Genomic DNA, 57,671 nt, shown 5'->3' with positions numbered 1-57,671 from the left:
GCGCACCATCTAACTGACGGGTACGATCACCAATCCATAGCATATGTGCAGAGCAATCATACCAATCACCCGTCAAGCTATCTTGTCGAGTCAAAGCTTCCTCATAAGGTAACAGCAAAGCTTCATGAGACGTATAGAACTCTGTTTCTCTTAGTTGAGGCACACTAGAATCAAAGCCGCATGCTTCCATAAACTGTAGAGATTCATTTATTTTATGAGCAATTGCTCCATAACGCTCACCCGCGGGGCTATTTGCAACAAAGTTAGAGTTCCACTTTTGCACTTCATGTAAATCTGCAAAACCACCTTGAGCAAAAGCGCGCAAAAGGTTCATCGTTGCTGAGCTTTGATTGTAGACGCTCAATAAACGCTCAGGATCAGGCACACGAGCTTGTTCTGTAAAATCAATACCATTAATGATATCGCCACGATAACTTGGCAATTCAATACCATTAATAGTTTCAGTATTTGCTGATCTAGGCTTAGCAAACTGCCCAGCCATACGACCAATTTTGACTATTGGACATTTACCTGCATAAGTCAGAACAACTGACATTTGCAACATAACTTTAAATGTATCACGAATGTTATTTGCGTGAAACTCAGCAAAACTTTCTGCGCAATCACCACCTTGGAGTAAAAATGACTTTCCTTGCGCTACTTTTGCAAGGGCACTTTTCAATTGACGCGCTTCACCTGCAAACACTAGAGGAGGCATTGCTGATAATTTATCTTCTACCGCTTTCAATTGCGCTAGATCTGGATAAATTGGCTGTTGTAATGCTTCTTTTGCTCTCCAACTAGTGACATCCCACTGACTCATATTCTCTTCAACCTTCTAATTCACTTTCTCTTTTTACATCTTTAATTTAGCAGCATCTAACGTGCTACTACCCACAATATTTCTGCATCTTCTTCCGACAAGGACACAAGCGCATGCCCCATCGCAGCATCATAATACACGCTGTCGCCTTCTTTTAGTTCAATCGGTTGATAAAATTCTGAGAAAAAATTTATTGATCCATTTAGCACCAACAAAAATTCTTCACCATCATGCCTAACCCACTCTTTAAACTCTTCAAACTGACGTGCTCGCACTTTAGTTTTAAAGGGAACCATTTTCTTACGACTAATAGAAGGATTTAATAACTCATGCTCATAAGTCGCTGTTGGATGAGGTTCTCCCGAACCTTTTCGGGTAATATCACGACGTCCAGCAATAGAGTTTGGTGTGGTTTCAACAAATAGCTGAGGTAAGTCCATACCTAAGCCTTGTATCAACTTTTGTACGATCGTAAAACTTGGTGACACTTGATCATTTTCTATTTTAGATAACGTCGATCTGGCAATGCCAGTACGCTTACTAACTTCTTCCAATGTCCAGCCTTTACTTAAACGAATTTCTTTAACTCGCTTACCTAGCTCCAATGGTTCTACAAAATTATCTGGCTCTGCTGCTTTAGCCGTTTCAAGCGATGGTCGACTTACCATAATACACCCTTAAACAATCAAGAGATAAAGTGTACTAAAAGTCTCGCCGTTAACCTATCCAGAATTAGTCTTTTTATCACCACATAACGACAAAGACCTGCTAAAAGCAGGTCTTTGTCTTACTAACTCAACTATTTATAGCAAGTAATAGTAATTAACCATCAATATTAATCGTATATTCCTGATCATTATAAATGATTGACACAGAGTCAGAACTATCAACTCCACCACTATTATTTGAATCAAAGTCTGAGCTATTACCAAAAGAAGCTACATCTGAACCATCTACTTTCACAGCGCCATCAGTCACACTCACATGACTAGATAAGAACTCTGCAATAGCATCGGTGGAAGCATCCGCTCCCGGAGCATCAGATAAACCTTCAAGCAACTCAGTAATGTCTAATGAATCTTCTCCGGCATTGAAATCAGTAATGGTATCTGACGTATCTTCAAGGATAAACATATCAGAGCCAGTTCCACCCGTTAAAGTATCGCTACCTGAACCACCGGCTAATATATCGTCATCAGCACCACCAGATAATGAATCATTACCACCTTCACCGATAAGAATATCATTGCCTGCATCACCTAATAGGGTGTCATTGTTCTCACCACCATAAAGAAGGTCAGAACCGTCTCCACCGTAAAGCTCATCATTACCTGTACCACCTTCAAGTAGATCTGAACCATCTCCACCATAAAGGTCATCGTTATTAGAACCACCTTCTAGCCAGTCATCGCCATCACCGCCTGAAAGCAAGTCATTACCACTTTGACCAATTAGGTGATCGTTATCATCTCCACCATAAAGGTCATCATCTTGAGAACCACCATCTATGTAATCATTACCAGCTCCACCATCGATGTAGTCGGAACCTGATTGACCAGAAATATGATCATCACCACCCTGACCATAAACAGCGTCTGCTTTAGACCCACTATCAATGATGTTGTTGTCATCATCCCCATAAACAGTGTTTGATTTCCAGTCATTAGTTACAGATTGATTACTACCATTTTGACCATATGAAGCACTATCTTGAGTAAATGCTGCAACACTATCTTCTAAACTCGCGACAGTCTCAACAAATGCAACAGAACCATCAGCACTCACTCCTGAAGTAGTAGTATGAGTCGTAGGATATTCATTACCACCTAATGCATTGTAAGTTGCCCCGCCATCATCAGAAAGCTGCACATCTAGCACATAAGCACCACCTTGATCCCAGTAAACAATCTCTATGCTATGTTCACCATCAGAAGCAATAGTAAAAGTTTCTGTTCGTGTTGTTGGTGACTGGTTAAAATCTGCTGACGCCACGACAACACCATCAACCACAATTTGATAACCATCATCTGCATATACTTTGATGCTATATGTACCAGCATCTAGTGAAACGTCACCAGTCATATATACAACAGCGTCGCCAGTCTCAGTACTAGGGTTAGTACTTAAACTTGCAGCATCGTTGCCTAAGAAGTTCTCTAAATTAGTTCCTCGACCTAAATCACCACTTCCATAGTTATAGCTAATTTCCGTTGCGGTAAAGGTTGCAGTAGATGAGTTAGAATTAACAACCGACATAGCATCAGCAATATCAGACAAATTACCATTCGTAGAGTCATCATAAGCGAAGTATTGACCACTTAAGCCAGCAATAGTCGTTGTTGAACCTTCAACGTTAACGGTTTGTGTAACAGATTCATTTGTTCCACCTTCAGAACTTGTCACGCTAACCGAAACATCAAAGCTATCGGTTACATCACCAGTATCTAACTGCAAACCACTAATTTGTGACTCAGTAAGTGAGTAAGAACCATCCTGATTGGCGCTAATGGCATTACCATCACTACCCAATAAAGAAACGCCAGTTGGCAATGCTGCAATTGAGTAGGTTAAAGTTTCACTACCATCATTATCGGTTTGTGCTGCAGTAATCGTAAGGTCTCGAACAGAACTACCAGAATCAAGAGTCGCTTGAATATTTGACACATCAACTTCTTCATTACTGCCCGTACTATCAACACTAAACTCAACTGCTACCTGGCCATTACTATCTAGTACAACTGAATAACTATTGCTCTGTGATTGCGATGCACTATCGCTCTGACTATAAACAAAGCTTTCTAATAACGAACCATTTGCAGATACTTCATAACTATCCGCGTAAGTACCACTTGATTCCCAACCACCTGAAATTAACGAATCAAAAGATAATGTTACTGTCTGCCCTGCATTCTCTACACCAAAGTCTAAAGTACGAGTTTGACTAACTTCAGATGAAGTGTTGAGGCCTAAATCACTCACGTTTGAGCTAGTTAATGTCGTACTTTCAGAACTAGCATCACCTAGAGTGACAGTTAATGTCGGTATATCAGCGACTGCACTAACATCTATATCTAAGGTTGAAGTATCGTTTGTGTTTGTTGTGTAGGTAATTTGTGGCACATCACCAGACCAGTCTTCAACCGGTGTAAAGCTGTATGAGCCATCTGCATTAATAACAATATCACCAACATTATTAATCGTAACCGTATCACCCGAATTAGCGGTTTGACCATCAACAGAGAATGTTGAAACGCTAATCACAGAATCAGTAATATCGTTAGCAAGCACACCTTGAGCAGCATCAACAGAAACAACAGTATCTTCACTTGAAGAGTATGAGTCAGCAACAGTGACAACGTCATTTTCAACATCAATACTCAGCGTATTAACAACAGTGTCTCCGTCATTATCAACCACAGTATAAGAATAAGTGAGTGTTTGAGCCCCACTTGACTCAACCTGAGTAACGAGAGCATTTGAAGCAGTAAAGGTATAAGTGCCATCACCATTAATAACAAGCGTACCATTAGTATCAGTGGTTGTTACCGCAACAACAGAGCCACCATCAGCTCCAGCATCTAGATCAAGCGTTCCTGACACAGATTGATTCTGCGCTGGTGCATCGATATGTGCGGTTAACGCATAATTACCAGTCGCCCCTTCAGCCGTACTAATAGTAGTAACCGTATTATCATTTGAGTCAGTAAAGCCTTCAATCACCACAGTATATGTTTGACCATCAACAACAACGTCCACACTTTGTGTTGTAATTGTTACCGTATCATCTGTATTACTTCCACTGTTTGAAGTTGCATCATGTGCAATAGCTAATGCAATTGTGACCGCGGTAGTAGTACCGTTTATTTCAAGGTCAAATGTCATGTCTAAATCAGCAGACTCTAATGAACTCGTGCCACTTGAAACAGCGGTATTAATATGTGAAAAGTTAAGCAAATCAAAACTCTCACCACTTTCTACATTTGAACCAGTATTTGAAGTAATTGCACTATCATCAGTCATTGATAATGATGAAGCACCAGAATCACCTATTCCCCAAGCAATACTGTCTATCAATGCATCGGAATCATTATCGGTTTCGGTCACTTCATTTTCATCCGGCGCATAAGTGGTATAAGAGAAGCCAGCCTCAAAGTTCTTAACTACAATAGTATCTGCACCACTAAGAGTGAGATTAGCCGAACTAGTCACAGCATCAGGTGAGTCATCTTCAATCGTTACACTTACCGTTTCAGTTGTCTCATTAGTACCATCACTGACAACGACATCAAGATTAAAACTTAATTCATCTTCTTGTGTATTATCTGCGTGATCAACAGCCCCACTCAAGGTTGTTGTATACGAAGCATTACCATTAACATCAGGGTCTGTCGAGACGATACGAATAACTTCAACACCCGCAGCAGTACCAATTAAGGTATTAGTGCCATCTCCACTCCAAACGATATCTACACCGTTTGATGTCAGAGCATCGGTTGGCTCACTTAAGGTAATGGTTAAATTATCATTTTCGACATCAGACACACTAAAGTTCGACGTGATACTAGTAAGGTTCGTTGTATCAGAATTCCCACTTGTATCTGTATTAGCGCCTGCAAGCCCTTCTTCAGATACTCTTGTATCAGACAGTGAAGTGATAATAGGAGCACTGTTAGAGGTATCTAGATCCAACGTATCAGTTGCTGTGCTTGTATTGCCTGCATCATCTGTTACGAGAGCGGTGACATTAATAGTGCCATCAGTTAAACCACTAAGGTCTGTATCAGGCACTGTCCAAACACCACCAACCAGAGTAGCTGTCGCTGTCACACTCATATTATTCGAGTCAGTAAAGGTAACGACGACACTATCAGCATCATTATCTACACCAGATAGAGTTACTGACACATGAGTAACTTCTGATTCATCTGTTTCTTCATCAGTGGCTGCAACTGTAACACTAAAGTTATTATCAACATCCGCTGAAGTATCTACCGTATGAGTGGAAGCGCCTGTGCTACTAACAGTATTTCCTGCAGCATCACTTGAGCTAACAACCACATCGAACGACGTGTCTAATGACAAGTCACTGCCGTCCACATCAACAGTCCAGTTGCCATTTTGATCAACTGTGGTTGAGTAGCCTTGGCCATTTATCGTCATGGTCACGGTATCGCCTGTTGCGATATCGCCACCTGATGCCATACCAGACACAGCAATGGTCTCACCGCTTTCAGTTGCGTTAATCACATCATCCGACGTAATAGCGTTAACCCCTACTGAACCCGCTGTTGCTGAGGTATCTACCGTATGAGTTGAAGTGCCAGTGCTATCAACAGTGTTGCCTGCTGCATCACTTGAGCTAACCACCACATCAAACTCTGTGTCTGCTACCAAATCACTGCCGTCCACATCAACAGTCCAGTTGCCATTTTGATCAACTGTGGTTGAGTAGTCTTGACCATTGATTGTCATGGTCACAGAATCGCCAACTGATATGTCACCGCCAGTAGCCGAACCAGATACTGCAATGGTCTCACCGCTTTCAGTTGCGTTAATCACATCATCGGAAGTAATTGCGTTAACAGATACAACACCTGCATCAGCAACAGTATCTTTCACAATGGTTTCAGTAAATGAGTCTTCTGTATTACCCGCAGGGTCAGTCACATTAACAACTACAGATAATGTTCCATCAAGTAATGCGGCTACATCTGTAGTCACTTCAAAGTAGTCCTGGTCAACCATAATGTCTCCACTATCAATAGTGATTTCATTACCTTGAGAGTCAGTGATAGTAATAGAATTGACTGTTCCTCCTTGCTCGAAGAAACCACCAATCAACATATTCCCTTGTTCATCAAAGTTGACAACATTATCTGAGTCAGAAGCATTATTATCTTCTACGAAGACATCAACATCAGCGAATAGGTCTACTTGATACACTTCACTGCTAGTTGCAGAGAACTCATTACCGGCATCATCAGTCCCTGTAATCGTTGCTATAATTGTCGGGTTAGAGAGCGAGGTATTCGCTAAAACTGAACCCAATACTTCTACTGTGTACAAGTAATTTCCAGATTCATTCTGATCACTTGAAACTGCTGCACTACCAATCTCAACACCATCTAAAGTAATGGTTACAATATCTCCAGGTTCTGCATCATTGCCCACATAACCAGTAATAGGTACTAATACACCAGTAGCAGATTCACTCGAGTTAATAATGCCATCCGTTGTAATTGCATCAATATCAATTTGGCCAACTGCGATAGTATCTACCGTATGAGTTGAAGAGCCTGTGCTTTCGACTGTGTTTCCGGCCGCATCGCTTGACTCAACAACCGCATCGAACGCCGTGTCCGCTGCCAAGTCGCTACCTGCAACATCCACTGTCCAGTTGCCATTCTCATCAACTGTGGTTGTGTAGGTGTTATTGTTGATCGTCATGGTCACAACATCGCCTTCTGCGATATCGCCACCTGTCGCCGTACCTGTCACCGCGATGGTCTCGCCGCTTTCAGTCGCGTTGATCACGTCATCAGAAGTGATCGCATTCACGGTCACTGTACCCGCTGTCGCTGAGGTATCTACCGTATGAGTTGAAGAGCCTGTGCTTTCGACTGTGTTTCCGGCCGCATCGCTTGACTCAACAACCGCATCGAACGCCGTGTCCGCTGCCAAGTCGCTACCTGCAACATCCACTGTCCAGTTGCCATTCTCATCAACTGTGGTTGTGTAGGTGTTATTGTTGATCGTCATGGTCACAACATCGCCTTCTGCGATATCGCCACCTGTCGCCGTACCTGTCACCGCGATGGTCTCGCCGCTTTCAGTCGCGTTGATCACGTCATCAGAAGTGATCGCATTCACGGTCACTGTACCCGCTGTCGCTGAGGTATCTACCGTATGAGTGGACGTTGCTATTCCGGTGTAAGTGTTGCCTGCAGAGTCTTGCCCACTAACACTTGCCTGGAAAGAAGTATCTTGCGCTAGATCACTACCTGCAACATCCACACTCCATGTTCTGTTTGCTGCAACGGTAGTGGTATAAGTTGTGCCATTCACCTCAAGCGTAACAGTATCACCAGCTTGAGCATCAAAACCAACTCTACCCGTAACCGAAACGGTGCTTTGGCTTTCAGAGGCATTAATGATGTCATCAGAAGTAATTGAATCAACGCGAATTGTCGCTCTCGCAGAAGTATCTACAAAATATTTCTCGGTTGAATCTGCTGTTCCTTCTTGTCCAATATCATTGGTAACAACAACACTAGCGTCCACAGTTGTATCAGAATCAGCAGATAAAACAGATCCAGGTACACTAATCGCAAAGGCACCATTTACAAGGTTACCAGTATAGTTTGTCCCATTAACTGTCAGCGTAACAACGCCAGAATCAAATTCATCACCTGTTACATTGCCAGTAATAACAACGTCTGCCGCAACCTCTGTCGCATTAAGAATTGAATCATCAGTTATTGGGTCTATATCTAGGTTAACTTGAAGAGCTGAACTATCAAGTGTATGAGTGGAAGACCCTGTTGAAGAGACTGTATTACCCGCTGCATCACTTGAACTTACAACGGCATCAAATGCTGTATCAGCAGCTAGATCACTACCAGCAACATTAACTGCCCATGTATTATCTCCAGCAACGCTTGCTGTATAGGTTGTTCCATTGATAATCAAAGTAACTGTATCACCAGATGATATATCACCACCTGTCGCTGTACCTGTTACCGACACAGTGCTAGAAGCTTCTGAGGCATCAATAACATCATCAGATGTTATGGCATCAACTGTCACCGTGCCTGCGACAATTACTGTATCAAGAGTGAATGTATCACCGACGGTTGTGATATTACCTGTAGCATCTGTTACCACTGCAGTAACATTCACTGTACCATCATTAAGACTACTAATGTCAGTCGCGCCTGTACTCCAAACACCACCGACTTGGGTTGCTGCAACTGATATTTGGTTAGTACCATCAGTATAAGTAACCGTAATACTAACAACATCGGCATCTACACCTGTAAGTGTTCCAGAAACACTAGAAGCTTCAACTGCATTTACAAAGCCAACATTAGCACCACCAACACCAACGGCTAAATCACCACCTTCATCAGCGGTTTGATCTGCATTCGCTTCTATTTGACGGGTATTATCTTCCTCTTCAGGGAAGGCATTATCGGTATCATAACCGTATTCAGGTAGACTAAAGGTATTATCACGAACAACATCAACATCAGTGGCAATACCTTGCTCTGCTGACGTTTCACCCGCTGCTGGAGCCTCTTGTATTTGAGTGGGGTCGAGACCCGCTATTATGGCCTCTCTTAGAGCTTCGGCTTCTGCAGCCGCTTCAGCAACTAACTCTTCACTTTCCTTTTCTGTAAAGACTTCATCAGTAAGCTCAACTATCGACTTGTTACCAATAACAATATGATTGCCATCAATAAACTCAATGACAGCACTGCCTGATCCCTGTGAAACCACAGTTTCACCGTAAAAGACAGGGTCTCCAACTTTTAGCACTCGCTCTTGGCCATCAATTGATTGGGCTCTTACACCGCCATCAATCTGCAAAACAAAGCCAACTGCTTTACCTAATGTCGCAAAAGTTACTTGTCCATCACTCATTTTTAGCACCTAAGTCATAATAGTTTTACCATTACCCTCCAAAATAAACGATCTGGCTATAAAAACTATTGTACCTAGGTACTAACAAACAAATTGTTACTCAGATTTGAAAGCCTGCATCGCTGGCAAACAACGAGTAAGATCAAACCCTTTTGCATTTACCTCAACAACAAGCTGATCAAATGAAGCTGTTTCTTGATTATTTAACACCCATAACACTGAAGATCGGGTACCAGTACGACAGAAAGCTAAAGTCTTTTTGCCTTTTGCTACTACATTTGACTGAACATCAAGTTCACTCTGAGATAGTTTGGAAAGATCGACAGGGTTATAGATGTATTCCACACCAACAGCAGCCGCTTTAGCCGCTAAATCTTTAGATAAGGGCTGCCCCTCAGACTCATTATCAGGGCGGTTATTAACGATTACCTCAAAACCTTGCTTGAGATACTTCTCTATATCTGACTCAGTAATTTGTGGCAGCACAAAATAACTATCAGATAATTTAATTGGATCCATATATTTTCACCTTAAACAAAAAATTAATTACGATATAAAACCTTGATTAAATGAAAGCCGAATTGCGTCTTAATCGGCCCCTGCACTTTTAACAAGGGTCCGTTAAAAACAGCTTTATCAAACGCTTTCACCATATCCCCTTTTCTAAACTCCCCCAAGTCGCCACCCTTTTTTCCAGATGGGCAAGTTGAGTATTTTTTAGCAAGTTGATGAAAGTCACCACCCTTATCTAACAACGCTTTTACTTTTTCACACTCTGTCTTTGATTTAGTCAAAATATGACATGCACTTGCAGTAGACATACAAAACCCTTAAACGCGTTATCAAAAAAAAGCATTTTAACCTAATTGAAAAGATCAAATATATGATAACGTAAGCAGCAAAATAGTTATTAAGCATAGAGACAATAGAAATGAGCGACTTAGTAGGCATACAAGATCTATCCATCTTATTAGTTGAACCTTCAGATGTTCAACAAAAACTTATTCATAGAACATTACAAGAAATTGGCGTCAGCCAAGTGGAAACAGCCGCTTCGATTTCCAATGCACTCAACATACTTGAAGATTATCAACCAGACTTAGTCATTAGCGCCATGTATTTTGATGACGGCAACGCAGATGATTTCCTACAGAAAATCAGACACAACGAAAACACAGAACACCAAGCCTTTATGCTTATTTCTAGTGAGCGCAAAAAAGCTTACCTAGAACAATTAAGACAGTCAGGTGTTCTCGCTATACTACCAAAACCCTTCTCTTCCGATGCCATTACACGTGCATTAAAAGCCACAATAGACATCATAAGCGAAGACGAAATAGAACTTGAACTGTTTGACACTAGACTATTAAGAGTACTTATTGTTGACGATAGTCGTTTAGCTAGAAAACACATTAGCAGGGTATTAGACGGCATGGGCATCCAAGAGCCCAAGCAGGCTGAAAATGGAGTTGAGGCAATAGAACTCCTTCAAAGCGAAGCCTTTGATTTAATTATCACTGACTACAACATGCCAGAAATGGATGGCAGAGAATTAACAGAGGCAGTAAGGAACTCAAGCGAATTTTCACACATCCCTGTCCTCATGGTTAGCTCAGAAGCAAACGAAACACACCTTTCAAATATTGCCCAAGCTGGCGTCGATGCCATTTGTGACAAACCTTTTGAGCCAGCCACAGTGAGACAGCTACTTTCACAAATCATGTCCTAAGCATCACTTTAAGAATGATAAAAAAACGGCCTTTCGGCCGTTTTTTTTATTTAGCACTTACCTAGCAAGCAATTTATTAACCACTTGTTTATTTGCCTCAGGAAAATCGAGCTCAGCCAGTTCAGATAAATTAAACCAAGCCACCTTTTGCCCCTCATTACCTTGAGCAACGCCATCGAAAAGCTCAACTAAAAAGAAAGACAGACTAACCTTTTTATCACCGTAATCATGCGTCAAACTCTCAAACAAAACAGGATTTTTTGGTGTAATCGCAATTTCCTCTTGCAACTCTCTGATCAAAGCTTGCTCAGGCGACTCGCTTGCTTCACATTTGCCCCCAGGAAACTCCCACAAACCACCTTGATACAGATGCTCAGCACGCTTAGCTAAAAACACTTTACCTTCACTTAATATAATCGCTGCTGCGACCTGAATAAGCATTAGGTTCGATACTCAGCATTAATTGTCACATACTCATGAGACAAATCTGTAGTCCAAATACGATCTAGGCATTCACCTCGACCAAGAACGACCTTTATCTTAATCTCTTCTGGCGTCATAGCCTGTTGACCTAACTCTTCAGTATAACTTGACGCACGCCCACCATTTTCAACGATCTGTACATCATTGATATAAATTTGCACACGATCAACATCAAGCTGCTCAACACCAGCGCGACCAACAACCGCCAAGATTCGCCCCCAGTTAGGGTCTGAGGCAAATAGAGCTGTTTTTACTAAAGGTGAGTGGCCAATTTCGAAAGCAACCTTTGTCGCCTCTTCCACAGAAGCAGCTGCTGCCACCTCAACCTCAACAAACTTAGTTGCACCCTCTCCATCTCGAACAATAGCATGAGCAAGCTCTTGCATAATTGAGGTTAACTCAGCAACAAACAACTTAGCCAGATCACTTTGATCATCAACTATTTGCTCATTCCCAGCCTTTCCTGTTGCAATCAGAATACAAGAATCGTTCGTCGAGGTATCACTATCAATCGTAATTCGATTGAAACTCTTGTTAGTTATATCTCTCAACAACCCCTGCAAAAAAGTGGGTTCAACATTCATATCCGTAGCAACAAAGCCTAACATGGTGGCCATATTTGGCTTAATCATTCCAGCACCTTTAGAGACACCTGCCAATGAATAAGTGTTTCCTTCGAAAGTAAACTGCCTAAAGGCACCTTTAGGTCGAGTGTCAGTCGTCATGATACCACTAGCAACATCTTCCCATGAGGTTTGACCAAACGAATCAACAAGCTTAGGCATGGCCTCAACAATTTTCTCAATCGCTAACTTCTCACCAATAACACCAGTAGAAAAAGGCAGTACCTGCTCAGTTTTCAGTCCACTTACATCAGCCATAGCAGAACACATCAATTCAGCATCCAGCATCCCTTGCTTGCCAGTACCCGCATTCGCATTACCTGTGTTAATAATTAGCATGCGACTTTGAGTCAGTGCCAAATGCCTTTTCGAAACCGTAACAGGCGCAGCACAAAAAGCATTAAGTGTAAAAACACCCGCAACAGAAGCGCCCTCACAAACCTCAAAAGCAACCAAATCTTTTCGTGATTGATATTTTATACCTGCTTCAGCAACACCAAGACGAAGACCATCAATCTGAGCTATAGAAGGGAAAGTACCATTACCTACTGCCATCTCACTTTCTCCTAAACCAATTTACCATGACAATGCTTGTATTTTTTACCAGACCCACAAGGACATGGCTCATTACGACCGACACGAGGCACTGAGTCTTTTTCAGATTCACCATCTAACTCATCTTCACCCGTTGCCGATGGATGATTCATTGTCATTTGCATCTTGGCTTCGGCTTCACGACGCGCTTCCGCTATTTTCTCTGCTTCTTCAGCCGACTGGACTTTTACCTGAGTTACTATTTGAACCACATCAAATTTAATTTGATCAAGCAGCCCTTGGAACAGTTCAAACGACTCTCGCTTATACTCTTGTTTAGGGTTCTTTTGTGCATAGCCACGAAGATGAATGCCTTGACGTAGCATATCCATTGTTTGAAGATGCTCTTTCCATAAGGTATCAAGAACCTGAAGCAAAACCTGCTTTTCAAACATACGAAGTGAATCTTCACCCGCTACATCTTCTTTAGCTTGATAATTGTCGATGAAAGTGGACAGAATACGTTGACGCAAAGGCTCTTCGTATAATTTTTTATCCTCTTTAACCCAATCTCGAATTGGCATTTCAAGACTAAAGTCAGATTTAAGTCTCTCTTCAAGACCTTCAAGATCCCACTGGTCAAACATGCTTTGCGGTGCGATATAGTCATCGATTAGATTTGAAACAACTTCTTCACGCATAGAAATAACAGCAGAAGATAAATCTTCACTTGTCATCATATCGTAACGCTGACTATAGATGACCTGTCTTTGATCATTGGCAACATCATCATATTCTAAAAGCTGTTTACGAATATCAAAGTTACGCCCTTCAACTTTACGCTGAGCTTTCTCAATAGCATTCGAAACCATTTTGTGCTCAATGGCCTCACCTTTTTCCATACCTAATGCCTGCATCATACGTTTAATACGATCAGACATAAAAATACGCATTAGGTTATCTTCTAGAGAAAGATAAAAGCGAGATGAGCCCACATCACCTTGACGACCCGCTCGACCACGAAGCTGATTATCAATACGACGCGACTCATGACGCTCAGTACCGATAATATGCAAACCACCCGCAGCCAATACTGATTTATTTCGCTCAGACCAGTCTTTTTCTAACGCTGCTTTATCTTCATCACTTGGGTTAGTTAATTCAGCCAATTCGACTTGAAGGTTACCACCCAGCACAATATCAGTACCACGACCTGCCATATTTGTCGCTATTGTAACCGCCCCTGGCTTACCCGCTTCTGCAACAATTTGCGCTTCGCGCTCATGCTGCTTAGCATTCAAAACGTTATGCTTAACACCTTTATCATTCAAGTATTTAGAAAGCAGTTCCGAATATTCAATAGAAGCTGTACCAACAAGAACAGGACGACCATTAGAAACATTTTCTTCAATGTCTTTTACAATTGAATCAAACTTCTCTTGTGTCGACATAAAAATGAGATCATTAAAATCTTTACGCTGAACAGCTTTATTGGTTGGTATAACAACCACACTCAAATCATAAATTTGCTGAAATTCAAACGCTTCCGTATCTGCGGTACCAGTCATTCCAGCCAACTTCTCGTATAAACGGAAAAAGTTCTGGAAAGTGGTCGATGCTAGCGTCTGACTCTCAGGCTGAATATCAACACCTTCTTTTGCTTCGACGGCTTGGTGAATACCTTCAGACCAGCGACGACCAGCCATAGTTCGACCAGTATGTTCATCAACAATAACAACTTCACCACCCTGCACAACATAGTCAATGTCTTTAGCAAATACTACATGAGCCCTTAAGCAAGCATGAACATGGTGCAAAAGACCTAAATTACCAGCAGCATATAAGCTATCACCTTCTGATAACATAGATTGTTCTACTAGCCATTCCTCAACATAAGTATGACCAACCTCCGTCAACTCAACACTTTTTTGAGACTCATCAAAAACAAAGTGCCCTTCAACCTTAACTTCATCACCTTCCATTTCTTGACGAGTTAAGAGTGGCGCTAATTTATTGATTTTTCGATACTGTTCAGAGCTATCTTCGACAGCACCGGAAATAATAAGAGGAGTACGAGCCTCATCAATTAAGATAGAGTCAACTTCATCAATGACAGCAAATGACAAGTCACGCTGAACCCTATCTTCCAAACGGAACACCATATTATCTCTTAGATAATCGAAACCAAATTCGTTATTAGTACCGTAAGTAATATCGGCCGCGTATGCCTGTCTTTTTTCTTCTTTCTCTTGACCTGAAACCACAACACCAACAGACAGCCCTAAAAACTCATACAAAGGCCTCATCCAGTTCGCATCACGACTAGCTAAGTAATCATTTACGGTAATAACATGAACACCTTTGGCTGGCAAAGCATTCAAATATACAGCTAAAGTTGCCACTAAGGTTTTACCTTCACCAGTACGCATTTCAGAAATACGACCTTCATGCAAAACCATGCCACCTATCATCTGCACGTCAAAGTGACGCATCCCCATAACACGCTTACTAGCTTCTCTTACTGTTGCAAATGCCTCCGATAGAAGCGCATCTAGGCTATCACCCGATTCTAATCTTGTTCTAAACTCACTTGTTTTATTTGAAAGCTGTTCATCTGATAACGCTTCAAGTGCTGGCTCAAATTGATTAATTTGGTTTACTAATTTTCTTAATCGCTTAACTTCGCGGTCATTTTTTGTACCAATGACTTTTTTTATGACATTTCCTAACATCTTGAACTCAACTCAGCCAGTTAATATTAAACACAGTCTAACATGGTAGATATGAACTAATCACATAATATCAAGGTGATAGACACAAAAAAGCCGGACAAATGTCCGGCTTTTTGAAAAAACTCAATCTCTACTCATTATCAAGCAGTGACAGGCTCTACGTAGGAAATTGGAACTGTTTGCTCTTTATCTTCAAACACAACATATTCCCAAGCATCCTTCTGCTGAAGTAGCTGATGAAGCAATTTATTATTTAAGGCATGACCCGACTTGTGAGCAACATATTCACCAATCAGACTGTGCCCCAACAAATACAAGTCACCAATTGCATCCAATACTTTGTGTCGAACTAACTCATCACGATATCGCAAGCCTTCTTCGTTAAGCACTCGATACTCATCAAGTACAACTGCATTTTCCATGTTCGCGCCACGAGCTAAATTATTCGTTTTGAAGTACTCAATATCTTTCATAAAGCCGAAAGTACGGGCACGACATATTTCTTTAATAAATGCAGTTGTAGAAAAATCAACAGAAGTGGATTGAACATCTTCACCAATTGCAGGGTGATCAAAATCAATGGTAAACGAAAGTTTAAAACCTGCATGTGGCTTTAAGGTAGCGACTTTATCACCATCTTCTACCGTAATAGGCTTTTTAATGCGAATAAACTTCTTATACGCATCCTGCTCTTCAATACCAGCAGATTGCAACAAGAAAACAAATGGACTAGCACTACCATCCATTAATGGCAATTCGCTTGCACTAACTTCTACAAAGGCATTATCAACACCTAAACCAGCCATCGCTGATAACAAGTGTTCAACTGTACTTATACTCACATCATCTTTACAAAGTACAGTTGCAAAATTAGTTGAACCTACCGCAGAAGCATCTGCATTAATTTCAACTGCGGGCTCTAGATCTGTACGGACAAAAACAATACCAGCGTTAGCAGGGGCAGGCTTTAGAGTGAGATAAACCTTTTCGCCGGAGTGTAATCCAACGCCTGTAGCGCGAATTACGTTTTTAAGAGTGCGTTGACGTACCATGATATTCCTACTGTTTTATGACCAGAGCTACAATAATTCGCGAATAGTAACAATTAACATCAATTGTTACAACGCAATTATAGAGCATTAACAATTTACAACAAACAAAATTTAATCTGCCTGTCGGCGTAAGAATGCCGGTATATCCAGATAAGACAATTTATCTTCATCTGCTTGAGGAGCGGCATTCGCTCCAACATCAACCCGTTCAGTTTTTTCAACCTCTGCCGGGCGGCTGGAAACAACTTCCCCAACATTCCCTCTGGTCACTGATACCGCATCAACTCGAGTTGTTTCAACAGCGCTATTTACAACCTGTTGAACTGGTGCAGCCGCTTGAGCAACAACTACCTTTTCAACCGCTTGCGCCGCTGGAGCAGCAACCTGTTGAGCAGCCTTAGCAGACTCAAGACCCGTTGCAACCACAGTAACTCGCATCTCATCACCAACACTTGGATCGATAGCACAACCAATAACAACTGTAGCATCTTCTGAAGCATACTCTTCGATGATATTACCCACCTCAGTAAACTCAGAAAGACCAACCTCTTCGTTAGCAGTTATATTAACCAACACACCACGTGCGCCTTTAAGATTAATATCTTCCAACAATGGGTTATGTATAGCTGACTCCGCTGCTACTAGCGCTCTATCTTCACCCGTTGAAGCACCAATGCCCATCATGGCCATACCCATCTCTGACATAACTGTTCTAACATCTGCGAAGTCGACGTTAATCAAACCAGGACGCATGATCAAATCAGTTATACCCTGAACAGCATTAAAGAGGACATTATTTGCTTCACCAAACGCTTTAAGCAATGAAATATTTTTACCTAAAACAGGTAACAATCTTTCGTTCGGCACGATAATCAAAGAATCAACATTTTCTCTTAATTCTTTAACGCCCGCTTCAGCAACCTTCGCTCTTCTTCGCCCTTCAAATGGAAACGGCTTAGTCACAACAGCAACAGTGAGTATCCCAAGGTCTCTTGCTACTTTAGCAATTACTGGCGCAGCACCAGTCCCTGTTCCACCACCCATTCCTGCCGTGATAAATACCATATCGGCACCAGATAATAATTCTGTAATTTTTTCTTGATCTTCTAGCGCAGAATCTCTTCCAACGTCTGGATTAGCCCCCGCACCCAAGCCTTTTGTGATCGCTGATCCAATCTGCAAAGACATACCAGAATCAATACCAACCAACGCTTTAGAGTCAGTATTAGCACAAATAAACTCAACACCTTCAAGTTGGTTTTCAAGCATGTAACGCACTGCATTACCGCCACCACCACCAACACCGACAACTTTAATCATTGCATTATCGGATAAATTTTCTTCTGCCAAATCAAAGACATTCATGGGCTTATCGCTCCTCAATTCTAATCGATGTCAACCCTTGACTAAAAATTACTTTTAACCCAACTTTTCATATTCCGCCACATCTTATTTGCGACATCAGCTGTTGATTCAGTTACAACACTCTGCCTAGACTCCTCAACTTTGAGAGAGCTAGCATGCTGCTGGGCTATCCCTAAATCTGATTCATCTATGCCATACATAATTAAACCAACACCTGTTGAAAAAATTGGATTATCTACAATATCAGACATCCCTTTCACACTTACTGGGACCGACATACGAACCGGCATATCAAATACACGCTCCGCTAACTCTGTCGCCCCTTCCATTAAAGAGGTACCACCTGTCACAACAATGCCAGCTGGAATACGCTCCGCATATCCACTTCGGCGCAATTCATCTAGCACCAAACTAAAAATTTCTTCATATCTTGCCTCAACAACCTCTGCCAATGCATGTCGAGATATCGACCTTGATTGTCTATCCCCAACACTTGGTACTTCTATATTTTGATCCGCACCAGCCAAGGAAGACAAAGCACACGCATATTGTATTTTAATGCTTTCAGCATGCTGAGTAGGCGTTCTCAACGCCATTGAAATATCATTCGTTACTTGATCACCTGCAACAGGAACAACCGAAGTATGATGAATAGATCCATCTATCCAAACTGCCATATCCGCTGTACCTGCTCCAATATCAACCAAGCAAACACCTAATTCTTTTTCGTCATCACTAAGAGATGAGTGACTTGATGCCAATTGAGACAAAATAACGCCATCAACACCCAAACCACATCGCTTTATACATTTTTCGATATTCATCACAGCATTAGCCGCACCAGATATCAAATGCACATTCGCCTCAAGCCTGACTCCAGACATTCCAGAAGGATCTTTTATACCTTCTTGCGAATCAATACTATATTCTTGCGGCAGTATATGAAGCACCCTTTGATCGGAAGGGATAGGAACCGCTTGAGCAGCATCAATTACACGCTCTATATCTGCTTCCTGAACTTCACCATCCTTTACAGCAACAATGCCATGAGAGTTAAGGCTACGAATGTGACTACCAGCAACACTGACATAAACAGAATGTATGTTACATCCAGCCATCAACTCAGCCTCTTCAACTGCACGTTGAATTGATTGCACTGTTGACTCAATATTTATAACGGCACCGCGCTTCATACCTTTAGCGGCATGAGACCCAATACCAACAATTTCAAGACGTCCATCAGCCATCATTTCACCAACAAGGCAAACTACTTTTGATGTACCAACGTCAAGTCCAACTATCATTTATTCATCCAGTTAAAAAAAGGGAGCGTTTAACACGCTAATTTAGGCATAAAGCAATAATTAAGCCAAAACTATTCAGCTATTTTTTTCCATATAACAGCAATGCCATGAGGATACCTCGCATCAATGGCATGGATACGTGCCATTCTACCCGATAAATCAGATTTATACACGGCAATAAAACGCTGCAGCCTAGATAGAATCTCATCTCGCCCCAACTTTACGAGCAACCCATTACTAAAATAAACATTCCAAGCACCACGCTCTTCTAGCTCTAACTTATCAACTTTTAAATCAGAATTAGTTAGCACCTGACTCACCAAGCGAAATTGTTCTAGTACAGTCTGGCTAGTCCCCTTTGGACCTTGCAAAGAAGGAAGCGGCAATTCATGGAGAGCAGACGGCGAAATAACCCCACCCTGCGCGGTAATAACCTGCCCTTCTCGCCAGTTTGCCACCGGCACCTCTTCACCCACTACAAATCTTAGTTTATTCGGCCAAATTTTTCGCACACTAACAGAATTCACCCAAGCCGGCTCACTTGCCTTTCTAGACAAGTCGGAAACCGAGGAAAAGAGCAGGCTTTGACCAAGAAAACCGTCATATATGAGATTAAGCTCATGCTCTGTTATATAGCTTAAGCTACCTTCCAACTCTATTTCTTTAATACTAAACCACCCACGTGATTCAGCCTCACCTTGCAAAAAAGCTAATAAAAAAAGCGAAAACGCACCAAATAACGCAGCAATTCTCACAGACTAACGCGCCTCACCAGCACTAAATTCAGACCATGCAATTGTCGCAATCCTTTCAACTAAAGCAGCATACGAAATATCAACATGAGCAGCAGACATTGGAACAAGACTATGAGAAGTCATACCAGGTGATGTATTTACTTCTAACACCCAAAACTCACCGACAGCGTCTTGCATAACATCAACACGCCCCCAGCCAGTACAACCTAATGATTGATAAGCATCCAGCGCAATTTTTTGCACATACAACTCATCATCTTCACCTAAACCAGATGGCAATAAATACTGGGTATCGTTTGCGATGTACTTCGCCTCATAATCATATAGCTCATGCTCATCTGATGCTTTGAGACCAATAACAGGATAAGCAACATCATCTATGATAGTGACAGTAAATTCAGGACCAGCAATATATTGCTCCACTAACACCTCCGAATCATAAACGCTTGCACTTGCAAGAGCTGACTCCAACTGCTCTCTATTCTCCGCCTTATTAATACCAATTGTGGAGCCTTCTCTTGAAGGTTTAACTATCACGGGATAAGGTAACTCAGACTCAATAACATCTAAGTCTGACAATTGCGGAGATGAAAACGCCAAATATGCAGGGGTTGGTATCCCTATACCTAACCAATATCTCTTGGATAACACTTTATCCATAGCAAAACCACACGCCAAAGGGGAGCTTCCTGTATAAGGCTTACCCATCAACTCCAATAGAGCCTGAATCCTTCCATCTTCACCTTCACCACCATGCAAAGTAATAAAAGCAAGGTCAAAATTTTCAGCTTGCAGCTGCTCCACAGGATTAAGAGACAAATCCGTCCCATATAAATCCAAACCAGTAGCCTGATAACCTCTTTCTTTTAAAGCAGCTAACACAAGAGAGCCACTTTGCAATGACACCTCCCTTTCAGCACAACGCCCACCATAAATAACGAGTATTTTTGCCGTTTTCAAACTCATTCTCGAGATCCCTTTAAACCATGCGTAGAAAGCGACTTAGAGATCAAACCTATATCACCCGCACCTTGAGTAATCATCAAGTCACCATCTCGTAGCACGTTTGATAAAATTGAAGATAAATCTTCATCTTTACCAACATGTATAGGGTCAACTGCGCCACGCTGCCTAATACTTGCACACAAAGCACGACTATCAGCACCATTTACAGGCGCCTCACCAGCCGCATATACGTCTAAAAGTAAAAGTACATCCACTTTAGAAAGCACTTTTACAAAGTCTTCGTAAAGGTCGCGAGTTCGTGAAAACCTATGTGGCTGATAAATCATAACCAAACGCTTATCTGGCCAACCATCACGTATAGCATCAATAGTTACTTCAACCTCTCTTGGGTGATGTCCATAGTCATCAATAAACATGACCTGGCCAGACTTAGGCAAATCTAAAGGAGGCTGCTCTTGGAAGCGCCTTCCAACCCCCTCAAACCCCATGAGACCTGCTTGTATAGCAACCGCCTCAACACCTAAATCTGTCGCAACAGCAATAGTTGCAAGAGCATTCAAAACATTATGCTTACCCGGCATAGGCAAACGAATTTTAATCGAATCTAAATTTGGTCTATGGGCTACAAACTCACAATAGCGTCCAGATTGAACAATATCAGTCGCATAGAAATCCGCTTCATGCTCAATACCATAAGTCAAAATTGGGCGACTCACTTGCGGTAAAATTTCTCTTACATTTTCATCATCAACACATAGCACCGCCATTCCATAAAAAGGCAGATTGTGTAGAAACTCAACAAAAGTGTGTTTCACTTTTTCAAAGTCACCACCATAGGTATCCATATGATCTTCATCGATATTGGTTACTATGGCTGAATGCGGCTGTAAATGTAGAAAAGAAGCATCACTTTCATCTGCCTCAGCTACGAGATACTGACTACTACCTAGCTGAGCATTTGTCCCAGCACTAGTTAGTCGCCCACCAATTACGAAAGTCGGTGCATCACCAGTAGCAGCCAAAACCGACGCCATCAAACTAGTGGTTGTAGTCTTACCATGAGTACCTGCAACAGCGATACCATGGCGATAACGCATTAATTCAGCTAACATTTCAGCACGGCGCACAATGGGAATACGGTTTTCTTTACCCCATTTAATTTCTGGATTTTCGATATTAATTGCAGTTGAAACAACAATAACATGAGCATCTTTTACATTTTCTTCAGCATGCCCATAAAAAACATTAATACCTAGATCACTAAGACGCTTGGTAGTGACAGACTCATTTAAATCTGACCCTGAAACAGTATATCCCTGGTTATGCAGCACTTCTGCAATGCCACACATACCTACTCCACCAATACCAATAAAATGTATATTTTGAATGCGACGCATAGTTGGTAATACTTGCTGACCTTGATTTCTAATCATGTTTTATAAACCTTTTACACTCTGCCACAACATGTTCGGTGGCATTCGGATAAGCAACTTTTTTAGCAGCCGCCCCCATATTATTTAATAAATTATCATCACTGATATACTCACTTAACAGCGACGTCAAAGATTCTTCTGTAAATTCAGTTTGAGGCACTAAATGAGCAGCCCCAGCAAGAACTAGGCTTTCAGCATTTTTGGTTTGATGATCATCAATTGCATAAGGAAACGGCACTAAAATAGAAGGTAATCCAGCAATTGCCAATTCACTAATAGTCATCGCACCAGAGCGACACAAAACAATATCAGCCCAGTAATATGCATCATTCATATTCTCAATATAGGCATCCACTCTAGCTTCAACCCCAGCAGCTTGATACCAATCAGATACCTCTTCAATATTTCGCTTACCTGTTTGATGCCAAACATCTAATCGGACACTCTGATCCCAGTTTGATAATACTTTTGGCATTAACTTGTTAATTGCTTGTGCACCTAGACTGCCACCGACCACCAATAGCTTCAGCGGCCTACCCGAACGATAGCCATCGGGTTTAGCTTTCAAATTAAGAATATCGGACCTTACCGGGTTCCCGACAGTTAATCCCTTAGGCAAAGCTCCCGTGAACGCCTGCAAAACCCTATCTGCAACTTTAGATAAAAGCTTGTTTGTTGTGCCAGCAATCGCATTTTGCTCATGCACAACCAAAGGAACAGAACACAACTTGGCAGCCACGCCACCAGGACCAGCAACAAATCCCCCCATCCCTAAAACCACATTGGGTCGAAAACGCCTTACTATTGCTAAAGCTTGACCTAAAGCATATAAAATTCTAAATGGTGAAAATAGTAAGCCTTTTATACCATTACCTCGAACACCTTTAATAGAAATGGCGTCGATAGGAATATCATGCTGTGGGACTAAATCAAGCTCCATACCACCTTTAGAGCCTAACCATCTAACCTCATAGCCCTGTGACTCAAACTCTTTAGCACAAGCCAAAGCAGGATAGATATGCCCCCCTGTCCCTCCGGCCATAATTAATACACGTTTATTCTTCATTAAGTACCATATCCGTATCTTCGTGAGGCTTTTCTTTTTTGTTTTTATTGTTTGACGCAGCGGTATAATTAAGCCGCTGGTTTTCGATATTAACTCGCGCCACAACAAATAAACTACTTAAGGTAATAATCAAACTACTTCCCCCATAACTAATTAATGGAAGCGTCAAACCTTTAGTTGGCAAAAAGCCAGTGTTAACCCCTACATTAATCACCACTTGGGCAACAATCAGAATAGAAAACCCATAACACATATAACCTGAAAATGGACGCCCTAAGGATAGCGCCTGATTACCAATTCGAAATATTCTACTCACCAAAACGGCAAATAATAAAATAAGCAGCAAACCGCCCAACATACCCGTTTCTTCAACCCAGATAGAAAACACGAAGTCAGTGTGCGCCTCAGGTAAGTAAGATAACTTTTGAACACTATTCCCTAACCCCAATCCAAACCACTCGCCACGCCCATAGGCAATTAAGGCCTGACTTAACTGGTACCCCTCATTGAAAGGGTCTGCCCAAGGGTCGATAAAATTCATTAGACGCTTCATACGATAGCTTTCAGATACAGCCACAACCGCTAAAGCACAGCAGGCAATCACTAACACAAGTATGAATTGATAAACTCTGGCCCCGCCAAGAAATAACATAGCCATAACAGTACCAAGCAAAACGACAGAAGCACCAAAGTCAGGCTCAAGCAACAACAAAACAAGAAAACCGAACGTTAAGCCTAGCGGTATAATAAAGCCACTCCACTGCTCCCTTACCTGATCAGCACGACGTACCAAATAGCCAGACATATATACAACCATACAGACTTTAGCGACTTCAGATGCCTGCAGATTAAATACAAATAAATTAATCCAGCGCTGACTACCATTAACGCTTTTACCTATACCGGGCACCAGCACTAGCACTAGCAAAAATAGAGACAATAGCATCATAACTATCCCCCACTTATGCATAGTATCTGTTGAGATATTAATTAGGACGCCGCCAGCAATGAGCGCGAGCACCAAATAAAGAATTTGACGCTGCATAAAATGAAAGGGGTGACCAAAAAGATCATCAGACACAGAAACAGAAGCACTAGTCACCATGACCAATCCCATTACTAGGATTGCAAACAAGGAGCACACAAAAACAAAATCAACTGACAAAAGCTCTTTAAAAGACACTCTATCTATTAGCTTCGAGGTCATAGAGCCTTAACCAAAGAGGTAAAATATTCCCCTCGAGCCACATAACTCTTAAACTGATCGAAGCTTGCACACGCAGGTGAGAATAGAACAATGTCACCTGGCTCTGCTATTTCGGTTGCCGCCAGCAAAGCTTGGTCTAAAGTCGAGTAATTCGATAAGTTAGAATAAGTGGATAAAGCAGAAGCAATTTTTGCAGCATCTTGACCATAAAGATGAGCCTCTTTCACATACTTATTCAATCCAGTTAACAAAGGAGAGAAATCAGCATCTTTACCCTGCCCACCTAAAAGTAGGTGTATATTTTTATGATGTGACCCTAAACCTTCTAAGGCCGCAAGCGTTGCACCTACGTTTGTCCCTTTAGAATCATTTATATACACCACACCTTGATGCTCTAAGACAAATTCACATCTATGAGGTAAACCTGGAAATTCTCCAAGGTAGTTTTCAATCGCCTCGTTCTCAAGTTCTAAATTCAATAGATTTAAAATAGCGAAAGAAGCTAATATGTTTGCGTAATTATGTTTACCCTTCAATTTAATTTGAGAAGAGTGGTAAAGCCTTTTTACCCCATGACATAACCAGAAACCTTCGTCTTCAATGAGCCCAAATTCTTTAAGATCTGCCAGCCCAGTCGTAAAGGCATTAACAGGCGTTCCAACAGGCAATAAAGGTGCCGTTAAAATATCCTGCTTATTACACACAGCAGACTTACAGTTACGATAGACTTTTTGTTTTACTCTTTGATAGTCATAAAACGAGTCATACCTATCCATATGATCTTCACTTACATTAAGAACGCAAGCGACTTCAGCATTAAGCGCTTCTGTTGTTTCTAACTGAAAGCTAGAAACCTCCAACACATAATAGTCAGGCGTTTCACAAAGCAAATCAAGAGCAGGTCGACCTAAGTTACCACCAACTGATACCCTTTTCCCCAGAGCAGACAACATGTCAGCCACCATGGTAGTCACAGTGCTTTTTGCATTAGAGCCAGTTATGGCAATCAATGGAGCATCGACATATTCACAGAATAAATCAACATCTCCTCGCATTGTGACCCCTTGTTGCGCCAAACGGGTAAGAACAGGTTCAGACAATGCAACACCAGGACTCACAAAAAGCTCAGTAACAGGCAACTCAAGCAACTTTTCTAAACTGCCAGTAAAGATTCGATCTTCCGGAAGAAGAGATTTAACATCATCCAAACCAGGTGGCGCTTCTCGTGAATCAACAACATAAAAGTCCTGACCTTTTGCCGCTAGAAACTGAGCACAAGACAATCCAGTTATACCTAGACCAACTACGGCACGCACTCTATCAGAGCCTATTAAAGACATTTACTCTTTCCTATTAACGAACTTTCAAGGTTGCAAAACCAACTAACACTAAACACACAGTAATAATCCAGAAACGAACAATTACTTTAGGCTCAGCCCAACCCTTAAGCTCAAAGTGGTGGTGTATTGGTGCCATTCTAAATATTCTGCGCTTTGTTAATTTATATGAGCCGACCTGCAAAATAACAGAGACAGTTTCCATAACGAAAACCCCACCCATAATGAATAACACTATTTCTTGACGAACAATAACAGCAATAACACCCAATGCAGCACCTAAGGCAAGCGAACCGACGTCCCCCATAAAGACTTGAGCTGGATATGTGTTAAACCACAGAAAGCCCAAACCAGCACCAACCAGCGCAGCACAGAACACAATAATTTCGCCAACACCACCCACATATGGAATCAACAAATATTCCGCAAAACGGATATTACCCGTCAAATAAGCAAATACACCAAGCGCTCCACCCACCAAAACAGTTGGCAGAATTGCCAAACCATCAAGACCATCAGTTAAGTTAACCGCATTACTCGTACCAACAATCACAAAATAAGTAAGGACTATGTAGAAGATTCCCAGAGGTATAACAACATCTTTAAAGATTGGAACAATTAAAGAGGTTTCAGCAGGTGTTGACGCATTAGCATACAAATACACTGCCGCAATTAAACCAAACACACTTTGCCAAAAATATTTCCATTTACCAGGCAAACCTCTCGGATTTTTTTCGACAACTTTACGATAATCGTCGACCCAACCGATAGCGCCAAACGCAAGCATGACTAATAAAACAACCCAAACATATTGATTTGTAAGGTCACCCCATAGCAAAGTACTCACCGCAATAGAAAATATAATCATGGCACCGCCCATTGTCGGTGTACCGGCCTTACTCAAATGAGATTGCGGCCCATCATCACGAACAGCTTGACCAATTTGCAAGCTCTGCAACATTCGAATAACAGGACCACCAATAATCAAGGCAATAATAAATGCAGTAAGAACACCTAAAATAGCTCTTAAAGAGAGGTAATTAAAGACAGTAAAAAACGTAAAATATTGACTAAGATAGTCAGTTAACAACAATAACATGGGTAGGTTTTATCCTAATTTTCTATTTCTTTTATAATTTGTTCCATCTGAGCCGAGCGAGACCCTTTAACTAAGATGGCATTCTCTTTTCCAAGAGGTTTAATAAACTCAGCAGCCTGCGTATTATCATCGCAATAAACTGCTCGCCCCCCTTTTTTTTCATATGCTTTAGCTGCGATGGCAGCAATCGGCCCGACACTAACCAACCCGGTCACACCTGCTGAAAATGCATAATCACCAAGCTGTTCATGAATCTCAAACTCTAACTCACCTAACTCACCCAAAGCCCCAAGTACCAACCACTTTTGGTCTTGCTCTTGGCTCATTAAAACATCAATAGCGGCTTCAACAGATTTTGGGCTTGCATTATAACAGTCATTTAAAACAAGAGCTTGGCTATTTGAACGTTGAAATTGCAATCGCTTATCAATAACTAATGGCCGTGATAAACGTTGGCAAGCATCTTCCACATCAACCCCTAACTCCAACATCACCAACAAAACAGCCATTGCATTCGCAATTTGATGCCTCCCAGGAACAGATAAGCGCAACTCATATTCAGCCCCTTTGTAACTTAATACTGATATTGATGATTGACTCGCTAAAGTTACCGACTTAGCAAATACATCTGCCCCCTGATTAAAGCCAAAGCTCACAACACATTTATCACCCACTAGTGAGGACCAATAGCCAAACCAAGGATCGTCAAAATTAAGCACAGCCAACCCTTTCGGCTTAAGACCACCTAAAAGAGCACCTTTTTCTTTCGCTATCCCTTCAATTGACCCGAAACCAGTAAAGTGACTACCACTAGCATTCGTAATAACGGCAATGTCTGGCGTAGTAATTTGAGCTAACTTAGGTATTTCACCTACAAAACTTGTGCCAGTTTCAATTACAGCAAAGTCATGAGATTGGTCCAATCCTAACAAAGTAAGAGGTACACCAATCTGATTATTATTATTCTTTTCTGTTTTCAATACCTTATGACTAGCCCCTAAACATTGAGCCAGCCACTCTTTAACACTGGTTTTTCCGTTACTACCCGTAATAGCAATGAGTTTCCCTAAATACTCACATCTTAAGTGATGAGCAATATCGGCATAGGCTTGCCGGGTATCTTGCACTAATATCATAGGGGAAACATCTGAACGAACTTCTGATAACACAGCTAGTGCACCATTCGCCAAGGCCTGTTCTAAATAAGCATGCCCGTCGAAACTATCACCCTTAATGGCCACAAACAATGCACCTTCTAATACATCACGTGTATCTGTTTTAATACCATTAAAAGCTAAATCTTGACCAAGCAACTGTCCGCCACAAATTCTTGCAACATCACTAAGGGTTAATTCAACCAACATGTATTTAATCCTTCTAATGCAATTTCAGCATCATCAAAATGATGCTTAACACCCATGATTTCTTGATAGTCTTCATGCCCTTTACCCGCAATCAGAATCACATCATTCGCATCAGCATTTTCAATTACACTCAAAATAGCGCGCTTTCTATCTGGTTCAACTCTAAGTTTCCCCTCTGCAATTAGATCGTCTTTATCCGTTTGATCGGCCAAAGCATCTTGAATAATTTGTTGTACCGATTCAGTCCTAGGGTTATCCGAGGTCAAACAAGAAATATCCGCATTATTCAGGGAAGCAGCCGTCATAAGAGGCCTTTTACCTCTATCTCTATCGCCACCACAGCCATAGATACAGGTAAGACGACCGCGGTTATGCAACCTTAAAGCTTGTAGTGCCACCTCAAGAGCGTCGGGAGTATGAGCATAATCCACAACAACCAAAGGCCCATTCGCAATCCTTATCATTTGCATCCGACCAGGAGCACCTAAAAGAGAGGCCAAAGCATGAAGTAAAGAAGACTTATCAGTGTATAGATCCCAATTGGCTGCTAAAGAGGCAACAGCATTCGCAACATTAAACTCACCTAACAAAGGCAGGTTAATGGTGAAAATTTCACCCATAACATGAAGGTCAAACTTAACACCCGATGCTAAATAGGTAAGATTTTCACAATAAAAATCAGCATCTTTATGCTTAAGACTATAGGTATAAACTGGGCATACAGCTGATTGCAGCATTAATTCAGAATAATCATCATCAATACAAATCACAGCCCGCTGCAAAGAAGGAAATGCAAAAAGTTTTGCTTTCGCCTGTGCATAAGCCGACATACTGCCATGATAATCCAGATGGTCTCGACTCAAGTTAGAATAGATTGCAGTATCAATTGGCAAACCTAAAATCCTACCTTGATCAAGCGCATGAGAAGACGCTTCAAAAGTCAGGTGCTTTACTTTTTCATTAGCAAAACCAATAGCTAAAGTATGCATAGATAACAGGTCTGGTGTGGTTTGCTTAGACCCTTTTAAATTATCAAGCGTACCTAAACCGAAGGTTCCCACAATGGCAGATTTTAATCCCAGAAACTTAGCTATCTGAGCGTTATAATAACTAATTGAGGATTTGCCATTTGTTCCGGTAACCGCACAAATACTATCGGGATAGCCCCCTGCAAATTGACCAATAAACTGAATTAAACTTAAACTAGCATCCTCAACATAGACATAAGATAAATTGAGGCTTTCATCACACTTTACACCTTCAGGTAAAACAACTAATCGATACCCTTGAGTGGCAACACCCTCAAGGTAATCCCAACCATTTGAGCTAACACCAGGTAAAGCAAAAAACACGTCATGCTCAGTAACATCGCGACTATCCGTTGTCACATTTTCAAACACATCGAAAGCAGATAGTTGCCCTGTCTTTAAACCAAAAAAAGCCTCAACTAGGTGAGACTTTATTGGCATGGGAAAAATAGACACTATTTTAACACCACTCTATAGGGAACCTTTTTACCTAGCCGGACTTCTCTCAGCCCCTCTGGTAAATCAGGTGAAACATTTAAAATTGCCATGGCACCATCCATCACACGAGAAAACACTGGAGCAGACACTTCGCCACCATAGTATTCTCGCCCCTTAGGATCATTCACCATAACCACCATAGCTAACCTTGGATTGGTAGCAGGAGCCACACCAGCAAATAAAGAAATATACTGATCATACTCATAACCTTTGGTACCCACTTTATGCACAGTACCAGTTTTACCTGCAACAACATAACCAGGTACTTTAGCCGCCTTTGCCGACTTATCGACAACTTGTCGCATCATTTTTAATACATCTTTAGCGACTCTATTAGAGATGACTTGCTCACCTTCTGGTAAAACATCTTGTTTAAACATAGTAACAGGGACTTTATAGCCTCTATTTGCCAAAGTGGCATAGGCATGAGCCAGCTGTAAAGTAGATACAGAAAGACCATAACCATAGGATAAGGTTGCTATCTCAGCTGGGTGCCATTTTGGGTGCGTAGGCAAAGAGCCTGTAGATTCACCAGGAAAACCAATGCCAACTAGCGACCCTATACCTAACTGATAATAGAGGTTCCAGACAGCATCTTGTGGTAATGACAAAGCAATTTTAGAAGTCGCCACATTACTTGATTTAACCATAACCGTTTCTAAATCAATTTTGCCATAACTACCTAAATCACGAATAGTTTGCTTACCAAATCGAATATAACCAGGAGCAGTATCAATCTTAGACTCTGTCGTATACTGCCCACTTTCTAAAGCCGCACTGACAGTAAATGGCTTCATAGTTGAACCGGGTTCAAACAAATCGATCACAGCACGGTTTCGCATCTGATCATAATTCAACTTGGACCTATCATTCGGGTTATAAGAAGGCTGGTTCACCATAGCTAAAACCTCACCAGTTTTAACATCTAGAATAACCGCAGAGGCAGATGTTGCTCTATGTTCGGTAACAGCAGCCTTTAACTCCCTATAAGCTAAGTACTGCAATCTAAGATCCAAACTCAGTTCAATATTTTGACCAGGTTGCGCATGCGTTTCCTGACCAATTTGACGAATAATATTACCCGTTAGATCTTTTACATATTGTCTTTTACCTGGCTTACCAACCAAAGCCTTTTCATAGGATAGCTCCATCCCTTCTTGGCCTTGATCATCTATTCCTGTAAACCCAACGACATGCGAAGCCACCTCACCAGCTGGGTAAAAGCGCTTATACTCTTTGGTACGACTCACACCAACCACTTTCGCTGCCATAATTTCATCAGCTATATGAGGTGGAATTTGACGCTTTAGGTACATAAATGAGCTATTACGCTTTTGCTCAAACCTCTTAGTCAAAGAGGCACGACCTTCACCTAACACTTTAGCTAGACGTGCAATTTCAGCTTCTGGTCCTGTGCCTTTTTCCGCATTTACAGGCATAGCCCATAATCGTTTAGGGTTTGCAACAAGCGTCCAAGTTGGCGTACTCACTGCTAAAGGCTCACCTCGACGATCCAAAATCATGCCACGCGTTGCAGGAATAACCTCAGTACGGACAGCCCTCTTTTCACCCTGATTCTGTAAAAAGTCTTTTTCAACAACGGTTAAATAAAATAAGCGACCAGCAACAACCGCAAAAAGTGTAATTGCTATGCCATATACAAAATAAAAACGCCATTGAGCAGGCTTTAAGAATTGATCCAATACACTCATGGTTTAACAATAACCATTTCAGTAGAATCTGGGGCGTGCATATTTAGTTCCTTCACTGCGGCCTGTTCTAATCGACTAGGCTGGGTAAGAGCACTTTGCTCAAGTAGCAATTGCCCCCACACAACCTCAAAATTCACTTCATCACGCTTAAGTGACTGTAAGTAAGAAAACTCTTTTCTAAATTGATAAACCTGAATTACCAGCGCCATAGCAAGGCAGCCAACTAAAGCCAGCCAAAACATAAAAAGCAAAGGTGACACAGGTTTAATCACTCACTCGCTCCAATACACGCATAACAGCACTACGAGAACGTACATTGTCATCAACTTCTTGCTTAGAAGGCTTAATAGCCTTACCTATTGTCTTAAACTTAATGGAGAGTTCAGTATTTCTGATCGGCAAATGCCTAGGTAAATCAGGCCCTTTCGACATAGTCTTCATAAAACGCTTAACAATACGATCTTCAAGTGAGTGGAAGCTAATTACAACAAGTCTGCCACCCACTTTTAATGCTTTAGCAGCTACTTCTAAGCCAGTTTCTAAATCGCCTAATTCATTATTGATAAAGATACGTATCCCCTGAAACGCTCGAGTCGCTGGGTTTTTACCTTTCTCCCATGCAGGATTTGCATCTTTTACAATGTTTGCCAACTGCAGAGTGGTTAAAATTTCAGTATGTGCACGATACTCACAAATAGCTTTAGCAATACGTCGAGAAAATCGCTCTTCACCATATTGATACATAACATCGGCTATTTCTTTTTCTTTCGCTTGGGCAATCCACTGAGCAGCACTTAAACCCACAGCAGGGTTCATTCGCATATCTAGTGGCCCATCATTCATAAAACTAAAGCCGCGTTCAGCATCATCCAATTGCGGAGAAGAGACACCTAAGTCCATTAACACACCATCTAAGCGCCCACTTTCATCAAGATGACTTGCGATATATTGATCCATAGTGGCAAATGAATTCTGAACTATTTGAAAGCGCTCATCTTCATTAGCTAAAGCTTCTCCATACTCAATTGCTACAGGGTCTTTATCAAAACCAAGTAATTTACCCTTACCTAATTGAGCTAATACAAGACGAGAGTGTCCGCCACGACCAAAAGTGCCATCAATGTAACAACCATCTGGGTCAGTAATTAAATCTTTCACTGACTCATTTAGCATTACACTAATATGTACGGGAGTTGACTCTGTCATAATGAAATATCCGTTAAATTCTCTAATGTCATGGGCTCTTGTAAATCAAGAGCTAAATATTCTTCTCTTTGGGCCTGCCATTGATCTTGGCTCCAAATTTCAATTTTTTTACCCTGCCCCAGTAACGCGACTTTTTTATCTAATCCAGCAAACTCTCTAAGGGGAGCTGGCAATAAAATGCGTCCAGCCTTATCTATCTCTAAGTCTGTGGCATGGCCGACTAATAATCGCTGCAAGCGTCGAGCTTGTGGCTGAAAACTAGGTAACTTATCAAGTTTTGCCTGTATTACTTCCCATTCAGGTAAAGGGTACATAAGTAAACATCGTGTCGATGGATCTATGGTCACCACTACACTTGGATCCTCAAATTGCAGCAATTCATCACGCAGACGTGCAGGCAGAGACATTCTCCCCTTAGCATCTACACTCACCTGATGAATCCCACGAAACATTCCCATACCCACTTATCGACACTTTTACCCACAATTTAACACTTTTTTAAAAATAAATATGATTTATTGTTAATAAACACAAAAAAAGTGGCAAAAAAGCGCCTCAACCTAAGTTATTTTCGGCACAAAAACGCCTAAACCAAATTTTTATGGGATAAAAACACACAATGAGAGTCAAACAATGGAGGAGTTATATACAAGGCAACAAGGTGGTTTTCTAACTATGTGAATTATTTCAAACAACAAGGAAGGGATATGCAAGTTGGCCGATAAGCCGGGTTCTGTCGTGGACAGTCATTCCTCTCGAACATGCATCGCTACATGCCTCTAGCAACCTACCCGAATCCAGCGCGGGTCACGCCAATGGATTCCTATTTGGTCTTGCTTCAGATGGGGTTTACCTTGCCGCAAACTGTTACCAGTTGCGCGGTGCGCTCTTACCGCACCATTTCAACCTTACCGGTAGAAAACTACTTAGGCGGTTTATTTTCTGCTGCACTTTCCGTAGGCTCACGCCCCCCAGGCGTTACCTGGCATCTTACCCTGCGAAGCCCGGACTTTCCTCCATAATGCAAAAACATTACAGCGACTGCCTGGCCAACTTGCGACGCGCATCATACTTATACATTCAACAAATGACAAGAAAAACTCGTTTACAAGCAAAATTAATATTTATAAATTGAATAGATAAAAATTAAGTCAGAAGAGAAGACAAAAACAAACTAAGCAAGTGGCAAACTTAGACATACCTCCAAGCCACCTTGCTCATGATTTCTCGCCTTAATTTGCCCCTTATGGGCAGCAAGAATACGCTGAGCGATTGTTAATCCAACACCAAAACCGCCACTATTAGCTTCACGAGCATCAGAGGATCGATAAAAAGCATGGAAAATTTTATCCAATTGCACCTCATCAACTCCAGCACCACTATCCCTAACTAAAATAATCACTTCAGTTTCATTTTCGGTCAAACTCACAGAAACAAGGGAATCATTACCTGAATAAAAACACGCATTACGTAATACATTTTCCAACGCATGACGTAGCTGTACAGGGTCAATAAGCAATTTTTTGGTTACCTGGCCCGACTGTATGATATCAATATTTTTAAATTGAGACTCAAACAGCACATCATCAACAATAGAAGCAAGCCATAAATTAATATCAACCTCCTGCTTATCTAACGCCCCTTCCTCAAGCCGACTCAGCAAAAGCACATTACCTATCAAGGCATCTAACTCATGCAACTCATCGCGAATTCGATCTAAATACTTATGCTGAACATCTTGACCATGCTTATCTTCCGCCAAAACAAGCGCAACCTCTATTCGAGCCAATGGCGTCCTTAACTCATGTGACACATCCCTCATCAGACGCTCTTTCGACAACAACACACCCTCGACTCTAGAAGCCATCTCATTAAACTCTAAAGCAAGCTTACCAATAGCATCCGATCTCTCTGCTAACTTATAATCTAGCCGTGCATCCATATTACCTTGACCAAATGCACGCGCCATCCTCTGCAAACTAACCAAAGGGCCTAACAACCAATAAGCCAACACAGCACTCGAAAATAACAAGCCAAATAAAGACATCACCATCAATACATTTGCATTAGGTGGACGCATATCAGCATTAGGACGGAAAATTAACATGTAACCACGATCTGAATCACTGCGGATTTGAGAAAACTGACTGCGATGAAAGTCAGGTGCTGGATAAGAGGATAGCTCTCCAGTGTCATCCTCTAACAACTCTTCCATGCCAAAGTCTTTTGGCAAGGGCAACAACAAAGCACGCCCATTTTCTTCGTACAAAAACAAACGGCCATTTAATTTCTTTTCTTGCTCTTCAGCCAAGCGCCTCAACACTCTCATGCCAGCACTTTCATATTGAGAAACAAGCAAATGACCAGTTTCATCCAACTCTTGACGAGAAAGGTCACCTCGCTTTTGCGTCAACTTAATTATGCCAGCCCCTATGGTGACAACTAATAAGTTAGACAACAAAATCACCAAAAATACTTTTAGGAAAGTACTTCTCATTCTAGTTACTTACGCATTTCTTGATCAACAAAAATATAACCGACCCCACGTACAGTCTTAATTCTCGGCTCACCACTCAAAAGCACACCAACTTTTTTCCGTAAATTACTAATATGCATATCTAAGCTGCGATCATACATAGTTAATTTTCGCCCAAGCGCCTTCTCAGACAACTCTTGCTTAGTTAATACTTGCCCAGGCAGACTTAACATACATTCAAGCAAGGTGTATTCAGAAGTAGTCAACTCTATTAACTCACCATCCAAATAAACACTTCTATCTTTTCTTTGCAGTAATAAATTTCCAGACACTAGATCAGCAGCTAAATCCTCTTCCTTATCATTAATTGCTCTTCTCAAGATTGCCTTAATTCTCGCCAAAAGCTCTCTTGGATTAAATGGCTTAGACAAGTAATCATCCGCCCCCATCTCTAACCCTAAGATACGATCAATATCATCACCCTTAGCCGTTAACATAATCACTGGCACTTTACTTTTTGCCCTAACCATTTTAAGTGTTTCAAAGCCATCGAGTTCAGGCATCATGACATCGAGAATAATCAAGTCAGGCGACTGCTTTGCTAAAATATCCAAAGCCTCAACACCGTTCCAAGCATGCAGCACCTCATACCCTTCTCCTGAAAAATACTCCTTAATTAAGTCAGAAAGACGAGCATCATCATCCGCCAAAAGAAGCTTAACCATTCACTACCCCTTAAATATCAATAATCAACCAGCATCACATATAAACAAGCAACGACATCAGTGACAAAATTTTACCCTACCCGTTGCATAATACCTGCGCCATTTTCGATTTATTTACAATACGTCAAGGTAAATTTTAGATAATAAAAAAGCCGACAAGTCGGCTTTTTTATTATGAAGCTTAAATTAAGCTTTAAAAGGGTCACGTAAAACAATCGTTTCTTTACGATCAGGACCAGTTGAAATGATATCAATTGGCACCCCAACTTGTTCTTCAACAAATCGGATATAAGCTTGTGCATTTGCAGGCAAAGAGTCAAAGTCAGGTGCACCAACTGTTGATTCAGTCCAACCTGGTAACTCTACGTAAACAGGCTTAGCTTTTTCATAACCTTCACTGTCTACTAAAGAGCCAGCAACAGCCTGACCATTTTCATCTGCATAAGAAACACAAACTTTAATAGTTTCTGAACCATCAAGCACATCAAGCTTAGTTAAACAAATACCAGAAACTGAGTTGATCTGAACCGCATGGCGTAAAGCAACAGCATCAAACCAACCACAACGACGTGCACGCCCTGTTGTCGCACCAAACTCATGGCCACGCTCAGCAAGTCTCGCACCATCTTCACAGAAGAGCTCAGTTGGGAAAGGGCCAGAGCCAACACGAGTTGTATAAGCCTTAGTAATACCCAATACATAATCCAAGTACAGAGGACCAAAACCTGTTCCTGCTGGAGCACCACCTGCTGTCGTATTAGAAGAGGTTACATAAGGGTATGTACCGTGATCGATATCAAGCAAAGAACCTTGCGCACCTTCGAACATGATATTTGCACCAGAGCGACGCAAGTCATGTAAAAGAGAAATCGTATCAGCAACCATTGGACGTAAGAATTCAGCCATTTTCAGACCTTCTTCATAAACCTCATCAAATGAGATCGCATCAGCCTTGTAGTAGTTAACTAAAACAAAGTTATAATAATCTAGAACTTCTTTTAACTTCTCAGCAAAACGCTCGCTGTCAAGCAAGTCAGCCACACGAATTGCGCGACGAGCGACTTTATCTTCATAAGCTGGCCCAATACCACGACCTGTAGTACCAATTTTCTTAGCACCCTTAGCCACTTCACGTGCTTGGTCCATTGCAATATGGTAAGACAGGATAAGTGGGCAAGCTTCACTGATTTTCAAACGCTCAACCGCAGGAATTGATTGCTCTTCCAGCTCCTTTACTTCTTTCAGCAATGCAGCAGGCGATAAGACAACACCATTACCAATCACACACTGAACACCATCACGCAAAATGCCCGATGGAATCAAATGAAGCACGGTTTTCTTTCCGTCGATAACTAGGGTATGACCTGCGTTATGTCCACCTTGAAAGCGAACAACCGCTGCCACATCTTCAGTAAGTAGGTCAACGACCTTCCCTTTACCCTCATCACCCCATTGGGTGCCTAGAATTACTACGTTTTTACCCATAATTTCAGGTCTCATATAGATAGTTCAACAAAAAGTGTTATTTAGTTGCAGCCACAAGCTGCCATTCACCCTGGACTTGATCCAAGGTATAATCATAGTCAACTAGGCTATCCAGATCGGTTAACTGTTCAACTACTTGATAATTCTGTGCACGCAAATCTTGAATTGCCTGCCACAAAGACAAATCTTGTGCCACTGGCACCAATACTCTCTTCGCCTTTTCAACTTTAATATCTGCTAGCGATACCAAGGTTTTTAAATCTGTACTAAAGCCAGTTGCAGGTCTTGAGCGTCCAAAAACCTCGCCTATATTGTTATAACGACCACCGCGAGCGATAGCATTACCAAACCCAGGCACATAAGCGGCAAAAACAAGCCCTGTGTGATAGCTGTAAGACACCAAGTCACTTAAATCAAAATGCAGGCCTACATTTGGAAAGCGTGCTTGAATCTGTGTTTTTATCGCCGCCAAACTTGTCAATGCATCAGCAACCTTTTCACCTGCATCAGCCAAAATAGCTTGCGCTTTATCTAACACCTCTACACCACCACATAAGCGCGGCAAAGCGACCAGCCAAGCTTTCTGCTGCTGATTTAGATCCAATGAATTTACAAAGCTTTCTAATTCAGGCAAAGCCTTAGAACGGTAGAAATCAGCAAGCTTTTCTTTGTCATTATCAGTTAATGAAACAGCTTCAATTACGCCACGAACGATATCAACATGCCCCAAATCTAAAACTGGAGACTGAATACCTGCTACTTCAAGTGTTTCAAGCATTAAAGATAAAATCTCAATATCACTCTCAACACCACCATGACCATACAATTCTGCACCCATTTGAATCGGGCTACGACTGCCATCTAGACCTGCCGGAATTGTTCTTAACACACTGCCACAGTAACTCAAACGCTGGACACCCTGCTCTTTAATACCGCGCGCATCAATTCTTGCGACCTGCGATGTAAAATCAGCACGAATACCCATGAGTCGACCAGACAACTGATCAATTACTTTAAAGGTCTCAAGCTCTAAGTCAGAACCAGCACCAGTTAATAAAGAATCTAAATATTCAAGTAAAGGTGGGATTACTAAATCATACCCCCAACGACCATGAAGATTAAGCAACACTCTTCTAAGCTGTTCAATTTTTTCAGCCTGTTCAGGTAAAGCCTCATCAACTCCCTCAGGAAGCAACCAACGGTCTGTCATTAACATAATTCCTCTTAGCTACGGATAAAATAAAGCATCACTAGACCAAGAAACATACTAACAGCACCTAAAATTCGTAGATTCAAATCTGAACTTGCGATTGCTTTTGTCATTATATCTCGCCACATTTTTGGCGCTAGAAAAGGCAAAACACCCTCTGCGATTAACAACAAACTGGCTCCCACGAGTAGCGACTGCAACAATTCCTGCATAGATTCTCTTTATTACAACCATTAAAAAACCGGGTTAGCCCCGGTTTTTGTAATCATACCATGTTTCCCATTTGAACAAACAGACCTTCAAACAGGAAACTCAGCAATAAGCGCTTTCTTTTATTGCGCCGCCTGATTTAGGTATTTAAAGAATTCGCTATCTGGTTTCAAGACAAAAATATCACCTTGACTACCTAAGCTTTCACGGTAAGCTTGTAAGCTACGATAGAACTCGTAAAATTCAGGATCCTGTGTATAAACATTAGAATAGATACCAGCAGCAGTCGCATCACCATCACCACGAATCATCTCTGAATCACGGAAGGCTTCAGCTTCTAATACTACTTTCTGTCTATCTGCATCAGCACGAATACCTTCTGCAAGCTCCAAACCTTTCGATCTGTGTTCGCGGGCCTCACGCTCACGTTCTGTTCTCATACGCTGATATACAGACTCAGATACATCTGGCGGTAAATCAATTCGCTTAACACGAATATCAATCACAGCAATACCTAACTGCGCTTTAGCAACTTCATTTAGGTTATCACGCAACTCTGTCATCAAGCTGTCACGTTGACCAGAAACAACCTCATGCATAGTACGCTCACCAAACTGGTTACGCAGACCAGTATCAACCAAAGAGGTTAATACACGGTTAGCATTAATTTCATCACCAGAAGTCGCTGTATAGAACTTATCAACTGACTCAATACGCCACTTAACATAAGAGTCTACGATTACAGCTTTCTTCTCCAGCGTTAAATAACGCTGAGGACGTGAGTCAAGTGTCAAAATACGCGCATCGAACTTTTTAATTTCGTTCATTACAGGTATTTTAAAGTGAATACCTGGCGGTACGTCATTATCAACAATTTCACCAAACTTTAATACGACAGCACGCTCAGTTTCTTTAACGACATAAAGTGTTTGCGAGGCAACAAAGATACCCAGCACCACCACAAATAAAGCGATAAATGATATACCTTTCATTAGTTGCGGCCCTCTCTACGTGTCACACCTTGACGCTTTCTAATCTCATCCAACACTTGATCAGTCAGATCACTAATATTTGAGGTGTCATAACTAGCAACACCAGATGAAGTTACGTTTTTACGCTCAGAAATAATCTTATCAAGAGGTAGATACATCATGTTATTCCCCCCCTCAACATCAACAACAACTTTATTTGCGCTACCGTAAACATCTTCAACGGTTTCAATATACAAACGACGACGAGTTACTTCAGGCGCTTTGACATACTCTTGATACAAGCGATCGAAACGATCCGCCTGACCTTCCGCTCGACTAACAACTTCCGAACGGTATGCTTCAGCTTCTTCACGAATACGCTGAGCACGACCACGAGCTTCAGGAATTACACCATTAGCGTAAGCTTCAGCTTCATTTCGAACACGCTGCTCATCTTCTTTCGCCTTGATAACATCATCAAATGCTGCCTGAACCTGCTGAGGCGCCTGCACATTTTCCACGTTAACTTGGGAAATCAATAAACCCGTTCCATAGTCGTCAATATAACCTTGCAATCTCGCCTTCACATCCTGAGCTAATAGCTCACGACCTTCAGTCAAGATTTGATCCATTTCAGAACTACCTACAACATGACGAAGAGCACTCTCAGTTGCCTGAGATAAACTGCTTTCTGGATCACGTACGTTAAGCAAGAAATCTTTTGGGTTCTGAACTAAATATTGCACAGACAAGCCAACTTCAACAATCGCCTCATCCTCTGTCAACATTAAAGCCTTGTGGTCATGGGAACGTACTTTAGTAACATTCTCACTTTGCACACTATCAATTAGTGGCGGATTCCAATGTAGACCTGGCATCACAGTTTCATGATACTTACCCAAACGAAGCACAACACCACGCTCTTGCTGATCCACCTGGTAAATTCCAGAAGCCCCCCAAAGCGCAGTAACAGCAACAACACCAACAGCAAGTAATCCGCCGCTCATCTTACCACCTAAACCGCCGCCACCGGAGCCGCCAGAACCACCACCTTTATTACCCTTCACACCTATCATATCCATAAGCTTACGAAAGGCTTCATCTAAATCAGGTGGCCCTTGGTCATTTCGGCCCTTACGACCCCAAGGATCATTATCACCTTGACCATTATCATCAGGTCGACCATTTCCAGAATTTTTGTTCTTATCTGGATTCCATGGGTCATTGTCGTTATTACCCGGTTCATTCCAGGCCATACTAAATCTCCACTACAAAAATTAATCTAAAAGCCAAGGGTCAAGCTCTTGCCTATCCTGCATAAAAGCAGAAAGACCACTTTCGGGCTTAACACCGGCGTTCGCCAAAATTGTTAAATAATCATCTTTAGGGATGCAGATTTTTAATACAGAGGACCCAGCATCATCATATGTCTCAGACAAAACCGCTCCTTGTTCAAATAGCATCGCCCTTAACCGCCCTGCACTAGCTGGTAATACCAAGGTTTCACGAATAACATCTATAGCCAACACTTCAGCTATAGCTTGACGCAACAAATCAATTCCAGTGCCATCTTTTGCTGATAACCAAACTCGATATGGGAGACCATCCTCATTTCGATCAATTCTAGGCTCAACATTTGACAAAGCATCAATCTTATTAAAGATCAATAACGTAGGAATTTCATCTGCATCTATCTCTTTTAGTACCGCATTAACATGACCAACATTTTCATCTCGGTTCATATCACTTGCATCCACAACATGCAAAAGCAGGTCAGCTTCCGAAGATTCTTTCAATGTTGCTTGGAATGCTTTAATCAATTTATGCGGTAACTGCCTGATAAAACCAACCGTATCAGCTAAAACAACAGCCCCAACTTGCGCAAGATCTAAGCGACGTAATGTTGGGTCAAGCGTAGCAAACAGCTGATCAGCAGCAAAAACTTCAGCACCGGTAATAAAGTTAAATAAAGTCGATTTACCCGCATTTGTATACCCAACCAGAGAAACAGTTGGTACAGCAGACCTATCACGCGCTCTACGATTCTGATCTCGTTGAGAGCTTACTTTATCTAGACGCTTCTGGATTGACGTAATTCTTTCACGTAATTGACGTCTATCACTTTCTAATTGAGTTTCACCTGGACCACCACGGACACCGATACCACCCTTCTGCCTTTCAAGGTGAGTCCAACCTCTTACAAGGCGAGTAGCCATATGCTGTAACTGAGCTAACTCAACCTGCAACTTACCTTCATGAGTACGCGCACGTTGAGCAAAAATATCCAGTATTAAACCAGTACGATCTAATACTCGACACTGTAAAGATTCTTCCAAGTTTCTCTCTTGGGAAGGAGAAAGTGCATGATCAAAAAGAACAACTTGCGCTTCTTCTCTCTCAACAATTTCTCGCACTTCATCAAGCTTACCTTTACCGATAAAATATTTCGGATCAGGTTTTTGACGAGTACCAGTAACCACTGCAACAGGAGCGATACCAGCCGAGGTTGCAAGCTCAACAAACTCTTCTGGGCCATATTGAGTTTCACCATTATGAAACTCAATATGAACTAAAACAGAAACATCGCCACTTTCAGGACGTTCAAAAAACAAATTTATTTACCTCAGTTTATCTTTTAACAAGACAAACTATTCAGCAGCATCTTCTGGCTGATCAGGAGATGGAATACGAATTGTACGAGAAGGAACAACTGTTGAAATCGCATGCTTGTAAACCATTTGACTCACTGTGTTCTTTAGCAAGATAACAAACTGGTCAAATGACTCAATTTGACCTTGCAACTTAATACCGTTTACTAAAAAGATAGAGACAGGCACTCTCTCTTTACGTAAAACATTTAGATAAGGGTCTTGTAGTGATTGCCCTTTTGACATTGTCATCTCCTTAAAAAAATTGACTTGAGATTCAAATTAAACCTCATTAAAACAATATTGTAGATACTACATTATTTCTTTCTTGTTTACCCTATATAATCCTGCTTCAAAGGTATTTCAAGGCCTTCGACAAAAGATCTTTATCAAAAGTATCAAAAACCTGAAGATTCTCCCAACTTCTCAACCAAGTAACCTGCCTTTTAGCTAATTGACGAGTTGCGACAATCCCCCGATAAACGGCCTCATTCAGATCACATTCACCCGCAAGGTGCGCCCACATTTGTCGATAACCAACACATCGAATAGATGGCATATCCACATTAAGATCACCTCGTTGAAACAATCGCTCCACTTCTGATAAAAAGCCTTGCTCCATCATCATCTGAAAACGCTGCTCAATTCTTTCATGCAAAACAGCGCGCTCATTTGGCATCACAGCAATACTGACATAATTATAATCATTAGCACTTTCTGCCTGCTCTGCCCATAAAGACGTCATTGAACGCCCAGAAAGCCTACAAACCTCAATCGCCCTCTGCAACCTTTGAGGGTCATTTGGATGAATTCGCTTAGCAGATTCAGGATCTAGTCTTTGTAATTCTTCATGCAGATGCGGCCAACCATATTTAGCCGCCTCAGCTTCAATTTTCGCTCTTATTTCGGCATCAGCCTGAGGCATTTTAGCAAGCCCTTTCATCAAGGCGTTAAAATACATCATGGTGCCACCAACAAGCAGTGGCTTTTTTCCTTTTGCTAAAATATCAGCAATTTCTTTTTTTGCATCAAACACAAAGTCAGCGGCAGAATATGCTTGATCAGGCTCTAAAATATCAATCAATCTATGAGGCGCTTTGGCTAACATTTGTGCATCAGGCTTTGCTGTACCTATATCCATTCCTCGATAAACCAACGCAGAATCAACACTGATAATTTCATACCCATGGGAATCCGCCATTTCAACAGCTAAACCTGTCTTACCTGCCGCTGTCGGCCCCATCAAACAAACAACTTGAGCCTTATCTTCAACCAAGACTAACGACCTCTTAAAAACAATTTATCTAATTCTGACATTGTCATTTGCGTCCAAGTAGGACGCCCATGATTGCACTGACCACTGCGCTCTGTAATCTCCATATCTCTAAGCAAGCTATTCATCTCTGCAATAGTTAGCCTTCTATTTGCTCTAACTGAACCATGACACGCCATAGTTGCCATCAATTCGTTTGACCTAGCTTCTAAAATATCTGTGGCGCCATGCACAATAAGATCACTTACTACATCTCTCACCAAATTCTCTACATGACCCTGACTTAAAATTACAGGCACTTCTCGCACCATAATACTTTCGGGTCCAGATCGCTCAACTCGCAGCCCAAAGGAGTTAAAGACATCATCAGCTTCTTCAACCAAGTCTGCTTCACTTTGAGAAACAGCGATATTAATAGGCACTAACAATGGTTGAGATACAATCTGCTTAGCATAGAAAGCATTTTTCATTTTTTCATACAAAATACGCTCATGAGCTGCATGCATATCAACAACAATTAACCCTTGTTGATTCTCAGATAAAATATAAATGCCATGTAATTGCGCGATAGCAAAGCCTAATGGCGGCATACCAATTCTTTCAACTTCCTCAACACCCTCTTTATAAAGTTCGGGACGTAAAACAATTTCACCTGTCAGCGGATTAACATTCCCCGCTGGCGCACTTGAAGATACCTCATTGGCAAAATTAGACATTTGCGACATTACACCCAACTGACCACTTATTTGACCAGATTGAGATTGGCTCCCAGGCGCGGAACTCATCCAAGCATTAGAATTAGCCCCAAACCCTCCTTCAGAAGGCGATGTTGGCCTGTTCGCAAGCGCTAAACTATTTTGATGAGTAATTTCTTCAACTTGAGCTGCTTCAACCGTCTCATCTGCAACCGCTTCAGGTCTAACGTCCGCAAGTGCCTTATGAATTTTACTAAATAAAAAATCGTGCACTAAGCGCCCATCACGAAACCTAACTTCATGCTTAGTCGGATGAACATTTACATCCACAGTCGCTGGATCCAACTCTAAATATAAAACAAACGTGGGATGACGGCCGTTATACAAAACATCTCTATATGCTTGACGAACAGCATGGGCTACAAGCTTATCTTTAACGACACGACCATTAACAAAAAAGTACTGCAAGTCAGCTTGAGAACGAGAAAAGGTTGGCAAGCCTATCCATCCCCATAAACGCAACCCAGCCGCCTCAACATCTATAGCTAAAGCATTTTGTACAAAGCTTTTTCCAAGCAAAGATGCCAATCTATGCTCAGCATGCATTTGATCAGTAACTGCGCGTAAGTCATATATTTGTTTACCATCATGACTTAAACGAAATGCAACATCATATCGACTCAAAGCAAGGCGTTTCACCACTTCACTTAAATGATTAAATTCTGTTTTATCCGTGCGTAGAAACTTTCGTCTTGCCGGCGTATTAAAAAATAAATCCCTAACTTCAATGCAGGTACCATCTGGATGAGACGCGGGTCGCACATTAGCCCCCATATCCTTGCCTTCTGCCTCGACTCGCCAAGCATCCTGCTCACCTTTAGCTTTAGAAGTTAAAAGTAATCGAGAAACCGAGCTAATACTGGCTAAAGCCTCACCTCGAAAGCCCAAAGACTGCACGGCCTCTAAATCATCAAGCGTGTGAATCTTACTAGTAGCATGACGACTTAGAGCCAAAGCCAAGTCATCCTTTACTATGCCCGATCCATTATCTCGAATCTTTATTTGCCTTACACCGCCTTGCTCAACTTCCACATCAAGTTGAGTTGCACCTGCATCCAAACTATTCTCGAGCAACTCTTTAACAACAGAGGCTGGTCGCTCAACAACTTCACCTGCTGCTATTTGGTTAGCTAAGCGAGGGGATAACAAATTAATTCTTTGCATGATTTAATCAAAAACTCTTGATGAGGAATATTTATGGTGTTTGATAATTTTTAATGGTCGCTCAACCAGCAGGTATAACTAACTTTTGGCCAATCCAGATCACATCATTTTTTAATGTGTTTGCCTTTCTAAGTGCAGTAATTGAAACACGATTTTTTCGAGCGATTTCAGATAAAGTATCACCCTTAGAAACAACATAGGAAGATACTCTACCTTTATTTTGTTGCTGCCAAGACAAAAGCGAGCCTTCAGGAGGATTAGCGGTAAATGCCTGAACAATACCTTTAGACATAGCTGTCGCTAGCTTTTTTCGATAGCCAGCACTTCCTAAATTTTTTGCTTCTGTTGAATTAGAAACAAATCCAGTTTCAACTAAAATAGAAGGGATATCAGGCGACTTAAGCACAACAAAGCCGGCTTGCTGCACAGTATTCTTATGCATGTGCGCAACCTTATCCATTTGAGTTAGCACTTTAGAACCAATATCAAGACTAAACTGAATTTTAGAGTTCATAGACATGTCTAATAAAACCTCAGCCAACAACTGATCTTTGTCATCTAAAGAAATGCCACCCACTAGCTCTGCAGACTGCTCCTGTTGCGCCAACCAGCGCCCCATTTCACTCGTTTTACCACTCAAAGACAAGGCCCAAACAGAAGCCCCCCTCGCTTTAGGGTTTGTAAAGGCATCAGCATGAATTGAAACTAATAAATCAGCATTTGCTTCACGAGCAATTTTCGACCTTTCACGCAACTTAAGATAAATATCACTTGAACGCGTTAAGACGGCCTTAAAACCATCGACTCTATTAAGTTTTCGGGCTAACTCTTTAGCAATAGATAGCACAATATCTTTTTCTCGCACTTTATATTGCCCTAGCGCACCAGGATCTTTACCCCCATGCCCTGCATCTACAACGATAACAATGTCTCGCTTAACATTTGCTATATTCTTAGTCGTTTTTACAGGCACACTTAAATTAACTTTTTTGCCATAACTAAGCTCGACCATAACTCTTGGCCCATACTTAGCATTTGCTCCAAGCACGCTACTTTTCGCTTTAACCTTTTGATTTAAGTCTAGAACAAATCGAGTACCATCATCACGCTTACCCGCACGTAATTTGCGTAACACCCCAGAGGAGATACTAGCTAATTTGTTTTGCAACTTAGTAGCTAATTCAGCATCTTGAAGATCTAATACCACACGATCTGGATTTGAAAGGGGAAACAACCTATGTGAAACAGGAGAGGACAAATCAAAAATAAGTCTTGTTAAGCCATTTTCTTGAGCAATACGCACATCTTTTACTGTTGCACCAACAGCACTAACAGTAAAAAAGAAACTGAAAATAAAGAATAAATTAAGCGTAAATTGGTAGATTTTTTTCATACATATCAGACAGCTGCAAGCGTTAAGAGCACACTATAACGCTTGCCTTTGACGATCTCAATGCAGGTCTTGATTTTATCTTAGCAGGCTAGAGCTTGATCAAATCCTAATAGTGCAGCAGCACCCTTCTCACTGACAGCCTCTAAACTCACTTTACGACCATTTCTAACAAGGTCAATATGAATATTCACATCAACTTCAGGCAAACAACCTTGCCCCATTTCAGGCCACTCAACCAAACACAAACTATCTTGTTCGAAATAATCTCTAATCCCCATAAACTCAAGCTCTTCGGGATCAGCAACACGATACAAATCAAAATGATAAATGTTTTTTTCTTCTAATTCATAAGGCTCGACTATGGTATATGTTGGACTCTTAACTGGCCCCACATAGCCTAACCCTTTCAACAGCCCTCTCACTAGGGTTGTTTTTCCCATTCCCAAATTACCATTCAAATTTACTAAATTCACATTCACTAATATTTTTGCTAATTCTTCGCCAAACATTTCCATGGCATCTTCGCCAAACAGTTCGTAATCTAACTTTGTCATTTCGACCTCTTTCTGTGCAATTCTATATTTATATCTTCGACTATTACTTTTTTTGTAAAGCTATTATCAACTTTCTAACGCCGCTTTCTTGGGCTAAACCACTTTTATTTCATTCGGTATTCAAATTAACTTTAGGCAAAAAACACTTTATATACTTAAGCCTAATCAAAACCCCGCCAATATTTATCACTCTTAGCATTAGTTAAGAGTATATAGCCAATGACGTTAAATTAAACATATGACAGAAATATGACAAAAGCATTTATTACAAGCAGGCAAATTGCCTTAAGGGGAAACTCGATCTACCAGAGAGGGAGAAAACCAATTATGTGAAATACCGATTTTCGATTCTATCTTGTCTCTAATAAATTTACTACTTAGCAAACAGATAAAACACACAACTTGATGCTGACCTCTAAATAGTAGTCAGCATCAAACTGGGAGCAAAGGAAACAGTGATTAAACCACCTTCTATCAGCCTTATCAGAAAAAGTATCACACAAGTCGTTACTTTTTCTGGAATGCCACCTAGGCATTATTCAAAGACCCGAAGGGCGTGGTCTAAAAGCTCTGCCTTGACGCTGAAGACCTATCAATAGAATAACTATTAAGTTGCGTTCCTAGCTACAAATCTAGAGACTTTTATCCACACACTGAGGCGGGAGAAGTTATTCGCAAGCATCCTGAGGATCAAAATTAAAAACATTCGCCTTATAATAAGCAAGTTCAGCAATAGACTCTTTTATATCATCCATTGCTAAATGAGAGCCCTTTTTACTAAAGCCTGTTAAAACATCAGGTTGCCAGCGCTTAGTTAATTCTTTAATTGTACTCACATCAATATAACGATAATGGAAAAAAGCCTCTAACTCTGGCATGTAGCGATAAAGAAAACGACGGTCCTGGCCAACGCTATTACCGCATATGGGTGAAGCCCCTTTAGGTACATACTTTTCCAAAAACTGAATCGTCTCAAGCTCAGCTTGCGCCATTGTCATGCTTGTTTCTAAAACACGTTGAGTTAAACCTGACTGTCCATGATGAGTTGTGCACCACTCATCCATAGCATCCATAATTTCACGGGGCTGATGAATCGCAACATTAGGCCCTTCAGCAAGCACATTTAAATGCTTGTCTGTCACTATTGTTGCAATCTCAATAATAGTGTTTTTATCTGGGTCCAAGCCTGTCATCTCAAGGTCAATCCAGACCAAATTCTCTTTATCTAAACTCATGATGCATTCAAACCTTTATTCTCAATGCTAGGCATTATACTCTATGCGCCTTAATAAAGGACCCACTTGAGATAATGTCTAAAAGAAAACTCACGAAACAACAAACTTGGCGCATTGAAAAAATTCAAGCTGAGCGCAGTAAACGCGTTAGCAAGCGCAACACCAAAGCGGAAGAAGCACTTTTATCTTCAGACCTAGGCCCTGAAACTGAAGGCCTAATCCTTTCGCACTTTGGCACTCAAGTGGAAGTAGAAAGCATCAACGAAAGTGATGTAAAGATTGCGACCCGTTGCAATTTAAGAGCAAACCTCGGTCAGTTGGTAACAGGTGATAAAGTTGTTTGGCGAGCTAATCAACAAGAAGGCGGCGTTGTTGTTGCACGGTTAGACAGAGACAATGACCTATGTCGTCCAGATATGCATGGCCGTTTAAAACCTATCGCAGCCAACATTGACCACATCATTGTTGTAGTCGCTGCTGAACCTCTTGCTCACGCAAACCTGATTGATCGCTACCTAGTTGCAGCAGAAACAGCAGGCATTCCACCTGTTATCCTTTTAAACAAAATCGACTTGGTTGATGACAGTAATAGAGACAGTTTAAATAGCTTACTCAAAACTTATGAAGATCTTGGTTATCAGGTGCTAAGAACATCCACCAAACAAAAAGACAGCATGGATGAGCTATATGACTTCTTAGGTGATAAGACTAGCGTTTTTGTAGGACAGTCTGGTGTCGGTAAATCATCTTTAGTCAATACACTTTTACCCGGTGTTGATTTATCGGTTGGCGAATTGTCCCAAAAACGTAAAAAAGGCACTCACACAACCACCACAGCGAGACTTTTTCACATGCCTAAAGGCGGTGACTTAATTGACTCCCCAGGAATTCGTGAATTTGGTCTATGGCATATCAGCATTGAAGAACTACTAGAAGGCTTTATCGAATTTCGAGAACACATTGGCTATTGCCGATTCAGAGACTGTGCCCATGAAGAAGAACCAGGCTGTGCACTTCAACAGGCACGAGAAGAAAATAAAATCTCAGACATTCGCTATCAAAGCTTCCTGAGAATCAAAAACTCCATTCTAGAAAACCTTTAACATAAAAGGGCTTTTTGAACAGCTACACCTAACTCAAAAAGCCCTAGAATATAAAAGTCACATCAAAGCAGGCTAAAAAACAGCTTCAGGTGCGATTTCAATACCTTCTTCCCTTGCAGCACCATAAATCAAGCGATTACGTTCCTGCATTCTTTTATAGGCCGCACTGGTTAACAACAATATACTTACCCTTCTATTAATACCCGCTTCTGGCTCATCTTCATTGTACGGTACTGTATCAGACAGCCCCATCACCTGAACAAAGCGCTCATCAACAGTGCCACCCTCCCTTAATAATCTACGTGCCTCATTCGCACGCATTGAAGATAGCTCCCAGTTACCAAGACCAGCAAAAGAGTATGCAGATGAGTCCGTATGGCCAGAAACCACCAATCTATTTTTCAAACCAGATAATACCTGGCCAATATTTAATAAAGCGATCTCGAAGTCTGGCGTAAGACGGCCACTCCCAGCAGCAAACATGGGCTTATGGATTTTATCCAGCAAGGTGACTCGAATACCATCTGGCGTAATCTCGATTTGCAAATTCTCTTTTAGTGCTTCAAAAGCCTCATTACCAGATAACTTTTGCCCTAGCATTGCAGCAAGGTCAGCCTGCTCTTGCTCAGCAACAAGGTCATGGTGAGAGTTTGCCCTTTCTTCAACCGAATCAGGTTTTTGCACACTGCCAGGGTCAGGTAAATTTAGATCAATTTTTTTCTCAGTACTCTTAGCAGGACTACCCCCCAAATCAATAGGATGATTACTAAAGCCTGCCGTTGATGCACCTTGCGGGTCATTAAAGTATCCCTGAATTGCCGATAGCTCTTCAGGTGAAGCCACATTAATAATCCACATGACAAGAAAAAAAGCCATCATAGCTAAAGCAAAATCTGCCAAAGCAATTTTCCAGGCACCGCCATGATGCCCACCCTTTTTAACTTTTTTAACTCGACGTATTATCGGTCCTGATGTTTCAGCCATACACCCTCTCCAAGCAGCATAATTCCCTAAACAAACATAGCAATAAGTTAGCGGTAAGTTCGAACATATTCAGCTAACTCTGCAAATGAAGGTCGCTCTTCGGATGGTAATAACTTACGTCCAGTTTCTACTGCAGCGCCCGGCGAAAAACCAGAGACAGTGGAAACCAAGCAAGCCTTAACCGCGTTATAAGCTTTTAATTCATGCTCCCCTAATCCTTCAAGATGAGAGGCAAGCGGACCAACAAAACCATAGGCAAAAAATACACCTAAGAAAGTCCCCACCAAGGCAGCCGCAACGTGTGCGCCAATTAGTTCCATGGCACCACCAATCGACCCCATGGTAATAACAATACCCAATACTGCTGCAACAATACCAAACCCAGGTAGAGCTTCAGCCACTTTATTAACAGCGTGGCCAGGCGCAACTAAGTCTTCCGCGATTTTTTCAATTTCAGCATCAATAATCGCCTCAAATTCATGAGCAGGTAAGCCAGTTAAAATAAAAATCCGATAGTTATCTGTAATAAATTCAACCATTTCATGATCCCTTAATAGGTCAGGAAATGATTGAAAGAGCTCACTTTCATAAGGCGCTTCAATATGATCCTCAATCGCTAAAAAGCCTTCTTGCCGACTCCTAAAAAACAATGTGTACATCAACGCCATTAAACCAAGGTAATAACGCTCATTATGACGACTACCTAAAAATGCTTGAGGCATGAGTTTAAAAATACGTTTTTGAAGGTGCCAAGGGTTTGCTACCATGAAAGCGCCTAAAGCTGAACCACAAATGATTAAGACTTCAAAGGGCTGCCATAACGCAATCATTTCTCCGTGGGAAGCCATATAACCAGTCACAACACTGACAATGACGATAACCATCCCTACTATCACAAACATATTTTTCTTCCTACGATCTACGATGTATGCACATTGCACATTATAAAGTATGATAAATCACAATACTGATTTATCATTTTATCGAATAGAGCAACAACTTACAGAGCTTTAATGTAAACACCTATGAGCGACAAGTCCCCCTCAAGCCTAGAAGAATGGCTAATATACCTTAAGGATAAGAAGTTTCCTGTTGGCTCAGACAACCTAACTAAACTTCAAAACCAGCTTAAGTCGCCACAAGGCGCTATTGACGGGCTTCAACACAGTATTTTAGCCGAGCCTTTTATTGGCTTCATGTCAATATCTGTGGCCAATCAAATTGCAAAAAATAACAATAATCAAATTAAGACCCCAACTCATGCTGTGTCTATGGTCGGGATTGATGGCCTAGAAAAGATCACAAAACAGCTTTATCCATGCCAATTTTCAAACAACAACCGCGCTCACTGTGAATTTCTTAGGCAAGTTCAGATTAGCTACGAAGCGGCATCTATTGCAAAGTTTTGGTCTATCGAAAAACGTCACGCAAATAATGAAGAGATTTTTTGGATAACTTTTTTTAGAGATGCAGTGAAATGGTTACTTTGGTTTTATTGCTATGAAACCATGCATAAATTAACCCAGAATTTAAAGCAAGGAATGAAACCCAAAGAAGCAGAAGAAGCTATTTTTGGATGCCGAATAGATCAACTCACAGTCAAGCTATTTCAATACTGGGAAATTCCTAGCATCATAATTGACTCCTTCAAAACGGAAAACACACCAACAGGAAGAGAGCTTAAAGCACTTGCTGACCTGACTCGTGATCCAGAAAACGTGCCTGTTGACCCAGATGACAGACGCTTAAACTTTCTTGCAAATCATTCTCTTCTTTTTGCCGTATGCGCAAGTAAAACAGCACATATTGCTAACCAATTAGGCTGGGACAGCAAAGGCTTAGAGAATTATTATAAAGTTATCTCAGCAGCACTGCATTGTAAGCAAGCTAAAAGCATTAGAGCAGCACATGCAGCCTGTGTAGAGTCTGCCAAACTCTTCCCTAGCCCATATAAAGTACCACTAGCCAAGTTTCTGCTTTCTCCAGATCTATATCAAAAAGCAAAGAAACCTGTAAAGTCGCAAAAAGAAACACCCCTTTCTGCATTACAAAAATTAGCTAAGTCAGATCAGACAACAGATAAAGAATGCTTAATTATGAGCATTAAAGTTATTAAAAAATTAATAGCACCAGCGAGTCAAATCCTTATCCTTAATTTTGATAACGAGCTAAATAAACTCAAAGTCAGCCTACAGTATGGTTTTGATTTAGCCCGCTTAAAACAAACTAAATGGGACCATACAAATAAGGTTTTTGAGAAACTATTAAAAACACCAAGTGCTGTTTTATTTGACGAAAAGAAATTAAACCAAATCATTAGATATCTACCTAACACTTTAACGCCAAAATTAACGGAAAATCAGAATCTAATATTAACCTCTTTCAAAAGCGGACCGTCTAACTGGAAGGTTATTTGGATAGGAAGCAATACATCTTTTTCTGAAAATGACTTTATAAACACTAAACGAATTTCAAGTATTCTAAGCAAACGCTTTTAACAACTTAAACTATTAAATACCCTGAAAGTAAAAGGATAAACCAGTGAACAGAGATCAACTCTTTGCCTTAGCACAACACCTAACCCCCCAAAAGACATTATCTCGCCTAGCTGGTCGTCTTGCTGAATGCGAAAACACTTGGGTTAAAGATACATTCATTCAAAATTTCATTAAAAAATATCAAGTAGATATGAATGAAGCAATTGAACCAAAACCTCAATCCTATAAAAACTTTAATGCATTTTTTACCCGTGCAATCAAACCAGAGCTAAGACCAATAGCATCAGACGACAAGGCTATTGCATGCCCTGCAGATGGAGCAATCAGCCAACTTGGAGATATTGAGTACGGCACCCTTCTACAAGCAAAAGGCCACACCTATAGCCTAACCAGCCTACTCGGCGGCGATGCAGAATTATCAAACCGCTTTATTGGAGGGAAGTTTGCAACCGTTTACCTCTCCCCTAAAGATTATCACAGGGTTCATATGCCAATTGACGGTAAGCTAACCAAGATGATTCATATTCCTGGCAAGCTATTCTCAGTAAACAAGGTAACAGCTGAACAAATACCAAATGTTTTTGCTAGAAATGAGCGCACTGTCTGCATATTTGAAACGGCTGTCGGACCTATGGCTGTGATTTTAGTTGGCGCCATGATAGTCGCAAGCATTGAAACCATTTGGGCAGGACAAGTTACGCCTTTCAATAAAAATGTGGTCACTTGGGATTACGATAAGCTTAATCAAGTAGAGTTGAAAAAAGGCGAGGAAATGGGTCGCTTTAAACTTGGCTCAACTGCAATTGTATTATTTGGAGCAGACGCAAACAACTGGGAAGACCATTTAGAAGCAACTACCCCAACTCGCATGGGCATGCCATTTGGGTCTATCAATATTTAAAACACCCTGAGCGCCTATTACCTTAATACCCAAGCATAATAGGCGCCCATTCATCAAAAAAAACATCCCGCAACAATTTTATACTCGTTTTTTACACTGCCTATATGTACAAGCAAAGGTTTCGTTACTATTTATTAATCATTGATTAAAACTCTTTTTTGAATGAAATAGTTTCCGATTTTTTTTTGCGAGGCTTGTATGCACCTACTTAAATCGCTTAATTTAAAAGCGAAATTTACTCTCATATTTGTTTTTATTGGCTTGTTGCCTATCATCATAATTAGCTTTATATCGACGCAAAACAGCACAAAAGACGTTCAAGATAAAGTCTACAACCAGTTAAGCTCAATTAACCAAATAAAAAAAGAAACCATTGAAACCTATTTCCATGAACGCGAAAGTGACATGGGAGTCCTGGTTAACATTGCTGACACCCTACGCAACCAAGCGTTTCAAAAACTTGATGCCGTTCAGGATTTAAAAAAATCTGAACTAACAAATTATTTGCATAACAATTATGCCCAATTAAATCTACTAGCCTCACAAGAGCATGTGAAACACGCACTTGAAGAAATGATAACTACCTTCAAGTTTAAGAGCATGTGGACCCCTTTACTTAACACCCACGATACTGAATTTAAACAACTTCTCACTTACTTTGGTTGGTATGATTTCTTTTTAGTCAGCCTGAAGGGAGACATAGTATATTCCGTGACTCGAGAAGGAGATCTTAGAAAAAACCTCGAAAAAGATCTAAGTGATAGCTCTTTCTATAAAGCCTACAAAAAAGCTAAAAACTCAGCCGATAACGAGATTCATTTGGCTGACTTCTTGCCTTACGCACCCAGCAATGGAGACCCTGCCGCCTTTGCAATTCAAGCCGTCGAAAAAAATGGCGAACGCATAGGCTATATCGCTTATCAACAACCTCTTGAACACATAAACGAAATACTTGGACACAGAACCGGAATGGGAGAAACTGGAGAGTCTTATCTTGTCGGCCAAGACAACCTAATGCGGTCGGACTCCTACCTCAATCCCAACCAATTTTCTGTAAAAGCCTCATTCAAGGATAACAACAAGGTAACAACGAGAGCAGTACAAGAAGCTCTTGAAGGTAAGAAAAACACCGCAGTTATTATGGATTACAACAATAACCCCGTTATCAGTAGCTGGGATTTTATTGATGTTGGCGAAGGAATTAGATGGGCTATAATTTCTGAAGTTGATGTCACAGAAGCCCTTAACCCACAAACATCAGACGGTGTTGATTTTTACAAAAGTTATATCGAAAAATACGGTTATTACGATTTATTTCTTATTAATCCAGATGGCTACATCTTTTACACAGTCACCAAAGAGGCTGATTACCACACCAACATCATTAACGGAAAATATTCAGATAGTGGCCTAGGGCAGCTGATTAGAAATGTAAGTCAAAGCAAACTCTATAGCATGGCAGACTTCTCCCCTTACGCACCAAGCAACGGAGACCCTGCCACATTCATTGCACAACCACTACTGAATAATAGCAAAGAAGTATCACTTTATATCGCCCTACAACTTCCATTAGAAGGCATAGGCAATATTATGAAAACCCGTGTCGGCATGGGGGAAACAGGTGAAAGCTACCTTGTTGGTGAAGACTATAGAATGCGTAGTGACTCATACCTAGACCCAGAAGGACACAGTGTTAAGCAAAGTTTTGCAGGCACTGTAGAAGAAAATGGTGTAAACACACTCGCGAGTAAAAGAGCCTTAGATGGCATACAAGGCACAGATATCATCACTGATTACAATGGACACCCTGTAGTGTCGTCTTATGACCATATCGACTTTAAAGAATTTAAATGGGCAATTCTGTCAGAGATAGATGAAGCTGAAGCCTTTATGTCTATCAGGCAAAACTCCTTCTTCATGATCATCATGATGATAATTACCGCCATCATCATCGCAGGTATCGGGATAATCGTTGCTAAGCGAATCGCGCAGCCAATTTCAGATATTTCAAATGTGGCAAACTTAATTGCAAATGGTGATCTGAGATCAAAAATAGAAGTCAGCACCTCTGACGAAGTCGGCAAACTGCAAAATTCAATGCAACAAATGATCAGTAATTTACGCACCATGGTTAACAACATATCTAATGTAGCCAAAGAAGAAACCACTACATCAGAACAATTGGAAGAAATAACCAAGGAAACCAACACCACAGTACAAGAACAAAAAGATATCGCAGAGCAATTTACAAGTTCAATGAGCCAAATGGGTGCCACTGTAAACGAAGTAGCTGAGAATACATCCAATACCTCAAGTGCCCTAAATGAAATACAAACTAAAGTCCTTGAGGGCAGTTCAGCCTTAGATAAAACCTATCATTCAATCCTATCTATGACAGAGCAAATTCAGCTTTCTGAAAAAACTGTACAGCAAGTAAGAAGCGACTTTGATCAAGTAAGCAGTGTTTTAGATGTGATCAAAGAAATTGCCGAACAAACCAACCTTCTCGCTTTAAATGCTGCGATTGAAGCAGCGCGAGCAGGTGAGCAAGGCAGAGGATTTGCAGTTGTTGCCGACGAAGTAAGACAACTCGCTCAAAGAACCCAAGATTCAACAAAACAAATAGACGACATGATCAAAAACATCATCTCTGGCGCCAACTCCTCTGTTGAGGTCATGGCGAAAAGTGTTGCCAGAGCCAATGAAGTTCAAGATCATGCCAAAGAAGCAACAGAGATAAATGAGGTAATTACCGAGCAAATCAGCCAAATAAATACTCTCAGCCTACAAATTGCCACCTCAACAAAAGAGCAAACACAGATGATAGACGTGATCTTAAATAATGTCGAAAACTTAAATGATGGCGTTCATAAAACAGGTGATGCTACCAATGTCATTGCAGAGTCCAGTAGCGAGCTCAATAAATTGGTCATAAAACTCGATAAGGAGACCAGCTTCTTTAAAATTTGAAGCTCATTACAATCAAACATCACCAGACCTTTGACTAGTCCTGATATAGGTTGACACTTATTTCAGTTAAAACGCTCGATGTACCTCATCGGGCGTTTTGTATTTTAGGCTTAAATGCGGCCTACTTTCATTATAAAGTGTGATTGATTCTTTCACC

45 protein-coding genes and 1 other RNA gene (1 of these 46 running past the window's edge) are annotated in these 57,671 nt (G+C 41.2%); 5 read left to right on the top strand and 41 right to left on the bottom strand.

The features are described from left to right. The 5 genes from OA91_RS20920 to OA91_RS20900 all read right to left on the bottom strand — a co-directional run. Nucleotides 1-823, bottom strand: the 5' portion of a protein-coding gene (locus OA91_RS20920; RefSeq protein ID WP_063339716.1) for a class II 3-deoxy-7-phosphoheptulonate synthase. 524 nt of this gene lie to the left of the window's left edge; the window shows 823 of its 1,347 coding nt (coding positions 1-823); its start codon is at nucleotides 821-823; the stop codon falls past the left edge of the window. A gap of 56 nt (nucleotides 824-879) precedes the next feature. After that, complete coding sequence (locus OA91_RS20915) at nucleotides 880-1,491, bottom strand: helix-turn-helix domain-containing protein (RefSeq protein WP_046019829.1); 612 nt, start codon at nucleotides 1,489-1,491, stop codon at nucleotides 880-882. A 154-nt stretch (nucleotides 1,492-1,645) separates the two neighbouring features. Then, on the bottom strand, nucleotides 1,646-9,466 hold the full coding sequence (locus OA91_RS20910) for an Ig-like domain-containing protein (RefSeq protein WP_063339715.1): 7,821 nt from the start codon (nucleotides 9,464-9,466) through the stop codon (nucleotides 1,646-1,648). 96 nt (nucleotides 9,467-9,562) lie between these two features. Continuing rightward, on the bottom strand, nucleotides 9,563-9,985 hold the full coding sequence (locus tag OA91_RS20905; protein ID WP_063339714.1) for a TIGR01244 family sulfur transferase: 423 nt from the start codon (nucleotides 9,983-9,985) through the stop codon (nucleotides 9,563-9,565). A gap of 23 nt (nucleotides 9,986-10,008) precedes the next feature. Then, on the bottom strand, nucleotides 10,009-10,287 hold the full coding sequence (locus OA91_RS20900) for a peptidylprolyl isomerase (RefSeq protein ID WP_063339713.1): 279 nt from the start codon (nucleotides 10,285-10,287) through the stop codon (nucleotides 10,009-10,011). Nucleotides 10,288-10,397: 110 nt separating this feature from the next. On the opposite strand from OA91_RS20900, the gene OA91_RS20895 reads away from it, so the two are divergent. Beyond that, nucleotides 10,398-11,195, top strand: coding sequence for a response regulator transcription factor (locus OA91_RS20895; RefSeq protein ID WP_063339712.1), 798 nt, complete (start codon nucleotides 10,398-10,400; stop codon nucleotides 11,193-11,195). Between the two features lie 57 nt (nucleotides 11,196-11,252). Here OA91_RS20895 and mutT read toward each other — a convergent pair whose 3' ends face one another. From mutT to orn, 34 genes are all read right to left on the bottom strand, one after another. Further along, the gene (gene mutT, locus OA91_RS20890; protein WP_063339711.1) at nucleotides 11,253-11,636 is read right to left on the bottom strand and encodes an 8-oxo-dGTP diphosphatase MutT; all 384 of its coding nucleotides are present in this window, start codon (nucleotides 11,634-11,636) and stop codon (nucleotides 11,253-11,255) included. Further along, the gene (gene argJ / locus OA91_RS20885) at nucleotides 11,636-12,856 is read right to left on the bottom strand and encodes a bifunctional glutamate N-acetyltransferase/amino-acid acetyltransferase ArgJ (RefSeq protein ID WP_063339710.1); all 1,221 of its coding nucleotides are present in this window, start codon (nucleotides 12,854-12,856) and stop codon (nucleotides 11,636-11,638) included. Before argJ ends, mutT begins: the two co-directional genes overlap by 1 nt. Nucleotides 12,857-12,867: 11 nt before the next feature. After that, nucleotides 12,868-15,567 (bottom strand): preprotein translocase subunit SecA, encoded by a 2,700-nt coding sequence (gene secA, locus OA91_RS20880; protein ID WP_063339709.1) that lies wholly within the window; start codon nucleotides 15,565-15,567, stop codon nucleotides 12,868-12,870. 140 nt (nucleotides 15,568-15,707) lie between these two features. After that, nucleotides 15,708-16,619 carry a UDP-3-O-acyl-N-acetylglucosamine deacetylase gene (gene lpxC, locus OA91_RS20875; protein ID WP_046019073.1) on the bottom strand — a complete coding sequence of 304 codons (912 nt, stop codon included), beginning with the start codon at nucleotides 16,617-16,619 and terminating at the stop codon, nucleotides 15,708-15,710. Nucleotides 16,620-16,730: 111 nt separating this feature from the next. Continuing rightward, complete coding sequence (gene ftsZ, locus OA91_RS20870) at nucleotides 16,731-17,984, bottom strand: cell division protein FtsZ (RefSeq protein ID WP_046019072.1); 1,254 nt, start codon at nucleotides 17,982-17,984, stop codon at nucleotides 16,731-16,733. 41 nt (nucleotides 17,985-18,025) lie between these two features. Next, nucleotides 18,026-19,288: a cell division protein FtsA gene (ftsA, locus tag OA91_RS20865; RefSeq protein ID WP_063339708.1), complete on the bottom strand. Its 1,263-nt coding sequence runs from the start codon at nucleotides 19,286-19,288 to the stop codon at nucleotides 18,026-18,028. A gap of 71 nt (nucleotides 19,289-19,359) precedes the next feature. Further along, nucleotides 19,360-20,043, bottom strand: a complete 684-nt coding sequence (locus tag OA91_RS20860) for a cell division protein FtsQ/DivIB (protein ID WP_063339707.1) — start codon at nucleotides 20,041-20,043, stop codon at nucleotides 19,360-19,362. Nucleotides 20,044-20,046: 3 nt separating this feature from the next. Continuing rightward, nucleotides 20,047-21,009, bottom strand: coding sequence for a D-alanine--D-alanine ligase (locus OA91_RS20855; RefSeq protein WP_063339706.1), 963 nt, complete (start codon nucleotides 21,007-21,009; stop codon nucleotides 20,047-20,049). Next, entirely contained in the window at nucleotides 21,006-22,442 is a 1,437-nt protein-coding gene (gene murC / locus OA91_RS20850; RefSeq protein ID WP_063339705.1) for a UDP-N-acetylmuramate--L-alanine ligase, read from the bottom strand. The genes OA91_RS20855 and murC overlap by 4 nt, the downstream gene beginning before the upstream one ends. Continuing rightward, a complete protein-coding gene (gene murG / locus OA91_RS20845) occupies nucleotides 22,435-23,508 on the bottom strand; it encodes an undecaprenyldiphospho-muramoylpentapeptide beta-N-acetylglucosaminyltransferase (protein WP_063339704.1) in 1,074 nt (357 codons plus the stop codon). The genes murC and murG overlap by 8 nt, the downstream gene beginning before the upstream one ends. Next, on the bottom strand, nucleotides 23,498-24,715 hold the full coding sequence (gene ftsW, locus OA91_RS20840) for a putative lipid II flippase FtsW (RefSeq protein ID WP_063339703.1): 1,218 nt from the start codon (nucleotides 24,713-24,715) through the stop codon (nucleotides 23,498-23,500). The genes murG and ftsW overlap by 11 nt, the downstream gene beginning before the upstream one ends. Continuing rightward, the gene (gene murD / locus OA91_RS20835) at nucleotides 24,712-26,055 is read right to left on the bottom strand and encodes a UDP-N-acetylmuramoyl-L-alanine--D-glutamate ligase (RefSeq protein ID WP_063339702.1); all 1,344 of its coding nucleotides are present in this window, start codon (nucleotides 26,053-26,055) and stop codon (nucleotides 24,712-24,714) included. The genes ftsW and murD overlap by 4 nt, the downstream gene beginning before the upstream one ends. A 13-nt stretch (nucleotides 26,056-26,068) precedes the next feature. Beyond that, nucleotides 26,069-27,151, bottom strand: a complete 1,083-nt coding sequence (gene mraY, locus OA91_RS20830; RefSeq protein WP_046019064.1) for a phospho-N-acetylmuramoyl-pentapeptide-transferase — start codon at nucleotides 27,149-27,151, stop codon at nucleotides 26,069-26,071. Nucleotides 27,152-27,165: 14 nt separating this feature from the next. Continuing rightward, entirely contained in the window at nucleotides 27,166-28,515 is a 1,350-nt protein-coding gene (locus OA91_RS20825) for a UDP-N-acetylmuramoyl-tripeptide--D-alanyl-D-alanine ligase (RefSeq protein ID WP_063339701.1), read from the bottom strand. Continuing rightward, the gene (locus tag OA91_RS20820) at nucleotides 28,500-29,999 is read right to left on the bottom strand and encodes a UDP-N-acetylmuramoyl-L-alanyl-D-glutamate--2,6-diaminopimelate ligase (RefSeq protein ID WP_082828058.1); all 1,500 of its coding nucleotides are present in this window, start codon (nucleotides 29,997-29,999) and stop codon (nucleotides 28,500-28,502) included. Before OA91_RS20820 ends, OA91_RS20825 begins: the two co-directional genes overlap by 16 nt. Continuing rightward, nucleotides 29,999-31,753 carry a peptidoglycan D,D-transpeptidase FtsI family protein gene (locus OA91_RS20815; protein WP_063339700.1) on the bottom strand — a complete coding sequence of 585 codons (1,755 nt, stop codon included), beginning with the start codon at nucleotides 31,751-31,753 and terminating at the stop codon, nucleotides 29,999-30,001. Before OA91_RS20815 ends, OA91_RS20820 begins: the two co-directional genes overlap by 1 nt. Further along, nucleotides 31,750-32,025, bottom strand: a complete 276-nt coding sequence (ftsL, locus tag OA91_RS20810) for a cell division protein FtsL (protein WP_046019061.1) — start codon at nucleotides 32,023-32,025, stop codon at nucleotides 31,750-31,752. The genes OA91_RS20815 and ftsL overlap by 4 nt, the downstream gene beginning before the upstream one ends. After that, nucleotides 32,018-32,959: a 16S rRNA (cytosine(1402)-N(4))-methyltransferase RsmH gene (rsmH, locus tag OA91_RS20805; protein ID WP_063339699.1), complete on the bottom strand. Its 942-nt coding sequence runs from the start codon at nucleotides 32,957-32,959 to the stop codon at nucleotides 32,018-32,020. The genes ftsL and rsmH overlap by 8 nt, the downstream gene beginning before the upstream one ends. After that, entirely contained in the window at nucleotides 32,956-33,411 is a 456-nt protein-coding gene (mraZ, locus tag OA91_RS20800; RefSeq protein ID WP_063339698.1) for a division/cell wall cluster transcriptional repressor MraZ, read from the bottom strand. Before mraZ ends, rsmH begins: the two co-directional genes overlap by 4 nt. Before the next feature lie 254 nt (nucleotides 33,412-33,665). Next, nucleotides 33,666-34,016, bottom strand: an RNA gene (rnpB, locus tag OA91_RS20795) — RNase P RNA component class A. Nucleotides 34,017-34,133: 117 nt separating this feature from the next. Next, entirely contained in the window at nucleotides 34,134-35,426 is a 1,293-nt protein-coding gene (locus OA91_RS20790) for a HAMP domain-containing sensor histidine kinase (protein WP_231870429.1), read from the bottom strand. Between the two features lie 35 nt (nucleotides 35,427-35,461). Further along, nucleotides 35,462-36,160 carry a response regulator transcription factor gene (locus OA91_RS20785; protein WP_046019057.1) on the bottom strand — a complete coding sequence of 233 codons (699 nt, stop codon included), beginning with the start codon at nucleotides 36,158-36,160 and terminating at the stop codon, nucleotides 35,462-35,464. 186 nt (nucleotides 36,161-36,346) lie between these two features. Continuing rightward, nucleotides 36,347-37,645, bottom strand: coding sequence for an adenylosuccinate synthase (locus OA91_RS20780; protein WP_063339697.1), 1,299 nt, complete (start codon nucleotides 37,643-37,645; stop codon nucleotides 36,347-36,349). A gap of 37 nt (nucleotides 37,646-37,682) precedes the next feature. Further along, nucleotides 37,683-38,855, bottom strand: a complete 1,173-nt coding sequence (locus tag OA91_RS20775) for an ATP phosphoribosyltransferase regulatory subunit (RefSeq protein WP_231870427.1) — start codon at nucleotides 38,853-38,855, stop codon at nucleotides 37,683-37,685. Nucleotides 38,856-38,869: 14 nt separating this feature from the next. Continuing rightward, nucleotides 38,870-39,067, bottom strand: coding sequence for a DUF2065 domain-containing protein (locus OA91_RS20770; protein WP_046019055.1), 198 nt, complete (start codon nucleotides 39,065-39,067; stop codon nucleotides 38,870-38,872). A gap of 120 nt (nucleotides 39,068-39,187) precedes the next feature. Then, nucleotides 39,188-40,057 (bottom strand): protease modulator HflC, encoded by an 870-nt coding sequence (gene hflC, locus OA91_RS20765; RefSeq protein ID WP_046019054.1) that lies wholly within the window; start codon nucleotides 40,055-40,057, stop codon nucleotides 39,188-39,190. Continuing rightward, nucleotides 40,057-41,292 (bottom strand): FtsH protease activity modulator HflK, encoded by a 1,236-nt coding sequence (gene hflK, locus OA91_RS20760; protein WP_063339695.1) that lies wholly within the window; start codon nucleotides 41,290-41,292, stop codon nucleotides 40,057-40,059. The genes hflC and hflK overlap by 1 nt, the downstream gene beginning before the upstream one ends. Before the next feature lie 21 nt (nucleotides 41,293-41,313). Beyond that, a complete protein-coding gene (hflX, locus tag OA91_RS20755; RefSeq protein WP_063339694.1) occupies nucleotides 41,314-42,648 on the bottom strand; it encodes a ribosome rescue GTPase HflX in 1,335 nt (444 codons plus the stop codon). Between the two features lie 36 nt (nucleotides 42,649-42,684). Beyond that, nucleotides 42,685-42,930 (bottom strand): RNA chaperone Hfq, encoded by a 246-nt coding sequence (gene hfq, locus OA91_RS20750; protein ID WP_036179762.1) that lies wholly within the window; start codon nucleotides 42,928-42,930, stop codon nucleotides 42,685-42,687. A gap of 106 nt (nucleotides 42,931-43,036) precedes the next feature. Further along, nucleotides 43,037-43,960 (bottom strand): tRNA (adenosine(37)-N6)-dimethylallyltransferase MiaA, encoded by a 924-nt coding sequence (gene miaA, locus OA91_RS20745; RefSeq protein WP_269447922.1) that lies wholly within the window; start codon nucleotides 43,958-43,960, stop codon nucleotides 43,037-43,039. Between the two features lie 2 nt (nucleotides 43,961-43,962). Further along, entirely contained in the window at nucleotides 43,963-45,876 is a 1,914-nt protein-coding gene (gene mutL / locus OA91_RS20740; RefSeq protein ID WP_063339693.1) for a DNA mismatch repair endonuclease MutL, read from the bottom strand. 61 nt (nucleotides 45,877-45,937) lie between these two features. Beyond that, nucleotides 45,938-47,269 carry an N-acetylmuramoyl-L-alanine amidase gene (locus tag OA91_RS20735; protein ID WP_046019050.1) on the bottom strand — a complete coding sequence of 444 codons (1,332 nt, stop codon included), beginning with the start codon at nucleotides 47,267-47,269 and terminating at the stop codon, nucleotides 45,938-45,940. 80 nt (nucleotides 47,270-47,349) lie between these two features. Further along, complete coding sequence (gene tsaE, locus OA91_RS20730) at nucleotides 47,350-47,823, bottom strand: tRNA (adenosine(37)-N6)-threonylcarbamoyltransferase complex ATPase subunit type 1 TsaE (RefSeq protein ID WP_063339692.1); 474 nt, start codon at nucleotides 47,821-47,823, stop codon at nucleotides 47,350-47,352. A gap of 668 nt (nucleotides 47,824-48,491) precedes the next feature. After that, a complete protein-coding gene (orn, locus tag OA91_RS20725) occupies nucleotides 48,492-49,058 on the bottom strand; it encodes an oligoribonuclease (RefSeq protein ID WP_063339691.1) in 567 nt (188 codons plus the stop codon). 74 nt (nucleotides 49,059-49,132) lie between these two features. Here orn and rsgA point away from each other — a divergent pair, with 74 nt between their 5' ends. Continuing rightward, nucleotides 49,133-50,161: a small ribosomal subunit biogenesis GTPase RsgA gene (gene rsgA / locus OA91_RS20720; RefSeq protein WP_063339690.1), complete on the top strand. Its 1,029-nt coding sequence runs from the start codon at nucleotides 49,133-49,135 to the stop codon at nucleotides 50,159-50,161. 72 nt (nucleotides 50,162-50,233) lie between these two features. Here the strand turns inward: rsgA and OA91_RS20715 are convergent, their stop codons facing one another. Together OA91_RS20715 and motA are read right to left on the bottom strand one after the other, a co-directional pair. Next, nucleotides 50,234-51,145, bottom strand: coding sequence for a flagellar motor protein MotB (locus tag OA91_RS20715; RefSeq protein ID WP_046019046.1), 912 nt, complete (start codon nucleotides 51,143-51,145; stop codon nucleotides 50,234-50,236). A gap of 47 nt (nucleotides 51,146-51,192) precedes the next feature. After that, nucleotides 51,193-52,047, bottom strand: a complete 855-nt coding sequence (gene motA / locus OA91_RS20710) for a flagellar motor stator protein MotA (protein ID WP_046019045.1) — start codon at nucleotides 52,045-52,047, stop codon at nucleotides 51,193-51,195. Nucleotides 52,048-52,170: 123 nt separating this feature from the next. Between motA and OA91_RS20705 the strand changes: the two genes are divergently transcribed. From OA91_RS20705 to OA91_RS20695, 3 genes are all read left to right on the top strand, one after another. Beyond that, nucleotides 52,171-53,643, top strand: coding sequence for an HDOD domain-containing protein (locus OA91_RS20705; RefSeq protein WP_063339689.1), 1,473 nt, complete (start codon nucleotides 52,171-52,173; stop codon nucleotides 53,641-53,643). Nucleotides 53,644-53,686: 43 nt separating this feature from the next. Next, nucleotides 53,687-54,544: an archaetidylserine decarboxylase gene (asd, locus tag OA91_RS20700; RefSeq protein ID WP_063339688.1), complete on the top strand. Its 858-nt coding sequence runs from the start codon at nucleotides 53,687-53,689 to the stop codon at nucleotides 54,542-54,544. 198 nt (nucleotides 54,545-54,742) lie between these two features. Further along, a complete protein-coding gene (locus OA91_RS20695) occupies nucleotides 54,743-57,514 on the top strand; it encodes a methyl-accepting chemotaxis protein (RefSeq protein ID WP_063339687.1) in 2,772 nt (923 codons plus the stop codon). Nucleotides 57,515-57,671 lie beyond the last annotated feature (157 nt).

The sequence above is a fragment of the Marinomonas sp. SBI8L genome (assembly GCF_001624705.1).
In the GTDB taxonomy this organism is placed as follows: Bacteria; Pseudomonadota; Gammaproteobacteria; order Pseudomonadales; family Marinomonadaceae; genus Marinomonas.
The sequence above is the reverse complement of the archived record's forward strand: the minus strand, read 5'-3'. Positions and strand labels throughout refer to the sequence as shown.

Coding starts and splice junctions, on each gene's coding strand:
- mraZ (WP_063339698.1), bottom strand. CDS start 33,411: ATGTTTCGTGGGATTCATCAGGTGAGTGTAGATGCTAAGGGGAGAATG.
- murG (WP_063339704.1), bottom strand. CDS start 23,508: ATGAAGAATAAACGTGTATTAATTATGGCCGGAGGGACAGGGGGGCAT.
- mutT (WP_063339711.1), bottom strand. CDS start 11,636: ATGCTTATTCAGGTCGCAGCAGCGATTATATTAAGTGAAGGTAAAGTG.
- argJ (WP_063339710.1), bottom strand. CDS start 12,856: ATGGCAGTAGGTAATGGTACTTTCCCTTCTATAGCTCAGATTGATGGT.
- hfq (WP_036179762.1), bottom strand. CDS start 42,930: ATGTCAAAAGGGCAATCACTACAAGACCCTTATCTAAATGTTTTACGT.
- OA91_RS20915 (WP_046019829.1), bottom strand. CDS start 1,491: ATGGTAAGTCGACCATCGCTTGAAACGGCTAAAGCAGCAGAGCCAGAT.
- murC (WP_063339705.1), bottom strand. CDS start 22,442: ATGATTAGAAATCAAGGTCAGCAAGTATTACCAACTATGCGTCGCATT.
- secA (WP_063339709.1), bottom strand. CDS start 15,567: ATGTTAGGAAATGTCATAAAAAAAGTCATTGGTACAAAAAATGACCGC.
- OA91_RS20770 (WP_046019055.1), bottom strand. CDS start 39,067: ATGCAGGAATTGTTGCAGTCGCTACTCGTGGGAGCCAGTTTGTTGTTA.
- mraY (WP_046019064.1), bottom strand. CDS start 27,151: ATGTTATTGTTGTTAACTGACTATCTTAGTCAATATTTTACGTTTTTT.
- OA91_RS20715 (WP_046019046.1), bottom strand. CDS start 51,145: ATGGCTGAAACATCAGGACCGATAATACGTCGAGTTAAAAAAGTTAAA.
- tsaE (WP_063339692.1), bottom strand. CDS start 47,823: ATGACAAAGTTAGATTACGAACTGTTTGGCGAAGATGCCATGGAAATG.
- rsgA (WP_063339690.1), top strand. CDS start 49,133: ATGTCTAAAAGAAAACTCACGAAACAACAAACTTGGCGCATTGAAAAA.
- OA91_RS20695 (WP_063339687.1), top strand. CDS start 54,743: ATGCACCTACTTAAATCGCTTAATTTAAAAGCGAAATTTACTCTCATA.
- OA91_RS20900 (WP_063339713.1), bottom strand. CDS start 10,287: ATGTCTACTGCAAGTGCATGTCATATTTTGACTAAATCAAAGACAGAG.
- rsmH (WP_063339699.1), bottom strand. CDS start 32,959: ATGACAGAGTCAACTCCCGTACATATTAGTGTAATGCTAAATGAGTCA.
- ftsA (WP_063339708.1), bottom strand. CDS start 19,288: ATGATAGTTGGACTTGACGTTGGTACATCAAAAGTAGTTTGCCTTGTT.
- OA91_RS20735 (WP_046019050.1), bottom strand. CDS start 47,269: ATGAAAAAAATCTACCAATTTACGCTTAATTTATTCTTTATTTTCAGT.
- OA91_RS20895 (WP_063339712.1), top strand. CDS start 10,398: ATGAGCGACTTAGTAGGCATACAAGATCTATCCATCTTATTAGTTGAA.
- OA91_RS20910 (WP_063339715.1), bottom strand. CDS start 9,466: ATGAGTGATGGACAAGTAACTTTTGCGACATTAGGTAAAGCAGTTGGC.
- murD (WP_063339702.1), bottom strand. CDS start 26,055: ATGTCTTTAATAGGCTCTGATAGAGTGCGTGCCGTAGTTGGTCTAGGT.
- OA91_RS20855 (WP_063339706.1), bottom strand. CDS start 21,009: ATGAGTTTGAAAACGGCAAAAATACTCGTTATTTATGGTGGGCGTTGT.
- OA91_RS20780 (WP_063339697.1), bottom strand. CDS start 37,645: ATGGGTAAAAACGTAGTAATTCTAGGCACCCAATGGGGTGATGAGGGT.
- hflK (WP_063339695.1), bottom strand. CDS start 41,292: ATGGCCTGGAATGAACCGGGTAATAACGACAATGACCCATGGAATCCA.
- OA91_RS20775 (WP_231870427.1), bottom strand. CDS start 38,855: ATGACAGACCGTTGGTTGCTTCCTGAGGGAGTTGATGAGGCTTTACCT.
- OA91_RS20785 (WP_046019057.1), bottom strand. CDS start 36,160: ATGGTTAAGCTTCTTTTGGCGGATGATGATGCTCGTCTTTCTGACTTA.
- motA (WP_046019045.1), bottom strand. CDS start 52,047: ATGTTTGTGATAGTAGGGATGGTTATCGTCATTGTCAGTGTTGTGACT.
- OA91_RS20705 (WP_063339689.1), top strand. CDS start 52,171: ATGAGCGACAAGTCCCCCTCAAGCCTAGAAGAATGGCTAATATACCTT.
- OA91_RS20825 (WP_063339701.1), bottom strand. CDS start 28,515: ATGTTGGTTGAATTAACCCTTAGTGATGTTGCAAGAATTTGTGGCGGA.
- orn (WP_063339691.1), bottom strand. CDS start 49,058: ATGAGTTTAGATAAAGAGAATTTGGTCTGGATTGACCTTGAGATGACA.
- mutL (WP_063339693.1), bottom strand. CDS start 45,876: ATGCAAAGAATTAATTTGTTATCCCCTCGCTTAGCTAACCAAATAGCA.
- lpxC (WP_046019073.1), bottom strand. CDS start 16,619: ATGGTACGTCAACGCACTCTTAAAAACGTAATTCGCGCTACAGGCGTT.
- OA91_RS20905 (WP_063339714.1), bottom strand. CDS start 9,985: ATGGATCCAATTAAATTATCTGATAGTTATTTTGTGCTGCCACAAATT.
- ftsZ (WP_046019072.1), bottom strand. CDS start 17,984: ATGAATGTCTTTGATTTGGCAGAAGAAAATTTATCCGATAATGCAATG.
- ftsW (WP_063339703.1), bottom strand. CDS start 24,715: ATGACCTCGAAGCTAATAGATAGAGTGTCTTTTAAAGAGCTTTTGTCA.
- hflC (WP_046019054.1), bottom strand. CDS start 40,057: ATGAAAGGTATATCATTTATCGCTTTATTTGTGGTGGTGCTGGGTATC.
- OA91_RS20815 (WP_063339700.1), bottom strand. CDS start 31,753: ATGAGTGTATTGGATCAATTCTTAAAGCCTGCTCAATGGCGTTTTTAT.